The organism is Geodermatophilus obscurus, from assembly GCF_900143215.1.
Taxonomy (GTDB): domain Bacteria; phylum Actinomycetota; class Actinomycetes; order Mycobacteriales; family Geodermatophilaceae; genus Geodermatophilus; species Geodermatophilus obscurus_A.
In genome coordinates, this window is record NZ_FRDM01000008.1 from 1 (window position 1) to 57523 (window position 57523).

General features: G+C 75.5%; 54 protein-coding genes (1 of these 54 cut by a window edge). 14 read left to right on the plus strand and 40 right to left on the minus strand.

Features of this window, described 5'->3' with window-relative positions:
• Window positions 1–514: 514 nt before the first annotated feature.
• On the minus strand, window positions 515–1375 hold the full coding sequence (locus BUB17_RS09830; RefSeq protein ID WP_072917725.1) for a LysR family transcriptional regulator: 861 nt from the start codon (window positions 1373–1375) through the stop codon (window positions 515–517).
• 69 nt (window positions 1376–1444) lie between these two features.
• On the opposite strand from BUB17_RS09830, the gene BUB17_RS09835 reads away from it, so the two are divergent.
• On the plus strand, window positions 1445–2404 hold the full coding sequence (locus BUB17_RS09835; RefSeq protein WP_072917293.1) for an EamA family transporter: 960 nt from the start codon (window positions 1445–1447) through the stop codon (window positions 2402–2404).
• A 211-nt stretch (window positions 2405–2615) separates the two neighbouring features.
• Here BUB17_RS09835 and BUB17_RS09840 read toward each other — a convergent pair whose 3' ends face one another.
• The 11 genes from BUB17_RS09840 to BUB17_RS09890 form a co-directional block, all read right to left on the minus strand.
• Window positions 2616–4202: a DUF222 domain-containing protein gene (locus tag BUB17_RS09840; protein WP_072917296.1), complete on the minus strand. Its 1587-nt coding sequence runs from the start codon at window positions 4200–4202 to the stop codon at window positions 2616–2618.
• A 162-nt stretch (window positions 4203–4364) separates the two neighbouring features.
• Complete coding sequence (locus BUB17_RS09845) at window positions 4365–5918, minus strand: putative bifunctional diguanylate cyclase/phosphodiesterase (RefSeq protein ID WP_072917298.1); 1554 nt, start codon at window positions 5916–5918, stop codon at window positions 4365–4367.
• 118 nt (window positions 5919–6036) lie between these two features.
• On the minus strand, window positions 6037–6675 hold the full coding sequence (locus BUB17_RS26785; protein ID WP_072917302.1) for a hypothetical protein: 639 nt from the start codon (window positions 6673–6675) through the stop codon (window positions 6037–6039).
• Window positions 6676–6679: 4 nt separating this feature from the next.
• Window positions 6680–7594: a MerR family transcriptional regulator gene (locus BUB17_RS09855; RefSeq protein WP_072917305.1), complete on the minus strand. Its 915-nt coding sequence runs from the start codon at window positions 7592–7594 to the stop codon at window positions 6680–6682.
• A gap of 32 nt (window positions 7595–7626) precedes the next feature.
• Complete coding sequence (locus BUB17_RS09860; protein WP_072917307.1) at window positions 7627–8601, minus strand: tripartite tricarboxylate transporter substrate binding protein; 975 nt, start codon at window positions 8599–8601, stop codon at window positions 7627–7629.
• Between the two features lie 28 nt (window positions 8602–8629).
• On the minus strand, window positions 8630–9298 hold the full coding sequence (locus BUB17_RS09865) for a 3-oxoacid CoA-transferase subunit B (RefSeq protein ID WP_175561326.1): 669 nt from the start codon (window positions 9296–9298) through the stop codon (window positions 8630–8632).
• A 114-nt stretch (window positions 9299–9412) separates the two neighbouring features.
• Entirely contained in the window at window positions 9413–10078 is a 666-nt protein-coding gene (locus BUB17_RS09870; protein ID WP_072917310.1) for a 3-oxoacid CoA-transferase subunit A, read from the minus strand.
• Window positions 10075–11769 (minus strand): thiamine pyrophosphate-binding protein, encoded by a 1695-nt coding sequence (locus BUB17_RS09875; protein ID WP_141242974.1) that lies wholly within the window; start codon window positions 11767–11769, stop codon window positions 10075–10077. Before BUB17_RS09875 ends, BUB17_RS09870 begins: the two co-directional genes overlap by 4 nt.
• Window positions 11750–12718, minus strand: coding sequence for a tripartite tricarboxylate transporter substrate binding protein (locus tag BUB17_RS09880; protein ID WP_072917312.1), 969 nt, complete (start codon window positions 12716–12718; stop codon window positions 11750–11752). The genes BUB17_RS09875 and BUB17_RS09880 overlap by 20 nt, the downstream gene beginning before the upstream one ends.
• Window positions 12715–14364, minus strand: coding sequence for a tripartite tricarboxylate transporter permease (locus BUB17_RS09885; RefSeq protein WP_083606235.1), 1650 nt, complete (start codon window positions 14362–14364; stop codon window positions 12715–12717). The genes BUB17_RS09880 and BUB17_RS09885 overlap by 4 nt, the downstream gene beginning before the upstream one ends.
• Window positions 14361–14861, minus strand: coding sequence for a tripartite tricarboxylate transporter TctB family protein (locus BUB17_RS09890; RefSeq protein ID WP_072917315.1), 501 nt, complete (start codon window positions 14859–14861; stop codon window positions 14361–14363). The genes BUB17_RS09885 and BUB17_RS09890 overlap by 4 nt, the downstream gene beginning before the upstream one ends.
• 119 nt (window positions 14862–14980) lie before the next feature.
• On the opposite strand from BUB17_RS09890, the gene BUB17_RS09895 reads away from it, so the two are divergent.
• Entirely contained in the window at window positions 14981–15895 is a 915-nt protein-coding gene (locus tag BUB17_RS09895; protein ID WP_072917317.1) for a LysR substrate-binding domain-containing protein, read from the plus strand.
• A 24-nt stretch (window positions 15896–15919) separates the two neighbouring features.
• Here BUB17_RS09895 and BUB17_RS09900 read toward each other — a convergent pair whose 3' ends face one another.
• Window positions 15920–16906 (minus strand): tripartite tricarboxylate transporter substrate binding protein, encoded by a 987-nt coding sequence (locus BUB17_RS09900; RefSeq protein WP_072917320.1) that lies wholly within the window; start codon window positions 16904–16906, stop codon window positions 15920–15922.
• Window positions 16907–17111: 205 nt separating this feature from the next.
• Here BUB17_RS09900 and malQ point away from each other — a divergent pair, with 205 nt between their 5' ends.
• The gene (malQ, locus tag BUB17_RS09905; RefSeq protein WP_072917337.1) at window positions 17112–18944 is read left to right on the plus strand and encodes a 4-alpha-glucanotransferase; all 1833 of its coding nucleotides are present in this window, start codon (window positions 17112–17114) and stop codon (window positions 18942–18944) included.
• Window positions 18945–19117: 173 nt separating this feature from the next.
• Here the strand turns inward: malQ and BUB17_RS09910 are convergent, their stop codons facing one another.
• A complete protein-coding gene (locus tag BUB17_RS09910; protein WP_072917339.1) occupies window positions 19118–21469 on the minus strand; it encodes an ExeM/NucH family extracellular endonuclease in 2352 nt (783 codons plus the stop codon).
• Window positions 21470–21711: 242 nt separating this feature from the next.
• On the opposite strand from BUB17_RS09910, the gene BUB17_RS09915 reads away from it, so the two are divergent.
• From BUB17_RS09915 to BUB17_RS09930, 4 genes are all read left to right on the plus strand, one after another.
• Entirely contained in the window at window positions 21712–22026 is a 315-nt protein-coding gene (locus BUB17_RS09915) for a hypothetical protein (protein ID WP_244277103.1), read from the plus strand.
• A gap of 73 nt (window positions 22027–22099) precedes the next feature.
• Window positions 22100–22297 carry a hypothetical protein gene (locus BUB17_RS09920; protein WP_072917342.1) on the plus strand — a complete coding sequence of 66 codons (198 nt, stop codon included), beginning with the start codon at window positions 22100–22102 and terminating at the stop codon, window positions 22295–22297.
• Between the two features lie 144 nt (window positions 22298–22441).
• Window positions 22442–22891, plus strand: a complete 450-nt coding sequence (locus tag BUB17_RS09925) for a hypothetical protein (RefSeq protein WP_072917347.1) — start codon at window positions 22442–22444, stop codon at window positions 22889–22891.
• Window positions 22879–23676, plus strand: a complete 798-nt coding sequence (locus BUB17_RS09930) for a DUF998 domain-containing protein (protein ID WP_072917353.1) — start codon at window positions 22879–22881, stop codon at window positions 23674–23676. The genes BUB17_RS09925 and BUB17_RS09930 overlap by 13 nt, the downstream gene beginning before the upstream one ends.
• 58 nt (window positions 23677–23734) lie before the next feature.
• Here BUB17_RS09930 and BUB17_RS09935 read toward each other — a convergent pair whose 3' ends face one another.
• Window positions 23735–24742: an Acg family FMN-binding oxidoreductase gene (locus BUB17_RS09935; RefSeq protein WP_072917357.1), complete on the minus strand. Its 1008-nt coding sequence runs from the start codon at window positions 24740–24742 to the stop codon at window positions 23735–23737.
• Between the two features lie 126 nt (window positions 24743–24868).
• Here BUB17_RS09935 and BUB17_RS09940 point away from each other — a divergent pair, with 126 nt between their 5' ends.
• A complete protein-coding gene (locus BUB17_RS09940) occupies window positions 24869–25744 on the plus strand; it encodes a universal stress protein (protein WP_072917361.1) in 876 nt (291 codons plus the stop codon).
• A 213-nt stretch (window positions 25745–25957) separates the two neighbouring features.
• Entirely contained in the window at window positions 25958–27757 is a 1800-nt protein-coding gene (locus BUB17_RS09945; protein WP_072917363.1) for a hypothetical protein, read from the plus strand.
• A gap of 93 nt (window positions 27758–27850) precedes the next feature.
• Here the strand turns inward: BUB17_RS09945 and BUB17_RS09950 are convergent, their stop codons facing one another.
• Window positions 27851–28771, minus strand: a complete 921-nt coding sequence (locus BUB17_RS09950; protein WP_072917366.1) for a DMT family transporter — start codon at window positions 28769–28771, stop codon at window positions 27851–27853.
• Window positions 28772–28910: 139 nt separating this feature from the next.
• Window positions 28911–29657, minus strand: a complete 747-nt coding sequence (locus tag BUB17_RS09955) for an SDR family oxidoreductase (RefSeq protein WP_072917369.1) — start codon at window positions 29655–29657, stop codon at window positions 28911–28913.
• Window positions 29658–29735: 78 nt separating this feature from the next.
• Between BUB17_RS09955 and BUB17_RS09960 the strand changes: the two genes are divergently transcribed.
• On the plus strand, window positions 29736–31388 hold the full coding sequence (locus tag BUB17_RS09960) for a helix-turn-helix domain-containing protein (protein WP_244277105.1): 1653 nt from the start codon (window positions 29736–29738) through the stop codon (window positions 31386–31388).
• 154 nt (window positions 31389–31542) lie between these two features.
• On the opposite strand, the gene BUB17_RS09965 is transcribed toward BUB17_RS09960, so the two are convergent.
• The 3 genes from BUB17_RS09965 to BUB17_RS09975 all read right to left on the minus strand — a co-directional run bounded on the left by BUB17_RS09965 (window position 31543) and on the right by BUB17_RS09975 (window position 35287).
• Window positions 31543–32301, minus strand: coding sequence for an SDR family NAD(P)-dependent oxidoreductase (locus tag BUB17_RS09965; RefSeq protein WP_072917371.1), 759 nt, complete (start codon window positions 32299–32301; stop codon window positions 31543–31545).
• Window positions 32302–32531: 230 nt separating this feature from the next.
• Window positions 32532–33275, minus strand: a complete 744-nt coding sequence (locus tag BUB17_RS09970) for a DUF5995 family protein (RefSeq protein WP_072917374.1) — start codon at window positions 33273–33275, stop codon at window positions 32532–32534.
• Window positions 33276–33340: 65 nt separating this feature from the next.
• A complete protein-coding gene (locus BUB17_RS09975; protein WP_244277107.1) occupies window positions 33341–35287 on the minus strand; it encodes a PucR family transcriptional regulator in 1947 nt (648 codons plus the stop codon).
• A gap of 276 nt (window positions 35288–35563) precedes the next feature.
• On the opposite strand from BUB17_RS09975, the gene BUB17_RS09980 reads away from it, so the two are divergent.
• Window positions 35564–36574, plus strand: coding sequence for an oxamate carbamoyltransferase subunit AllH family protein (locus BUB17_RS09980; RefSeq protein ID WP_072917379.1), 1011 nt, complete (start codon window positions 35564–35566; stop codon window positions 36572–36574).
• Window positions 36575–36835: 261 nt separating this feature from the next.
• Here the strand turns inward: BUB17_RS09980 and hisG are convergent, their stop codons facing one another.
• From hisG to BUB17_RS10020, 8 genes are all read right to left on the minus strand, one after another.
• The gene (gene hisG / locus BUB17_RS09985) at window positions 36836–37702 is read right to left on the minus strand and encodes an ATP phosphoribosyltransferase (protein WP_072917381.1); all 867 of its coding nucleotides are present in this window, start codon (window positions 37700–37702) and stop codon (window positions 36836–36838) included.
• Window positions 37703–37844: 142 nt separating this feature from the next.
• Window positions 37845–38108, minus strand: a complete 264-nt coding sequence (locus tag BUB17_RS09990) for a phosphoribosyl-ATP diphosphatase (protein WP_072917385.1) — start codon at window positions 38106–38108, stop codon at window positions 37845–37847.
• Window positions 38105–38629, minus strand: coding sequence for a 6,7-dimethyl-8-ribityllumazine synthase (ribH, locus tag BUB17_RS09995; RefSeq protein ID WP_072917388.1), 525 nt, complete (start codon window positions 38627–38629; stop codon window positions 38105–38107). Before ribH ends, BUB17_RS09990 begins: the two co-directional genes overlap by 4 nt.
• 73 nt (window positions 38630–38702) lie before the next feature.
• Window positions 38703–40028 (minus strand): bifunctional 3,4-dihydroxy-2-butanone-4-phosphate synthase/GTP cyclohydrolase II, encoded by a 1326-nt coding sequence (locus BUB17_RS10000; protein WP_072917390.1) that lies wholly within the window; start codon window positions 40026–40028, stop codon window positions 38703–38705.
• Window positions 40025–40678, minus strand: coding sequence for a riboflavin synthase (locus tag BUB17_RS10005; protein WP_072917393.1), 654 nt, complete (start codon window positions 40676–40678; stop codon window positions 40025–40027). Before BUB17_RS10005 ends, BUB17_RS10000 begins: the two co-directional genes overlap by 4 nt.
• A gap of 2 nt (window positions 40679–40680) precedes the next feature.
• Window positions 40681–41757 (minus strand): bifunctional diaminohydroxyphosphoribosylaminopyrimidine deaminase/5-amino-6-(5-phosphoribosylamino)uracil reductase RibD, encoded by a 1077-nt coding sequence (ribD, locus tag BUB17_RS10010; RefSeq protein ID WP_208983358.1) that lies wholly within the window; start codon window positions 41755–41757, stop codon window positions 40681–40683.
• A complete protein-coding gene (rpe, locus tag BUB17_RS10015; RefSeq protein ID WP_072917395.1) occupies window positions 41754–42428 on the minus strand; it encodes a ribulose-phosphate 3-epimerase in 675 nt (224 codons plus the stop codon). Before rpe ends, ribD begins: the two co-directional genes overlap by 4 nt.
• Before the next feature lie 25 nt (window positions 42429–42453).
• Window positions 42454–43167 carry a DUF1775 domain-containing protein gene (locus BUB17_RS10020; RefSeq protein WP_208983359.1) on the minus strand — a complete coding sequence of 238 codons (714 nt, stop codon included), beginning with the start codon at window positions 43165–43167 and terminating at the stop codon, window positions 42454–42456.
• Window positions 43168–43431: 264 nt separating this feature from the next.
• Here BUB17_RS10020 and BUB17_RS10025 point away from each other — a divergent pair, with 264 nt between their 5' ends.
• The 3 genes from BUB17_RS10025 to BUB17_RS10035 are packed head-to-tail and all read left to right on the plus strand — an operon-like array spanning window position 43432 to window position 46267.
• Entirely contained in the window at window positions 43432–44703 is a 1272-nt protein-coding gene (locus BUB17_RS10025; protein WP_072917400.1) for a sensor histidine kinase, read from the plus strand.
• Window positions 44700–45347 (plus strand): response regulator, encoded by a 648-nt coding sequence (locus BUB17_RS10030; RefSeq protein ID WP_072917402.1) that lies wholly within the window; start codon window positions 44700–44702, stop codon window positions 45345–45347. Before BUB17_RS10025 ends, BUB17_RS10030 begins: the two co-directional genes overlap by 4 nt.
• Complete coding sequence (locus tag BUB17_RS10035; RefSeq protein WP_072917408.1) at window positions 45344–46267, plus strand: hypothetical protein; 924 nt, start codon at window positions 45344–45346, stop codon at window positions 46265–46267. Before BUB17_RS10030 ends, BUB17_RS10035 begins: the two co-directional genes overlap by 4 nt.
• 14 nt (window positions 46268–46281) lie before the next feature.
• Here BUB17_RS10035 and BUB17_RS10040 read toward each other — a convergent pair whose 3' ends face one another.
• The 12 genes from BUB17_RS10040 to BUB17_RS10090 all read right to left on the minus strand — a co-directional run.
• Window positions 46282–47664: an RsmB/NOP family class I SAM-dependent RNA methyltransferase gene (locus tag BUB17_RS10040; RefSeq protein ID WP_072917427.1), complete on the minus strand. Its 1383-nt coding sequence runs from the start codon at window positions 47662–47664 to the stop codon at window positions 46282–46284.
• Entirely contained in the window at window positions 47661–48629 is a 969-nt protein-coding gene (fmt, locus tag BUB17_RS10045; RefSeq protein WP_244277109.1) for a methionyl-tRNA formyltransferase, read from the minus strand. Before fmt ends, BUB17_RS10040 begins: the two co-directional genes overlap by 4 nt.
• Entirely contained in the window at window positions 48596–49129 is a 534-nt protein-coding gene (def, locus tag BUB17_RS10050; RefSeq protein WP_072917430.1) for a peptide deformylase, read from the minus strand. Before def ends, fmt begins: the two co-directional genes overlap by 34 nt.
• Window positions 49130–49202: 73 nt before the next feature.
• The gene (locus BUB17_RS10055) at window positions 49203–51158 is read right to left on the minus strand and encodes a primosomal protein N' (protein WP_083606236.1); all 1956 of its coding nucleotides are present in this window, start codon (window positions 51156–51158) and stop codon (window positions 49203–49205) included.
• 286 nt (window positions 51159–51444) lie between these two features.
• Window positions 51445–52641, minus strand: coding sequence for a methionine adenosyltransferase (gene metK / locus BUB17_RS10060; RefSeq protein WP_072917434.1), 1197 nt, complete (start codon window positions 52639–52641; stop codon window positions 51445–51447).
• A 96-nt stretch (window positions 52642–52737) separates the two neighbouring features.
• Window positions 52738–53949 (minus strand): bifunctional phosphopantothenoylcysteine decarboxylase/phosphopantothenate--cysteine ligase CoaBC, encoded by a 1212-nt coding sequence (coaBC, locus tag BUB17_RS10065; RefSeq protein ID WP_072917437.1) that lies wholly within the window; start codon window positions 53947–53949, stop codon window positions 52738–52740.
• Between the two features lie 243 nt (window positions 53950–54192).
• A complete protein-coding gene (gene rpoZ / locus BUB17_RS10070; protein ID WP_012949163.1) occupies window positions 54193–54456 on the minus strand; it encodes a DNA-directed RNA polymerase subunit omega in 264 nt (87 codons plus the stop codon).
• 59 nt (window positions 54457–54515) lie between these two features.
• Window positions 54516–55127, minus strand: a complete 612-nt coding sequence (gmk, locus tag BUB17_RS10075; protein ID WP_072917439.1) for a guanylate kinase — start codon at window positions 55125–55127, stop codon at window positions 54516–54518.
• 40 nt (window positions 55128–55167) lie between these two features.
• Window positions 55168–55518, minus strand: coding sequence for an integration host factor, actinobacterial type (mihF, locus tag BUB17_RS10080; protein WP_072917442.1), 351 nt, complete (start codon window positions 55516–55518; stop codon window positions 55168–55170).
• A gap of 330 nt (window positions 55519–55848) precedes the next feature.
• Entirely contained in the window at window positions 55849–56010 is a 162-nt protein-coding gene (locus BUB17_RS26790; RefSeq protein ID WP_175561328.1) for a hypothetical protein, read from the minus strand.
• Window positions 56011–56133: 123 nt separating this feature from the next.
• Window positions 56134–57012, minus strand: coding sequence for an orotidine-5'-phosphate decarboxylase (gene pyrF, locus BUB17_RS10085; protein WP_072917444.1), 879 nt, complete (start codon window positions 57010–57012; stop codon window positions 56134–56136).
• Window positions 57009–57523 carry the 3' portion of a beta/alpha barrel domain-containing protein gene (locus BUB17_RS10090; protein ID WP_244277111.1) on the minus strand. The gene runs 838 nt beyond the window's last position, so the window shows 515 of its 1353 coding nt (coding positions 839–1353); its start codon lies beyond the right edge, outside the window — the gene reads right to left on this strand; the stop codon is at window positions 57009–57011. The genes pyrF and BUB17_RS10090 overlap by 4 nt, the downstream gene beginning before the upstream one ends.

Genomic DNA, 57523 nt, shown 5'->3' on the forward strand with positions numbered 1-57523 from the left:
CCGCGTAGACGGCCCGTCCCTGAGATGCGCCACCGGAGCGAAGCCCCTCCGACCCGACCTGATCCTCCCCGCGAGGAGGCGATAGAGAGATGAGCCCGGCTCCCCAGCCGCCCGGCCGGTCACCGCCGGACCGAGTCACGCCGTAGTTCGTTCCTCCTTCCCGCGGCCGGTCATCCTGCCGCCGAGCCCTTGCACGTCCAGGTCGTTCGTCCTCGCCGCTGCGCGGCTGCGGGCGCTCCACCTGGACCTGCAGCGGGATCGACGGCCCAAGGCCAACTACGCGGGAATCCAGCACCACCGCTCTAGACAGCGGCCCCCGTCTTCATAGAGAGCGGCCCACCTAGGGACAGAGGGACGCGAAGGCTGCGAGCAGGGACATCCGGGGCGCGGGGCGCTGACGACTACGGAAGCCGCCGGAGGCGCTGTGGGTCACGACTCGTCGTTCTGGCGTCCACGGACGGCTCGGTCCCGGACGGACGAGGCCGCCTCCGCCGGACCGTGGTGGGGCGCGCAGCTAGGTAGTCGCGTAGAGCCGAGTAATCGCATCGACCAGATCGCCCAGGCCGTTGGGGGGGTGGTCGCGCCACCAGGCGAGTCTGACGGGGATGCGGGGGCCGTCCTTGATGGGCCGGTAGGCCACCCCGGGGCGCAGGTGGTGGTGCGCAGTGGCCTCGGCGGTGGTTCCCACGCCACGCCCGGCGGCGATGGCGTCGAGCCAGCCGTCGACGTCGGTGGATTCGATGAACTGGGGCGGATGGTCGGCGCCGTGCCACAGCTGGCCGCTGGTGGTCCCGACCCGGGGATCGATGATCACGGTGCGGTCGGCGATCTCGGCCATGCTCAGCTGGCGCCGTCGCGACCACTGCGGGTCATCGGAGGCGAAGGCAACCAGCCGGCGTTCCAACCCCACCACCAGGGAGTCGAATCGCTTCTCATCGACCGGTCGCCGCACGATCGCCACATCGCACCGGCCCTCGGCCAGGCCCGCGGTGGGCGAGTTGTGCCGGACCAGCTCCAGCTCAAGCGCATCATGGCACTGAGCCCAGTCCCGGTGCAGGCGCGCGGTGTGCCGCCCGAGCGCCGCCCACGCGTACCCCAGCCGCAGGACGTCGTGGCGCGAGGTCAGGAACTCGGTGAACCTCTCCGCCTCAGCCAGCACCCTCCGGGCATACGGCAAGACCTGTTGTCCGGTGCTGGTGAGCTCGCACCCTCGCGGCACCCGCCGCAACAGCCGGTCCCCGACGGTCTTCTCCAGGCCCGCGATGGTGCGCGAGACCGCCGCCTGCGAGACGTACAACTGCGCGGCGGCCTCGGTGAACGACCCCGCCTCCGCGGCGGTGACGAAGAACCGCAGCTCTCGGAGACCCCACTCCATAATCCGAGCGTATGGCAGGGCAAAAACATGCACTAGGGTCATGCAGGGCCGCGACCCTACCGTGGGCGTATGGACATCCTCGACACCGCAGAACGCGCGCACAACACGCCTGTCGGCGGCCAGCAGCTCTCTGCTGCCACGGCGACCTCGCGTCAGCGCGGTGCCGGCATCGCGCTGATGCTCGCCAGCTCGGCGTCGAACCAGACCGGCGCCGCCCTGGGTGCGTTGGCGTTCCCGACCATCGGTCCGGTCGGCGTGGTCGCGGTCCGCCAGTTCGTCACCGCCCTCGTCCTGACGCCGATCGTGCGCCCGAAGCTCCGTGGCCTGCGCCAGGACCAGTGGTGGCCGGTCCTCGGTCTGGTAGTCGTGTTCAGCGTGATGAACCTCAGCCTGTACGCCGCGATCGAGCGCATCGGGCTCGGCCTGGCCGTCACCCTGGAGTTCCTCGGCCCGCTCACCGTCGCCATCGCCAGCTCACGACGGGCACTCAACATCGCCTGCGCCGCCCTGGCCGGGATCGGCGTGGTGGTGCTGACCAACCCCGGCCCCACCGCCAACCTCATCGGCATCGCCCTGGCCCTGCTCGCGGCGCTGGCCTGGGGCTCCTACATCCTCCTCAACCGCACCCTCGGCCAGCGGCTCCCCGGCCTGCAAGGAACCGCTGTGGCCAGCCTCGTCACCGCCGCCGCCTGGACTCCGATCGCCGTGACCTGGTTCGCCTTCCACGCCCCCACTGCCGCGGCCATCGCCCTCGCCGTCGCCTGCGGGCTGATGTCCTCGATCGCGCCCTACGTCGCCGACCTGCTCGCCCTGCGCCGAGTACCCGCCCAGATGCTTGGCACCTTCACCAGCATCAACCCCGTCTGGGCGGCCCTGGCCGGCTGGCTGGTGCTCCACCAAGCCCTCGACCTCAACGAATGGATCGGCATCGGCCTGATCGTCATCAGCAACGTCGCGATCTCCGCACGAGCATTCACCTCGTCGAAGGAACAGGTCCGAGCGGCGGCGCTCCGGGACATCGCAGACTGACCGTGGCTCGGCGGCCTACAGCGCGAGGCAGTCTCTTGTCCACCTTGCAGACACGCGTCGTCGGGGGGCCTGTGCGCTGACCTGCTACCGCCAACTCCCTGCCGTCCATTCGGAAGGTGAATTCTTGAGTGGGTCGCCAGGCGGCGCCGGGTGTCCCCTAGGCCGCCTTCAAGGACGAGGGCGGTGACTTGCATGGTCAGCAGGACAGGCTTCAAAAGGGTGGTGGGTCGTCGGCGGGGTCGGGTGCCGGTGGTGGCCGGTCGGGTGGGCTGGCCAGAACGCGAGGTCCGGTGAGGTGCAGGCCCGGTGGTCGGCTGGTGCGGGTGATGCCGGCGGGTGTGGTGACGGTGAGGATCCCGTCGGCGGTCATGGCGTAAGTCCAGCCCGGGGCGAAGGTCTTGAGCCGGTGGTGGCGGCGGCACAGGCAGCACAGGTTGGCGCAGTCGGTGGGCCGGCCGGCGGGCGTGCGGGATGACGTGGTCGGCGTCGGCCCACCCGGCGCGGTTGGCGCAGCCGGGGTGCCGGCAGGTGCGGTCCCGGGTGCGGATGAACCGCCGCTGGGCGGCGGTGGGTGCGGAGGCGCCGGTCGGCGGCGGCCGCTGGATGACCGCACAACCGCAGTCGGCCGCCGGATGGGCCGGGCAGCCGCGGCGGGCCGTTCGCGCAGGGTGGCCACCGCCCTCAGGGCGCCGCGGTCGTCGGTGAAGGAGAAGCCGATCGATCCACCGGGTGGGGTGGTCAGGCCGATGGCGTCGAGCTGGGCGAGCAGCTCGCGCACGTGCGCGGCGGTGATCGGCACCCCGGCCACCGCGCCGGTGGGCTCGGCCACCGAGCCCGGCCGGGTGCAGGCCGCCGGCAGCGGGGAGCCGCCGGCGAGGAACCGGTCGGAGGTGAGCGCGCCGAGCGGGACCTGGACGTCGAGGTGCGCGGCCACCGGCTCGGGCGCCGCCCAGGGCCGCTGGATCAGGTCGGCCAGCACCCCGAACCGCAGCATCCCGATCGGCCGGTCGTCGCCGGCCTGCTGCGCCCGCCGCGCCGGCTCGTCGATCCTCGCCTGGCAGGCGGCGGCCAGTTCGTCGGTCATGCCGGCGATCAGCTCGCTGACGCCGTCGCCCACCGGCCGACGGCGCACGGTCACCGCCTGGTGGGCGTTCTCGCGCGCCCGGTCGGACGCGGCGGCATCCCGGGCGGCCAGCTCGGCGCGCAGCCGGTCCTGCAGCCGGCGGATCGACAACCCGGCCGCCTCCGGGAGGACCGCGGCCTCGACCTCGGCGATCACCGCGGGGTCGGTGCCGCGCACCTTCTCCCCCAGCTCCTCGGCCATGGTCCGGGCGGGTGGCCAGTCCAGCCGGCCCCGCGCCAGCTCCGCCAGCGTGGCCGGCAGCGACTGCGCCAACGTCAGCGCGTGCTCGGTGAGCACCGTGGCCGTCGCCCGGGCACAGTTCAGCGTCAACGCCAGCTCGTCGACGAAGAACTCCGACACTCCCTCCGGCGCGCCCACTCCCGGTACCGAGCCGGACCCGGGGCCCGCAGCCGCACCGGGCTGGCCGGGCTGCCGGTCCAGCGACGCCGGCCGGTCGGCGGCGAACGCGGCCACCAGCTCCACCTCGTAGGCGGCCAACGCGGCCTTGAGCTGCCCCACCCGCTGCAGCTCGGCGGCCTTCTCCTCCGCCGTCCGCGCGTACACGGGCAGCACCTCGGCCAGTGCCGGTGGGGAGGTGATCGGCGGCCCGAACTCCGGCGACGGCGGCGCCAGGTCGGCCACCGTCAGGCCGACGCCGAGACCACCGGGGAACATGCCCTTACGGTAGGCCGGGGGTACGACACTTCCGGCGGCTGACCAGCGAAGACGTCGGTCGACATGGTGACCACGGGGTTGGTGCGGGCGACACGCGCAGACACGCCGCGCCGGGCGACGGCAAGCCCGTGACCAGTGGGCGCGCGGCCGCCCCACGGACGATCAGGCGGGAGCAGCGGTGCCGGTCCCCTCGGTGGGCCTGCTGGCGCCGCCGAGCAGCAGCAGCTCGGCGTCCGTGTGCTCCAGCGGCGCGGCGAACAGGTAGCCCTGCGCCGAGGCCACCTGACCGTCGCGCAGGTGGGTGCGCTGGCCTTCCTGCTCGATGCCCTCGGCGACGATCTCCAGGTCGAGGGTGTGGCCGAGGGCGATCAGCCCGCGCAGGATGGCCGGCATCGCCCCGGCCTCGTCGATGGTGCTCACGAACGACCGGTCGATCTTGAGGATGTCGACGGCGAACTGCCGCAGGTGCGACAGCGACGAGTAGCCGGTGCCGAAGTCGTCGAGCGCGACCCGCACCCCCAGGCTGCGCAGCTCGTGCAGTCGCTCGGCGGCCAGCACCGGGTCGCGCACCAGCACCGACTCGGTCAGCTCCAGGACCAGCGCCGACGGCGGCAGCCCGCTGACCGCCAGCGCCGTCCGGACGTCGGCGAGCAGGCCCGGCGACCCGAGCTGGGACGGCGAGACGTTGACCGCCATCGACAGGCCGGCCGCGGCCGGGTGGTCGCGGCGCCAGGCGGCCGCGGCCGTGCACGCCTGGCTGAGAACCCACCGGCCGATGGCGGGCACCAGCCCGATCTCCTCTGCCACCGGGAGAAACCGCTCGGGCAGCACCACGCCGAGGAGCGGGTGGTCCCAGCGGAGGAGTGCCTCGAAGCCGGTGACCCGCTCGCTGCCCAGGTCGACGACGGGCTGGTAGACCAGCCGGAACTGCTCCCCGTCCACGGCGGCCCACAGGTCGGCCTCCAGCCGGCGGCGTTCCGCGGCGGCCGAGCGCATCTGCGGGTCGAACACGACGTAGCGGCCGGCACCGGCGCCCTTGGCCCCGTACATGGCGTTGTCGGCGTCCCGCAGCAGGGACGACGCCGTCGCCGCGACGTCCCCGGTGGCGATGCCGATGCTCGCCGAGACGGTGACCCGCTGCCCGCCGAGGTCGACCGGGCCGGTGAGCGCGGCGAGCACCCGCTCGGCGATCCGGGTGGCCTCCTCTGCGCCGGGCGAGCGCTCGACGAGGATGGCGAATTCGTCGCCGCCGAGGCGGGCGAGGGTGTCCTCGGAGCGGACGGCGGACTGCAGCAGCGCGCCCACCTCGCGGATGAGCCGGTCCCCGGCGGCGTGACCGAGGGTGTCGTTGACGGCCTTGAAGCCGTCGAGGTCGACGAAGACGACGGTCACCTCGCCGCCGCTGCGCGCGGTGCGGCGCAGTGCGAGCTCGAGCCGGTCGGTGAACAGCGCCCGGTTGGCCAGCCCGGTCAAGGCGTCGGAGAAGGCCAGCGCGGCCAGGTCGGCCTCGGTGCGCCGCACCCGCCGGGCGGCGAGGGCGGCCGCACCCGCGGCGGCGGTGCCGCTGAGCAGCACGTGCAGCAGCACCTGCTCGGGGTCGCCCGCCGAGGCCCGCTCGACGAGGAGGTGGGCGGCGGCCAGCGCGGCCGCCAGGACCCCGGAGAGGACCGGGACCCGGAGGCGGCGGGCAGGGGGCCGTGCCGGTGCGTCGTCCACTGCTGGCCTCCGGTCCGAGCGCGTCCCCGTCCTCCGGAGCGCGTCACCCCGGTCGTCGGCCGGCCGGGCAGGCGCCTTGAGCGGACGGCGCCGGCTCCACCCTCTCGGGTGAGCCCGGTCAGCCGATCAGGTCGGCGACCCGCGCCGGCTCGTTGGCGACGTCCAGGTGCTCACCGGCACCGTTCCCGACGACCGTCCAGCCACGGGCCCGCGCGGCCGCGGCCTCCGCCGCGTAGGCCGGCGACAGGTGCACGTACCGGACGTCGTCGTCCGGCCATCGGTCGGGCACCGGGACGGCGACGTCGTAGAAGTCGGCCGGCAGCTCGTGCCCCTCGGCCAGCACCGCCGCCCGCAACCGCTCGTCGGGCAGCAGGCCGGTCATCGCGTCCGGCCCCCACCAGGTGGTCCAGTCGGCGATCCGGCCGTCGCGCACCAGCGGCGCGGTCAGCTCCCGGACGTCGTCCGGCCAGGCGCCGGCCGGCAGGACGGCGTCGAGCCACACGGCCCGCCGCGCGCCGACCGCGGCCGCCACGGCCGGGAGCACGATCCCCGCCCCGGAGAAGCCGACGACGACCTCCGCCGGCCCGGCCGCCGCGGCGGCGGAGATCCACCGCTGCGGCCAGCCGGGGGCGGTCGCGACCGCCGACCGCAGGTCCGGAACGGCGACCTCCCTCCCCCGCCGGCGCAGCTCCGCGGCGAGCGGCTGCAGCACCGCCGGGCCGAGCAGCGGCGGGTGGACCAGCAGCCAGGAGGACACCGGCTCACCGGGCCCGCAGGGACGCGATCCACCACTCCACGGCCGGCACCGACGGCTCGAACGGCGGCCAGTCGTTCAGGACGCCGAGCAGCTGCCAGTACCGCTCGACCCGGGCGTCGGTGAAGGTGGCCAGCCGGTCGGCGAGCCGTTCCCGGTCGCCGGCGTCCTCCCCCAGCCACTCGACGACCAGCGCCTCCGCCGCCGGGCTGCCGGGGGCGACGCGGTCCCTCAGCGCCCGCCGGCCCAGCGACACCATGCGGCCGGCGTCGGCGCCCAGCGTGTCCGGCTCCTCCGGCGTCGCCCCGGCACCGGCGAGGGCCATCTCCCGCACCCGGCCGGCGAAGGCGGGGTCGGCCGCCAGCCGCGCCAGTTCCAGCCAGGCGCCGACCTGCTCGGGCGTCGGGTCCTCGGGCAGCTCGGCCGGCAGCGTGCGCATCCCGGCGGCGATGCCGGCGCCGGGCGCGTCCTCGGGCACCCCCTCGAAGGCCCGGGCCACGAACTCGTCGATCAGCTGCTGCCGCTCCCGGGCGGACAGCGTGGCCAGGTCGTGCACGATCCCCATCTCCTCCGTCGTCGTCCCCGCCGCGGCCACGAACCTCAGCAGGGTGCGGCGCAGCCGCAGCAGCCGGATCTCGGCGTCCAGCGCGCGCACGTGCTCGGCGGCCACCTCGGCCACCGTGCACCGCCGGGCCAGCAGCTCCCGGACGGCCGGCAGTCCCAGACCCAGCTCGCGCAGTGTCCGCACCAGGTCCAGCCGGGCCACCGCCGCCGCGTCGTAGAGCCGGTAGCCGCCGGCCGAGCGGGCCGGCGGGTCCACCAGGCCCGCGTCGGACCAGAAGCGGACCGTCCGCACCGGGACGCCGAGCCGCGCGGCCAGCTCCCCGATGGTCAGCGCCGTTCCGTCCACGCCACCGACCATGCACCCTCCAGCCGCTGGAGGGTCAACACCGGTCAGCCGAGGAGGGGCTCGTACACCTCCTGCGTGCGGTCGAGGACCTGCTGCAGCTCGTCGGCGCCGCGGAACTCCTCGTCGATGTACTCCTCGCCCACCTGCTCGACGACCGCCGGGTCGTCGTGCGCGGTGCGCAGCGCGTCCTCGAGGACGGTGACGACCTCCTCGGGCATCCCGGCGGGGCCGGCGAGGCCGAACGTCGACCCGGACAGGGTCAGCTCCGGGAAGCCGGACTCGACCAGGGTGGGCGTGTCCGGCAGCCAGGACAGCCGCTCCTCCGAGGAGACCGCCAGCGGCCGGAACTGCCCGCCGTCGATGTTCGCCGTGACGTCGGAGGAGGCGTTGATGAGGACGGCGTCGACGTTCCCGCCGAGCAGCGCCGTCGTCATCTCCGCGTTGCCGTTGAACGGCACCGCCGTCACCTCGACGCCGTACTCCTCGCTCAGCCGCCGCAGCTCGATGCCCTGCGGGGTCGAGGCGCCCGGCACGCCGACCGTGAGGACGCCCGGCTGCTGCTCGGCGGCCGTGAAGAAGTCCGCGGCGGCCTGGTAGGGGGAGTCGGCGCCGACCGCCAGGACGGAGGGCACCTCGGACATCACCCCGATCGGCGTGACGTCGTCCTTGCTGTACCCCACCTCGTTGGCCAGCGGGGTGAGGACCAGCGTCCCCGCGGTCACCAGCGACAGGGTGTACCCGTCGGGCGCGGCGCCGATCAGCTCCTGGGTGGCGAGCGCCCCGGAACCGCCGGGCAGGTTCTCGACCACCACGGTCTGCCCCAGCTGCTCCTCCAGCGAGGTGCCGTACGCGCGGGCGGTCAGGTCGGTGGGGCCGCCGGCCGCGTACGGGACGAGGAGCCGGATCTCCTCGCTCGGGTAGGCGGCCGCGTCGCCGCCCGCGCTCCCTCCCTGCTCCGCGCAGGCGGTGAGCAGGCCGACGGCGGTCAGCGCGGCGAGGGTCCGGACGGAACGGGGCATCGTTGCCTCCAGGGGCGTCGGGGTGGGGTCAGTCGGGGTGGACGACGGCGAGGTCGGGTGCGAACCGGAGCGCGGCACCGGTCACGGCCTGCAGGGCGTCGGGCGTGACGCCGGGCGCCACCTCCCGGACGACGAAGCCCTCGGGGCCGACGTCGAGGACCGCGAGGTCGGTGTAGACCCGGTCCACGACCGCCGCGGCGGTGAGCGGGTAGCTGCAGCGGGACAGGAGCTTGGGGCGCCCGTCCCGCGTGGTGTGGGTGGTCACGACCAGGACCCGCCGGGCGCCCACGGCCAGGTCCATCGCCCCGCCCACGGCCGGTGGCAGCGCCGCCTCGTCGGTGGCCCAGTTCGCCAGGTCGCCGGTCTCGGACACCTGGAACGCCCCCAGCACGGAGACGTCCAGGTGGCCGCCGCGCATCATCACGAACGCGTCGGTGTGGTGGAAGAAGGAGCCGCCCGGCAGCAGGGTCACCGGCTGCTTGCCGGCGTTGATCAGCTCCGGGTCCTCCTGACCCGGGGCCGGCGCCGGGCCCATCCCGAGGATGCCGTTCTCGCTGTGGTAGACGATCTCCTTGTCCGGCCCCACCACGTCGGCGACCAGGGTGGGCAGGCCGATCCCGAGGTTGACGTAGGAGCCGTCGGGGATGTCGCGGGCCACCCGGCGGGCGACGTCGGCCGGGGACAGCGGGCGGATCACGACCCCTCCTCGCCGGCGCTCGTCGGTCTCGTGCCCGCGGATGCCGTGCCCCTGCGTGACCTCGTGAGCTCGATCACGTGCCCTCCTCGCCGGCGCTCGTCGGTCTCGTGCCCCTCACGGAGCCACCTCCACGACGCGGTCGACGAAGATGCCCGGCGTCACGACGGCCTCGGGGTCGAGCTCGCCCAGCTCCACGAACTGCCGCACCTGGACGACGGTGAGCGCGGCCGCCGTCGCCATCGTCGGGCCGAAGTTCCGGGCCGCGGTGCGGTAGACGAGGTTGCCCCAGCGGTCGGCGCGGTCGGCCTTGATGAGCGCGACGTCGGCCGGCAGGGGCCGTTCGAAGACCTGGCGGCGGCCGTCGAGGACCCGCACCTCCTTGCCCTCCGCGAGCAGCGAGTCCGCGCCGGTGGGGGTGAAGAAGCCGCCGAGGCCGGCGCCGGCCGCGCGCATCCGCTCGCTGAGGGTGCCCTGCGGGACGAGTTCCAGCTCGATGTCGCCGGTCCGCCAGAACTGCTCGAACCACACCGAGCCGGCCGAGCGGGGGTAGGAGCAGATGATCCGGCGGACCCGGTGCTCGCGGATCAGCGCCGCGATGTCGGTCTCCCCGCTGCCGGCGTTGTTGGTGACCACCGTGAGGTCGCGGGCTCCCTGCTCCAGCAGGGCGTGCACCAGCTCGACGGGGACGCCGGAGTTGCCGAAACCCCCGACGAGCACGGTGGCGCCGTCGGCGATGTCGGCAACGGCCTCGGCTGGCGTGGCCACCCGCTTGTCGATCACGAGCCCCCCTGGCGGCGCCGGTACCAGCGGGGCGAGGTGGACGGCGGTGGGGTGAGGGCCGCCCGGACCACCAGGACGTCCGGGCCGGCGGCGTCGAGGCTCTCGGACAATGCGGCGGCGAACTCCTCGCCGAAGCCGTCGACCGCGCGGGCCGGCACGCCGAAGGACCGCGCGAGGGCGACGAAGTCCGGGGTGGCCAGGTCCACGCCGCGGGTCGGGACACCGGAGTGCACCTGGTCGAACCGGAGCATCCCGTAGCCGCCGTCGTCGACGAGGACCGTCGTGACCGGCAGCTGCTCCTGGACGAGGGTGGCGAGCTCTCCGCAGGCGAACAGGAAGCCGCCGTCCCCGACGAGGGCCACGGCCCGCCCCCGGCCGGCCAGCGCGGCGCCGATCGCGGCGGGGAAGGCGTAGCCGAGCGTCCCCCAGCCCAGCGCGTAGGCCAGCCGCCGCGGTCCGGGCACCCGGGCGAAGGCGGCGGCCCAGTAGCCGGCGATGCACATGTCCGCCAGCAACACCCCCGTCCGGTCGGAGACCCGGTCGAGCGTGTCGAGCAGCGCCTCGGCCTGGGGCTCGTCCGCGCGCACCAGCGCCCGCACCTCCCGGGCCGTCGCGTCGAGGGTCTCGCGGAGGGCGGGCAGGTCCTCCCGCTGCGGCAGGCCGTCGAGCAGGGCGGTGAGCACGGCGGCCACGTCGCCGGTCACCACGACGTCGGCCGGGTAGTTCTTCGCGGCGTCGGCGGGGTCGACGTTGACCGCGAGCAGCGCCGGCGGGCGGGGCATGGCCCAGTTCTGGGTGTTCGTCCCGTCGAGGTCGCTGCCCAGGGAGACCACCAGGTCCGCCTCGTCCCACAGCCGGCCGACCGCGGGGACGTGCGGCGGGCCGGGCACCAGGCAGGGGTGGTCGGGCGGCAGCAGGCCGCGTCCGGCGAAGGTGGTGACCACCGGGGCGGCCAGGCGCTCGGCGAGCTCGCCGACGAGGTCGCCGGCCCCGGAGCGCAGCGCCCCGCCACCGGCCCACACCAGCGGGCGGCGGGCGCCGGCGAGCAGCTCGCGGGCGCGGGCCAGCTGGTCGCCGTCCACCGGCGGTTGCGGATCCGGCGGCGCCGGCGCGCGCTCGGGGCGGCCCGCCGGTGCGCTCAGCAGGTCGGTGGGGACCCCGAGGTAGACGGGCCCGGTGGCCGGCCGCAGGGCGACCGAGCCGGCGCGGACGGTATCGGCGTAGAGGTCCCCGGCCGCCGCCGACACGACGGTGGCCTTGGTGACCGGGGCGAACATCGCGGCCTGGTCACGGGTCTCGTGCAGGACGCCGCGGTACACGCCGGGGCGCCGCAGCGTCGACGGGATGTCGGTCGCCACGACCAGCACCGGCGCACCCGAGGCCATCGCCTCCCCGGTGGCACCGAGGGTGTTCGCCGCCCCGGGCCCCGTGGTGACGACGGCGACGCCGAGCCGGCCGGTCGCGCGGGCGTACCCGTCGGCCGCGTACACCGCGGTCTGCTCGTGCCGAACCCCGACCACCTGCAGGCCGGCCGCGTCGGCGGCCTCCCAGACGGCGAGGTTGTGCACGCCGGGCAGCCCGAACACCGTCTGCACGCCGAGGTCCTGGAGAGCCGCGACCAGGGCGTCGGCGCCCGTCTCGGACCGGTCCTCGCCCGCGGCCCCGGTCGCCTCAGTCGCCGACGACGCCACGGAAGGTCTCCTCCGTCTCGGCGAACAGGTCGGCGAGCTCCGCGCTGCCCAGGAATTCCTCCGGCACGTACCGGGGGTCCAGGGCCTCGACGACCGCCTCGTCCTCGCTGGCGCTGCGCAGGGCGTCCTCGAGGGTGGCGACGACCTCCTCCGGCGTCCCCGCGGGCGCGATGACGCCGAAGGTCGTGGTGCTCTGGGTCAGCTCCGGATAGCCCGCCTCCACCAGGGTCGGCGCGTCGACGTAGTCCAGCCGCTCGTCGGTGCCGACGGCCAGCACCCGCAGGTCACCGGCCTCGATCGCCGGGAGGAGGTCCTGCGAGAGGTTGGCGAAGCCCGCGGTGACGTTGCCGCCCAGCAGCGCCGTCTGCACCTCGGAGTTGCCCTCGAAGGGGACGACGGTCAGGGGGATGTCGTACAGCTGGGTGATCCGCTGGGTCTCGGCGGCGTGGGTGTTGGTGGCGCCCGGCGTCCCGACGGTGATCGCCTGGGGGTCCTGCCGCGCGGCCTCGAACAGCGACTCCACGTCCTGGTACGGGGAGTCGGCGGGCACGACGATGCCCGAGGGCACCTGGGTGACCACGCCGACCGGCGCGAGGTCCTCGCGGGTGTAACCGACGTCGTTGGACAGGTAGTTGAGCACCGCCGTCGGCAGGGCCGTCATCGACAGCGTGTGGCCGTCGGGCTCGGCGGAGATCATCTCGACGTACGCGGTGGCACCGGAGGCCCCGGGCAGGTTCTCGACCACGACCGGCCGGCCGAGCTCCTGCTCCAGGTGCGCACCGACCGCCCGCGCCGCGATGTCGGTCGGGCCACCGGCGGTGTAGGGCACCAGCAGCCGGACGTCCTCCGACGGGTAGTCGGCGGCGGCGACGGAACTGGAGTCCTCCGCGCACCCGGCGAGGGCGGCGGCGGTGACCAGCAGGGCGGCGAGGGAGCGCAGGGATCTCATCGTTCTCCAGGGGTCGACGCGGCGTCGGAGTCGGTGCTGTCGGACGTGTGCCGTGCGTTGCGCCCGGTGGCCGGCTCGGCGCTGAGGCCGGGTTCGCCCTCGACGGGACCGGTCCCGTCCTCGCGGCCGAACTCGTCCTCGGGGTCGACCTGCCGGAACGCGGCACGCCGCCGCCGGGCCATGACGAGGCTGAGGATGACCACCGCGGCCATGACGGCCAGCAGGCCGCCGGACAGCGGCCGGGTGACGAAGATGCCGAGGCTGCCGCCGGACAGCAGCATCGACTGCCGGAACGCCCGCTCCATGATCTCGCCGAGCACGAAGGCGAGGACCAGCGGACCGGGCTCGAAGCCGGTCTTCTTCATCAGCCAGCCGATGACGCCGAAGACCAGCACGACCCACATGTCGAAGGAGTCGTTGCTGACCGAGAAGACGCCGGCCATGGTCACCAGCAGCGCGAAGGCGGCGAGGATGCCGGCCCGCACCCGGAGCAGCTGCACGAAGACCCCGACCAGCGGGATGTTCAGGGCCAGCAGCATCACGTTGCCGACGACCATCGAGGCGATGACGCCCCAGAAGATCTCCGGCTCCTCGGTGATCAGCTGCGGACCCGGGGTGATCCCCTGCACCAGCAGGGCACCGAAGATCAGCGCCAGCACCACGTTGGCCGGGATGCCGAGGGTCAGCAGCGGGATGAACGCCGAGGTGGAGGAGGCGTTGTTCGCCGTCTCCGGCCCGGCCACGCCCTCGATCGCGCCCTTGCCGAAGCGGCTGGGGTCCTTGGCGCGCCGTTTCTCCAGCGCGTAGGAGGCCAGCGAGGAGATCACCCCGCCGCCGCCGGGCAGCACGCCGATGACGAAGCCGAGCACCGAGCCGCGGGCGATGGCCCCCGAGGAGTCCTTGAAGTCCTTGCGGGTCGGCCAGATGTGTTTGATCTTCTTGGTGACCGCCTGCACCTTCTCCGTGCGCTCCAGGCTGTGCAGGATCTCCCCTACCCCGAACAGGCCCATGGCCACCGCGACGAAGTCCAGCCCGTCGAAGAGCGCGACCGAGCCGAACGTGAACCGGGTGGTGCCGGTGATGGGGTCCTGCCCCATGGTGGCCAGCAGCAGGCCCAGCGCCGCCATCGACAGGCTCTTCAGCGGGCTCCCGCTGCCGAGGTAGGTGACCAGCAGGATGCCCAGCGCGGTCAGCGCGACGTACTCCGGCGGGCCGAAGGAGACCGCCAGGTCGGCCAGCGGCGGGGCCAGCAGCATCAGCCCGAGGACCGACAGGATGCCGCCGACGAACGAGCCGACGGCAGCGATGCCCAGCGCCGGCCCGGCCCGGCCCTGCTTGGCCATCTGGTAGCCGTCGAAGGTGGTCACGACCGAGGCCGCCTCACCCGGGAGGCGCAGCAGCACCGAGGTGATCGTCCCGCCGTACATCGAGCCGTAGTAGATGCCGGCCAGCAGGATCACCGCGGTCGCGGGCTCGATGGTGTACGTCAGCGGCAGCAGCAGCGCGATCGTGGCGGTGGGGCCCAGACCGGGCAGCACGCCGATGACGGTGCCGATCAGCACCCCGGCGAAGACGTAGAGCAGGTTGATCGGGTCGAGGGCGACCGCGAAGCCCTGGGCGATGCCGTCGAAGATGCCCACCGTCATGCCCCCAGCAGCTGGTCGACGGGGCCCGCGGGGAACGGCACGCCGAGGGCGACCACGAAGACCAGGTGGAGGACGACCGCCCCGGCCACGGCGAGGACCAGGGCCATCCGCCAGGACTCGCCGCCCAGGAAGCGCAGCCAGGCGAGCAGCAGCAGGAACGCCGGGACGACGAAGCCGATCGTCTGGAACAGGACGACGAAGAGGGCCAGGCCGGCCAGGCCCGCGACGATGCGCGCCGTCCCGGCCGTCCAGGGCTCGTAGTCCTCCGCGGGGTCGAGGAACAGCAGCACGACGGCCGTGCCGGTCAGCAGCGCGGCCACGATGGCCGGCCACAGACCAGGGCCGGGCGCGGTGAACTCGCCGAGGCCCATGTCCCGAGCCATGAGCAGGGCTCCCACCCCCAGGGCCAGCAGCAGGAGCGGGGCGATCCGGTGCAGCTGGGACCGGGCGGACCGGGGGTGTCGTGCGGGTGCCGGTGCTGGAGCAGACGTGGACATGGGCTCCTCGTCGGGTCGCGGCCGGGTGTGGCACCCGACACTAGAAGCGGTCATTGTTCGTGGTCCAATTCCAGATCGGCGCGCCGCTCATAAGGCGTGCGCATCAATCGGGAGGTTCCGTGGAACTGCGCCACCTGCGGGCCTTCACCGCCGTCGCCGAGGAGCTGCACTTCGGCCGGGCGGCCCGCCGCCTGCACGTCGCCCAGCCGGCGCTGAGCCAGCAGGTCAAGCAGCTCGAGCAGGACGTCGGCGCGGTGCTGCTCGAGCGGACCACCCGGCAGGTGCGGCTCACCAGCGCGGGCACGGTGTTCCTCATGCACGCCCACCGCGTCCTGCGGGAGGCCGAGCTGGCCCGCGAGTCGGTGCTGGTCACCGAACGGGGCGAGCGCGGTGAGCTGCGCGTGGGGGTCACCGGCGTGATCACCTGGCGGCTGCTCCCCCGCATGGCGCGCGCCTACCGCCGGCGCTACCCGCTCGTCCGGCTGGAGCTGCGGCCGTCGGTGTTCAGCGCCGCCCAGGTGAGCGCACTTCTCGACGGCCGGATCGACGTCGGGTTCCTGCGCGCACCGGTGCCGGCGGGGCCGCTGGCCAGCCGGGTCCTCCTCAACGAGTCGCTGATGGCCGTGCTCCCCGTGGACCACCCGCTGGCCGGCCAACCGGAGGTCCACCTGGCCGACCTGGCCGACGAGAACTTCGTCAGCTACGTCTCGATGCAGGGCTCGGCCCTGCGGGACGCCGCGGTGCACGCCTGCTTCAGCGCGGGCTTCACCCCCCGCGTGGTCCAGGAGGCGCCGGACACGCACACCGTCGTCGCGCTGGTCGGTGCCGCGGTCGGCGTGGCCCTGATGCCCGCGTCGGCCGAGACGCTGCAGATCGAGGGCGTCGTCTTCACCCCGATCGCCGGCGGGGTCGACGTCCGGGTGCCGATCGCCCTCGCGTGGCGCGCGGGCGATCCCTCGCCGGTGCTGGCGAACTTCCTCGCCACCGCCGAGGAGGTGCTGCCCAGCCCCGGACCGGGGTCGGGCGGGCACTGACCGGCACCCGGACGTCATCGGTGCCTACTCCTGCAGGAGCGGGCCGTAGACCTCGACGATCTCGTCGATCCGCGCCTCGAAGTCGTCCCGGCCGATGAACTGGTCGGGCACGTACTGGTCACCGAGGGCCTCGACCACCTCCGGCTTCTCCAGGCACGCGGCGACGCCGTCCTCGAGGGTCTGCAGGACCTCGTCGGGGGTGCCGGCCGGAGCGGCGAGCCCGAAGACCGACACGCTGTTGGTGAGCTCGGGGAAGCCGAGCTCGGCGAGCGTCGGCACGTCGGGCAGGTAGTCGACCCGCTCCTCCGGGCTGATCGCCAGGGGCACGAAGCTGCCGGCCTCGATGTTCTCGAGCACGTCCTGGGAGGCGTTGATGAAGATCGCGTCGACGTTCCCGCCGAGCACCGCGGTGGTCATCTCGGCGTTGCCGGTGAACGGGACGAGCGACAGCTCGACGCCGTACTGCTCGGCCAGCCGCTGCAGCTCCATGGCCTGGGACGTCGTCGCGCCGGGCACGCCGACGGTCACCTGGCCCGGGTTCTGCTGGGCCTCGGCGATCAGCGCCTGCGCGTCGGGGAACCGCGACCCCTGGCCCACGGCCAGCACCGAGGGGATCTCGGTGACCGCAGCGATGGGCACGTAGTCGTCGTTGGTGTAGCCGACGTCCTCCTGCAGCGGGTTGGTCGCCGACGCCGGCACGGCGATCAACGACAGGCTGTAGCCGTCGGTGCCGCCCTGGATCATCGCCTGCATCCCGAGCGACCCGGAGGCGCCCTCCCGGTTCTCGACCACCACGGTCCGGCCGAAGTCCGCGCCCAGGCAGTCGCCGACGGTCCGCGCGGCCAGGTCGGTGGGGCCGCCGGGCGCGTACGGCACGTAGAGGGTGATGTCCTCGGCCGGGTAGGCCTCGGCTGCCGCTCCGCCCTCTTCCCCGGGCTCGGCCACGCAGCCGGTGAGCAGGACGGCGGACGCCGCCGCGAGGACGGGCAGGGATGACCGGGGGTGTCTCATGCATACCTCCACGGGGTGCACTCGTACGGGGACGCCACGGTGAGCGCCGTCGTCCGGAGCCTGCTGCGCGGTTCCACGCCTGTCATCCGGAGCGGCGAACCGTCATGAACCTGTGACCACCGCCACAGCATGTCGGAGGCGAGGGAGAGCGGCACCACGTGCGGCCTGCCGTGTGGCCGGCGGGTGCGCTGGGGAGTATCGGGGGGTGACACGCACTCCCCGCACCGACGAGTGGGGCATCGACGCCACCTGGCTCGACGCCCTCGACGAGGAACACCAGGTCTCCGAGGCCACGATCGAGCGCCTGCGCGAGGTGATCGGCACCCCGCCGGCCGACCTCGAGGACCGCGCCCCCATCGTCGCCCGCCCCGGCGACGTGCTGGAGGTGGACGAGGCCGAGGTGACCCTCGAGGACGGCTCCACCCGGTACGTGGACGGCGAGCTGCCCGAGGACTTCCCGCTCGGCTACCACTGGCTGCAGGCCCCCGGTGGCCCGCGCCGCCGGCTCGTCGTCTCCCCCGGCCGGTGTTGGCTCCCCGACGAGCGCGCCTGGGGCTGGGCGGTGCAGCTGTACGCCACCCGCAGCCGCGGCAGCTGGGGCATCGGCGACCTCGCCGACCTGCGGGCCGTCCGCGAGATGGCCGCGCAGCAGGGCGCCGGGTTCGTGCTCATCAACCCGCTGCACGCCGTCGCCCCGACCCCGCAGCAGGAGGCCAGCCCCTACCTGCCGGCCACCCGCCGCTTCCGCAACCCGGTCTACCTGCGCGTCGAGGAGGTGCCCGGCGCCGACGCCGTCGACCTCGGGTCCGACGCCGGCCGGGCGCTCAACGAGGGCGGGCTGATCGACCGCGACGCGATCTGGGCCCGCAAGCGCGAGGCGCTGCGCCGGGTCTTCGACGCCGGCGGCCGCGACGACCCGGCCTTCCCCGAGTGGTGGTGGCACCAGGGGCAGAAGCTGCAGGACTGGGCCACCTGGAGCGCGCTGGCCGACGCGCACGGCCCCGACTGGCACACCTGGCCCGAGGAGCTGCGCGACCCGCGCAGCAGCGCCGTCGGGGACTTCGCCGCCGAGCACGAGCGCGACGTCGCCTTCCACGCGTGGCTGCAGTGGGCGCTGCACCTGCAGCTGGAGCGGGCCACCGAGGGCATGACCGTCATCCAGGACCTGCCGATCGGCGTCGCCGGCGGCGGTGCCGACGCCTGGACCTGGCAGGACGTGCTGGCGCAGGGCGCGACCGTGGGCGCCCCGCCGGACGCCTTCAACGCGCAGGGCCAGGACTGGGGCTCCCCGCCGCTGGTCCCCTGGCAGCTGCGCGCCGCGGACTACGAGCCCTTCGTCGAGTCGATCCGAGCCACGATGGCCGGCGCCGGCGGCCTGCGGATCGACCACGTCATGGGCCTGTTCCGGCTGTGGTGGGTGCCCGCCGGCGGGAGCGCTGCGGACGGCGCCTACGTGCGCTACCCGGCCGAGGACCTGCTCGGCATCGTCGCGCTGGAGAGCTCCCGCGCCCGGGCCGTCGTCGTCGGCGAGGACCTGGGCACCGTCGAGGAGGGCGTCCGCGAGGCGATGGCCGAGCACGGCATCCTCAGCTACCGGCTGCTGTGGTTCGAGGAGGAGCCGCCGGCCGCGTGGCCGGAGACGGCGATGGCCGCGATCACCACCCACGACCTGCCCACCGTGGCGGGGCTGTGGACCGGCGCGGACCTCGAGGAGCAGCGCGAGCGCGGCACCGGGACCGACGAGGAGCTCGAGCGCGGCCGGACGTCGCTGCTGGAGAAGGTGCCGGGCCTGCGGAAGAACGCCAGGCCCGAGACGGCGGTGAAGCGGGCGCACGAGCTGCTCGCGCAGGCCCCGTCACTGCTGCTGTCGGCCACCCTGGACGACGCCGTCGGCGAGCGGCGCCGCCCCAACATGCCCGGTACGACCGACCGGCCCAACTGGTCGCTGCCGCTGCCGGTGACCGTGGAGGACCTGCCGGGGCACCCGCTGCTGCAGACCGTGGCCCGGACCCTCGCCGAGGGCGTGACGGGCTCCTGAGACCTGGCCGGTGCGGACCCCGATGCGGGTCCGCGCCGGCCGGGCGACGTGATGGAGCCCTCCTGCAGTTGAAGGACCCCCTGCCCCCCACCACTCGCAAGCTCGCGGTGGGACCCTGCAGGGGGCCGGAGCCTCGGGACGGGGCCGGGGGTGGGGGTCAGGAGGGTCCTCGCTCAGGACTCCGGCCCCTCAGGCTGCCGCGTGCCGTTGCCCCGCCCCTCCTCGAGGACGTCCTCGCCGGGGCCGCCGATGAGGGCGTCGTCACCGTTGCCGCCCTCGAGGACGTCGTCCCCGAGGCCGCCGACCAGCACGTCGGCGCCGTTGTCACCGGCGACCGTGTCCCGTCCGGCGCCGCCGCAGAGGACGTCGTCGGCGTTGCCGCCGTGCAGGACGTCGTCCCCGCCGTGGCCCATGACCACGTCGCGGCCGTCGGTGCCGCGCAGCACGTCGTCCCCCTCGGTGCCGCGGATCGTCGGGACGAGTCCCTGGCAGCGCTCCTCGAGGTCGATGCCGACGACCAGCGGGTCGTGGTCGCTGGACCGGTACGGGTCGCCGGCGTAGAGGTCCGGGTCGCCGGTGTACTGGTAGGCGGCCGACTCGACCGAGTTGATCGCCCAGTGCGAGACGCCCTCGACCTTGGCGGTCAGCGACGCGCCGGCCATCGCGTGGTCGAGCGAGCCGGACAGCCCGTCGAAGACGTAGCTGTACCGGCCGGGGTCGAACTCCTCGCCGAGGTCGGTGTACCCGGCTCCCCGCAGGACCTCGACCGGGTCCTCCCGGGTGTAGGCGTTGAGGTCGCCCATGAGGACGACGTCGGGGTCGCCGGTCTCCTGGGCCAGCCGCCCGGCGAAGGCGGCGACCGACTGCGCCTGCCGCACCCGGTCGCCGGTGAAGGCCCCCTGCCCGTCGCCGGAGTCGGCGTTGTCGTTGCCCGACTGCGGCGGCTCGCTGTCGTTCTTCGACTTGAAGTGGTTGGCCACCACGGTGACGGCGTCGCCGTCCTTGCTGAACGTCTGGGCCTGCGGCTCGCGGGCGTTGGCCCACACGCTCTCGTCGGCCAGGCCGGCCGGCTCCCCGACCGGCTGGACGACGTCGGTGCGGTAGACGATGCCGTTGCGGATGACGTCGCGGTCGACGGCGTAGAGCTCCCGCGGCATCGGGACGTACGCCCACACGTCCGCCCCGGCGGCCTCGTCGAGCCGGTCCACCAGGTCGGCCAGCGCGGTGTCGGCGTTCCCGGGCGTCCAGCCGGTGGAGTCGGTGTCCTCGACCTCGAGCAGCGTGACGACGTCGGCCTCCAGCGCGCTGATCGCGCTGACGATCTTGGTGGCTTGCTCGTCGAACTGAGCGGCGTTGCGGGCGCCGCGGGCGTCCGGGCCGGTCCAGGTGAGGAAGTAGTTGAGCACGTTGAAGGTGCCCAGCCGCACGTCGCCGCCGACCGGCCCGGCAGCCCCGGTCCGCGTGTTCTGCGGCGCGAGGACGCCGTCGGCCGTGCCGTCGGCCGGCTGGAGGCGCCACTCGCCGAAGCCGTAGCCCAGCACCAGCGGCTCCTCGAACCGGGCGACGTCCCCGACCCGCACCGGCGACGACGGCGACAGGTACGGCCGGTCGCGCACGCTGGTCGAGTCGTCCCGGCCGTCGTCGAGCAGGACCGTGCGGGCGGCGTTGGCGGTGGCGACCGCGGCGGCCTCCTCGGTACCCGGCCGGGCGAGCTCGGTCGGCTGCACGAGGACGCCGCCCTCGGACAGCGTCAGCTCGCCGAAGCGGGTGAGCGCGAAGACCTCGCTCACGGTGAGGTCGTCGGCCGGCTCGACGCGCATCCCCTCCAGCCGCTCGCGGACGTCGTCCCCGGCGGGCAGGTCGAGGAACGCGGCCTGTGGCTCGGGCAGCAGGTCGTCCCCGCAGACGGTGACGTCGGTGGGCGCGGTGACCTGCGTCTGGCCGAAGGACTCGCTCGGCACGCCCGTGACGGCCGCCTCGTCGCCGAGCGCGACCGGGAGGGTGCTGAGGACGAACACGCCGTCGGAGGTGGCGGTGTCGCCGTCCCCGGCGTCCTGCAGGTGGAAGCCCTCGAGGCCGCCCTCGCCCTGCAGGTCGCCCACGACGGTGCCGCGCACGGTGACCGCCTGCCCGGCCAGCGGCGTCGCCGCGCCACTGCCCTGGACCGCGCCGATCGCCGTGACCTCGCCCGCGGGGACCTCGCAGGGGTCCGTCGCGGGCACCTGCGCCGGCGCACCGGCCGGCGCCGGAACGGCCGGCAGGTCGAGCGTCGCGTAGGGGGCGCCGCCCGAGCCGTCGTAGAGGACGACCGACAGGCCCGCGGACGTGGTGCCGGGCGGGATGGTGACCTCCAAGAACTCCCCGCTGTCGCCGCCGACGTCGTCGTAGTGGATCTCCGAGACGTACGGCGCGGTCGGGGCGGCCGACGCCGGGGCCGGCAACACGACGACGGCGAGGGAGACGGCGGTGGCGCCCACGGCGGCGCGAGCGGCCCCGCGGCCCGGACGGCGGGCTGGTGCGTGCACGGTGGTGACCTCCGGGGAGCGGCAGGGACGACCGGACGCCGCAGGCGCGACGTGGACACGTCGGTGACGTTAGGTGAGCGATCGATGACACGCCCAACGGAGATCATGCGCGCCGCTGCGTCACCCGTCCGCCACCGGGACGGCGCTGCCGCAGGGTCGTGTCCGCCCGGCCCGGGGCGACCCCGCCGCCCGCCGGAGCGCTCGTGCCGAACAGGTGTTCGACCTCGTGCCACACTCTGCCCGTGGCTGGCGGCATGCACCCCGGGCGGTCCGGTCGCTCCCTCGGTGAGCGCGCGGCGCGCTCGGGCGTCGCCCGGCCGGAGGCGCCGACGGCGCCCCGCCCGGTGGACACGGCCGCCCGGGAGGGCCGCGCGCGTGGCCGGCACTGCTGGGTCCACGACCCGCCCGGCGCCCCCGGCGTGTGGCCGGGGCTGCTCGTCGAGTGGCGGCAGTCCGACGGCGGCTGGTCCGGCCGGGTGACCTACGCCGTCGCCGGGCCGCAGGGGACGGTGCTCGTCGAGGCCTGGGTCCCCGCCGCGCTGCTCGAGCAACGCTGATCGCGGGTTACCGCCGTCGCCGGGTGGCTATGGCCTCTCCCGACGCACCGTCCCCGACGAAGTGGAGAGACCAGTGAGCGAGCCCGACCGTCCGAACCTCGACGACGTCATGACCCCCACCGAGTCGGCTCCGCGCGACCGCCAGCAGCACGCCGGGGGCTACACCCGCTCCGACGACGAGCTGCAGCACCGCACCGAGCAGGAGCGGCAGATGGTGGACTCCGACGACGCCGACCCCGCCGGCGCTGATCCCCACTCCGCCACGGATTGACCTGTCGGCCCCCCGGCCGACACCGCAGCCGGGCGCCGTCCCGGACGGCCGCTCCGCCCTCCGCGCCGCGGCACGGCCACCGCAGGCCGCGCTCGCCCGGACGAGCGCGGCCGGACGCCGTCCCCCTGTCCGGAGGAGGTCCGGTTGAGCCGCCTGGGGCCAGCGGACGTCGCCTGCTGGGTGCTGAAGTCGACCCGCCCACCGGAGCTGATCGAGCCCGGCTGGCGGGTGGGCACGGCCCGTGAGCTGACCCGCTGCGTCCGGCGTTCCTACCGGCTGGACCTGGTGCGCCCCGGCCGGCCCTGCCTGCTGTGGGTCAGCGGCCGCACCGCCGCGGGTGTGCACGCGCTCGGCGAGGTCACCGGCGAGGCCGAGGAGCGCGACGGCGGCCCGGTCGTCACCGTCCGGCTGACCCGTCTGCCCGCCCCCGTCGCGCGCGCCGACCTGCTGGCCGACCCCGCCGCCCGGGACGCCGAGGTGCTGCGGATACCGGCCGGCAGCAACCCGTCGTGGCTGTCCCCGCAGCAGTACGCCGCCGTCCTCGCCCACCTCCCCCCGCACCCGGACGCCGCGCTGGGACCATGGCCGACGTGACTCCCACCCGGTACCGCTGGGGCGCGATCGCCTGGCTGCTGACCCTGCAGTTCTTCGTCGTCGAGACCGTCGTCCAGGTGCAGACCGGCGGCGGGTACAGCCGCGCCGACGACGTCATCAGCGCCCTGGGCACGTCGGCCTCCGCGGCGCCGCTGCTGATGAACGCGTCGTTCGTCGTCCAGGGCCTGCTGATCGGCGCCGGCGCGGTCCTGCTGCGCCCCGCCCTCGCCGGCCTCGGCGGTCGGCTGGCTGCGGCCTTCCTGACCGCGGCCGCGGTCGGCGTGGTGCTCGTCGGGTTCTTCCCGCTCGACGGGCAGGAGGACCTGCACCAGGCCGGCGCCGGACTGCACCTGCTCGGCGGCGGGCTCGCGCTGCTCGCCCTGGCCTACGCCGTCCGGCCGCGCTCGGAGACCCTGGGGACGGCGCTGGCGCTGCTGGGCCTGCTGAGCACCGCGATGACCGTCTTCTTCGCCCTCGGCATCACCTCGTTCCTCGGCGAGGGCGGTACCGAGCGCGCGTCGGCCTACCCGGTCCCGATCGGGCTGGCGCTGGCCGGCGCCGGGCTCTGGGCGCTCGGCCGGCGCCCGCAGGCCGAGCCGCGCCCGTCCCGCCGCGAGCTGCGCGCCCGGGAGCGGGCCGAACGCGCGGCGCGGGCCCGCGAGCGCGACGCCGCCCTGGAGACCGCGGCGACCCGGCCCGAGCCGGCCCGGGTGCAGACCGACACCGGGCCCGACGACGACTTCGACCCCGAGGACCCCTGGGCCACCTCCCGCCGGCGCGACTGAGGCCCCCTCCAGGGCGCCGCCGTGAGCTCGCGAGCGGTGGGGAGGAGGGGGTCCTCCTTCACGTCGCAGGTTCGAAGCGGAGCACCTCGCTGACCGGACGCCGTCCCGAGACGGCGCCGCCGGTGGTCGACGGGTAGCCCATCCGCAGCAGCATCTGCGGATGGCCGACCAGCGAGAGCCGGCCGCGCATCCGGGTGCGGGTGACCGGCCAGTCCAGCGCCTGGGTCAGCGGCGAGGCCGCCAGGCCCTCCGTCGTCGCGGTCAGCAGCAGCCGACCCAGCGCCCGGCCGGCGAGCAGCCACGCGGTCGCGTCGTCGCCGCCGGTCCCCAGCAGCAGGACGGTGGGACGCTCCACCTCGGGCGGCGGCGCCGCCGGGTCGCCGGGCGGCAGGAAGGTGTGCGGAGTGCGGCTGCCGACCACGAAGTCCCGGACCAGCCAGTTCGACGGCCGCGTCGTCGGGTCCTCCTCCGGGACCGCGCCGACCGGGATGCCGTCCACCGCCGTCGGATCGGTGCGCAGCCACCGCTCGAGCTCGGCGAGGTAGCCGGGGTCGCTGCGCTCCAGCTCCTCGGCACGGGAGACGAGGAAGGCGGTGGCGACCTCCTCGTCGGAGCCGGTGACCCTCTTCAGCCAGACCCCGAGCCGCCCGGCGTCGGCCTCGAACCGCTCGACCACCTCGTCGGGGACGGCGCGCGGCAGGAACGGCGCCCGCTCGGTGTGCCGGCGGGCGATCGCCTCGGCCAGGGCCGTGTCCACGGGCGTGACGTCGCGGGACCCCCCGGCGCGCACGGTGGCCAGGTGGTCGGGCTCCTCCGGCGTGGGCAGCAGCTCGATGTCCGCCTCGACGCCCATGCCGCGCAGCGCGACGGCGGCGAACTCGGCGGCCACGCCGCAGCTGATCACCTGCTGCCGGCCGCTCGGGTCGAGGACCGGCAGCGCCCGCTCCCGGTCCCGGTGCAGGTCGAGCCGGTCGCCGGCGGCGGTGAACCGCCACGGCTGGGTGTTGTGCACCGACGGCGCCCGGGTGGCGGCGGCCACCACCGCCGTCCACTGCTGCTGGTCCATCCCCGCTCCTCCCCGCTCGGGGCCGACGACCCCCGTGGCCCGTTCCCTGCCTAGCGGATCAGCGGCCCCAGGTCGACGGTCCCGAGCCCCTCCCGATCCCGGCGCGGTCGGAGGACGATGCGCGCCATGAGCGCACCTGACACCGGCGTCCCGCGACCGCGCGTCCTGGTCGGCTACGACGGCTCGCCCAGCGCGGTGAACGCGATCGAGGCGGCCGCCACGCTGCTGCCCTCGGCCACCGCCTCGATCCTGAACCTGTGGGAGCCGCCGTTCACCTCCCCCGAGTTGCGGCACCGCGTCATGGAACGCGCCTCCAACGCCGAGGCGCTGGGCAGGCTGCTGGAGACCGAGGGCAGGGCCGAGGCCGAACGGCTGGCCGGCAACGGCGTGAAGCTCGCGCGGGCCGCGGGGTGGGACGCCGAGCCGCTGGTCAAGCGCACCTTCGGCGGGGACGGTTACCAGTTCGCCCGGACCGCCGAGGAGCTGGACGCCGACCTGATGGTCGTCGGCTCACGCGGGATGAGCGGCATGCGGGCGTCGATGGGCAGCGTCTCGGAGCTGGTCGTGCACGTCAGCCCGGTGCCGGTGCTCGTCGTCCCGCACCCGCTGACCACCGCCGAGTGGGCGGCCGCCGTCTCCGGGCCGGTCATCGTCGGCACCGACGGCTCCGACCACGCGCAGCGGGCGCTCACCGCGGCCACCACCCTCTTCCCGCACCGCAAGCGGCTGCTGCTCGCCGTCGAGGAGCAGGCGAATTCCCCTGCTCCGACGGCCGTCGAGGGCACCGAGCTGGTCACCGTCCGCTGCTCCGGGCGCCCCGGCAGACCGCGGGCGACCGCCTCGACGCTGGCCGACGAGGCCGCGCGCCGTGGCGCGGCCGTCCTCGTCGTGGGCAGCCGCGGCCGGGGCGGCGCCCGGGACACCCTCGTCGGGCACGTGGCCCGCGCGCTGCTGCACTGCGCGCACCGGCCGGTGCTCGTGGTACCCACCCGCGCCGCCTGAACCCCCTGGACATGGGGGGTGCCGGCCCCCCATGCGGTGTCTGCCCAAGGCCTCGGTGGTCACCCAGAGTCAGCGCATCCCCCCGTTGCCGCCCGGGACGGGGGGATGTCGACGACAACGGGGAGTTCGATGAGGCAGGAACGCAGTTCTCGCAGGGGTACACGGCGTCGCCTGGGACGGCGGGGCGTCGTCGCGGCCGCCACCCTCGGGATCGTGGCCGCCGGGGCCACCGTGGCCGGCGCCGAGATCACCACGGACAACGACCGGAGGCTGGCCGCGGTCGGCCCCGTCGGGGCGTACGGCTTCCCCGTCTGGTACGAGGACCACACCGGCCTGCGCCTGGAGCAGTGCCTCGACGCCGCCGACGCCTACTGCGACCCGGTCTTCCTCACCGGCGAGGGCCTGGACCCGGCCGAACCGCTGCACATCGGGCGGGGGCCGGCGGACAGCAACTGGCCCGGGGAATCGTTCTACTACGCGGCCAACAACAGCTTCGACCTGCCCGACGGCACCCGGTTCGACTTCGTCTCAGCGCTGGAGGCGACGTTCGCCAACGAGGAGGTCGCCGAGGGCGACCAGGTGACCTTCGGCCGGTTGCGGATCCGGTTCGAGGACGCGCAGCCGGGCGGCACGTACACGATCACCCACCCGTACGGCGTGGACACGCTCACCGCCGACGCGGACGGCGAGATCCGCTACGTGCAGGACAAGACCCCGGCGCCGGACAACTTCGGGCTGGCCCTGGACTCCCGGATCGCGCCGTTCCTCGTGGACGCCGACGGCCTGCACGAGACGCCGAACGGGACCTACGTCGGCCAGCCCGGTGCGGAGACCACGGTCACCGGGTCGACCTACGGCACCAACTACATCGAGATCTCCGGGCCCGGGCTGGCCACGCCGTTCCGGGACGCCACCTTCGACCTGATGGGCAAGGTGGCGACCAACTCCGGGATCGTGCCCGTCGCCGCCTATCGGATCGACAACGCCGGCACCGCGCAGGACCACCTCGACGTCTACGCCACCGCCGGCCCCAACGACGCGGTCCAGGTCTCCGGCGAGGGCATCCCGCTGACCACCCTGGCGGGCACCGGGAGCAACTACTACGCCCGGATCCCGGTGGCGGCCGACACGTTCCCCGCCACCGTGACCGTGATCAACGCCAGCGACGACCCGGTGGCCGAGATGACTCTCCCGGTGACCGCGAACGTCGCCGTCACGGGGGCGACCTACACCGACGCGGCCGGCTCGTCCGGAGGCACGTTGACGATCACCGCGGTGTCCAGCGACAGCGGCGCGACCCTCGCGGGGACGGTCGGCACCCAGCCGCTGGTGTTCACCGACGGGAGAGCCACGCTCACCGGGATGGCGGCCCCGCCCGCCACCGTGACGGTGACCGCGTCCACGGGTGGCTCGGACGTCGCGCCGGTCCTGGTCACCAGCGCGACCGCCGGTGAGGCCGTGCCGCAGACCGCGGTCGTCGCCGGTGCCACCGCGGCGGTCGGGGGCGAATCCATCACGTTGGACGGGTCGTCCTCGACGAACGCCACCGGCTTCAGCTGGGCGCAGACCGCCGGCATCCCGGTGCTGGAGGGTGTCGCCACCGACGCACCGTCGATCACCTTCGACGCTCCGGCCGAAGCGGGCACGCTGACCTTCGTGCTCACCACCACCGGGCCGGCGGGGACGAGGACCGCCACCCACTCGGTAGCGGTGTCCGCACCGGCAGTCGCCGACGAGACGGCCATCACCGTGGGCCAGCTGCGCACCGGCACCCGGGAGTGGCGGGTCGACGGCACGTCGACGGGAACCACGCTCAACACGGTGACCGTCCACCTGACCCAGGCGGACGGAACCGGGCGGGTGCTGGTCGGCACGGCTCCGGTCGACGCGACCGGAGCCTGGACCCTCCGGGTGGCGAACGGGGTCGCGCCTCCCGCGGGGTTCACCCGCCTGGTCGCCGAGTCCTCGCACGGAGCCGTGTCGCCGCTGTTCGGCTACACCACGCGGCGATGACCGGCACGGGGTCCCGCTGCCGCGGCAGCGGGACCCCGTGGCCCCTTCCTGACGCGCCCCGAGCTCGCGCGGGCTCGGAGAGGCAGTTCGTGCTCAGACGGCGCTGCCGGCCTCCCGCGCGACCGGGACGGGCAGCCGGACCCGGTTCGGCCCACGGGACAGCGCCACGCCGGCCAGGCACATCACGCCGCCTCCGACGGCCACGGCCGGTGGCACCTCGCCGAGCAGCAGCCAGCCCAGGAGCACGACCAGTGGCGGCACGAAGTAGGTGGTGACGCCGAGCCGCCCGGCACCGGTCCGCGCCAGGGCGTACGCCCACGTGCTGAACGCCAGCGCGGTCGGCACTGCGCCCAGGTAGACCAGGCCGGCCACCGACCCGGGCGGCGCCTGCCCCAGCTCCGCGGCGAGCGACCCCGCCCAGGGCAGGCAGCACAGCGTGCCGACGGCGCACGCGGTGAAGGTGACCTGCAGCGGCGGCAGCCGGCGCAGCACCGGCTTCTGCGCCACGACGCCGACCGCGTACGTGACGGCGGCGACCAGGCAGAGCACCACGCCGACGACGTCGGCATCGGCGCTCCGGGTGGCCAGGCCGATCAGCAGCACGCCGGCGAAGGCGACCGCCAGGCCGGCGACCAACCGGCTCGGCAACCCCTCCCCCAGCCACAGCCCGGCCAGCACGGCGATGAGGATCGGCCCGACGTTGACCAGCATCGCCGTCGTCCCGGCGTCCAGGTGCCGCTCGGCCGCGTTGAGCGCCACGTTGTAGACGCCGAACCAGCCGACCCCGCAGACCGCGAGCAGCCGCCACTCGCGCCCGGTGGGCGCCACCCACGGCCGCCGGGTCACGGCCAGCAGCGCGCCGAGCACCGCGGTGCCCACCAGCAGCCGGCCGAGGGCCAGCGGCCCAGGCGAGAGATCGGTGCCGACGGCGCGGATGGCGACGAAGGCCGACGCCCAGGCCAGCACGGTGACGACGACGGCGGCCAGCACGGGGACCGCGGAGCGGCGGGGCACGCAGCGACCGTAGGTCCGCCGTGCGACCCCTCCCGGCGGGTTCCGGACGTCGTCCTCCCTGTTGCGGAATCTGGCAGGAGCGGCCCCGTTCCGGGCCCCGCCGTGAACTCGCGAAGGGTGGGGAGGACGGGGTCCTTCCTCAACCGCGCAGGTGCTCGGCGTAGGTGCGCCGTCCGCGCGGGCCCCCGGTGGGCAGCGCCGCGCCGTCCCGGACCGCGGCCGACAGCCGGCCGGGCACCGGCGTGGCCACCACGTGGGTGCCCGGCTCGCGGGCGGCGGCCCACGCCCGCGCGACCTCCGCCGCGGAGAGCTCCTCGGGCCCGCCGTACTCGACGACGCCCCCGGCCGGCGACCCGACCGCGACCTCGGCGGTGTGGGCAGCAGCCTCGGCGACGTCGACCGGCTGCAGCCGCCAGCCCATCGGCACCGGCAGCAGCGGACCGCGCCGGGCGGTGTCCAGCAGCTGGTCGACGAAGTCGTGGAACTGGGTGATCCGCAGCAGCGTCACCGGCAGCCCCGAGGCCAGCAGCACCTGCTCGGCGGCGTACTTGGCGTGGTAGTAGCCGTAGGGGACGCGGTCGACCCCGACGATCGAGACGAAGACGAGGTGGCGCAGCCGGTCCCGGTCCACCGCCTGCACCAGCCGCCGCGTCCCGGCGACGTCGGCCTCCCAGTAGTTCCCGCGCGCGTCGCTGGCCGCGTGCACCACCACCTCCGCCCCGGCCAGCGCCGCAGACAGGTCACGGCCGGTCGCCAGGTCGCCGCGCACCCCGCCCGGCCCGGTCCCCCGGCGCGACATCTGCCGCACCCGGTGTCCGTCGTCCTGAAGCCGCCCGGCCACCAGCCGCCCGAGCCGCCCTGTTCCCCCTGTCACCAGAACGTCCATGCCGGGCAGTCTGGCGGACCGGTCCGTCCCGGCGTGGCAGACTCACGGCATCTCACATGCGAGATACCGTGTCCGCTCGTGACGGTCACCGAACCCACCACCGACAGCGCCAGCACCCCGGCGCCCGAGGCCAGCACCGACACCCCGGCGCCCGAGGCCAGCACCGACACCCCGGCGCCCGAGGCCAGCGCCGACACCCCGGCGCCCGAGGCCAGCGCCATGCAGCGCATCGGCATGCTCGTCCGCGACGCCCGGCGGCACCGCGGGCTCACCCAGCAGCAGCTCGCCGAGCGGCTCGGCACCAGCCAGAGCGCCGTCGCCCGCATCGAGCAGGGTGGGCAGAACCTCACCCTCGAACTGCTCGGCCGGCTCTCCGAGGCGCTCGAGCGCGAGCTGTTCAGCGTCGGCCCGGCCGGCCCCACCCACCTGCGGGTCTCCGGCGGCGTGCCGCTGCGCGGCAGCGTGACCGTGAAGTCCTCCAAGAACGCAGCCGTCGCGCTGCTCTGCGCGGCCCTGCTCAACCGCGGCCGGACGACGTTGCGCAACGTGGCCCGCATCGTGGAGGTCGAGCGGATCCTCGACGTGCTGCGCTCGATCGGCGTCTCGGCGACCTGGGACGCGGCCGGCCGCGACCTCACCCTCGTCGTCCCCGAGCAGCTGGACCTCGCCGGCATCGACGCCGACGCCGCCCGCCGCACCCGCAGCATCATCATGTTCCTCGGCCCGCTGCTGCACCGGGCGCCGGTGTTCGACCTGCCCTACGCCGGCGGCTGTGACCTGGGCACCCGCACCGTCGAGCCGCACATGATCGCGCTGCGCCCCTTCGGCCTGGAGGTCGAGGCCCGCGGCGGGCAGTACCACGCCGTCGTCACCGCGTCGGGCACGGCCGACCGCACCATCGTGCTCACCGAGCGGGGCGACACCGTCACCGAGAACGCGCTGCTGGCCGCGGCCCGCACCGACGGGACGACGACCATCCGCAACGCCAGCTCCAACTACATGGTCCAGGACCTCTGCCTGTACCTGCAGCTGCTCGGCGTCGGCGTCGAGGGGCTCGGCACCACCACCCTGGTCGTGCGCGGGAAGCCGGTGCTCGACGCCGACGTCGACTACACGATCAGCGAGGACCCGGTGGAGGCCATGAGCCTGCTGACCGCCGGCATCGTCACCGACTCCGAGCTGACCGTGTGCCGGGCGCCGATCGAGTTCCTCGAGGTGGAGCTGGCCACCCTCGCCGAGATGGGGCTGCGCTACCGCCTCTCGCCGGAGTACCTGGCCGACAACGGGCACACCCGGCTGGTCGACGTCACCATCTCGCCGTCCCGGCTCAAGGCGCCGATCGACAAGATCCACCCGATGCCGTTCCCGGGCCTCAACATCGACAACCTGCCGTTCTTCGCCGTCATCGCGGCCGCGGCCACCGGCGCGACGCTGATCCACGACTGGGTCTACGACAACCGGGCCATCCACCTGTCCGACCTGACCCGGCTGGGCGCCGACGTCCGGCTGCTCGACCCGCACCGGGTGCTGGTGACCGGCCCGACCCACTGGTCCAGCGCCGAGGTGGTCTGCCCGCCGGCGCTGCGCCCGGCGGTGTGCATCCTGCTGGCGATGCTCGCGGCCAAGGGGACGTCGGTGCTGCGCAACGTCGACATCATCGCCCGCGGCTACGAGCAGCTCTACGAGCGGCTGGTGGAGATGGGCGCCCGCATCGAGGTCTTCCACGACTGAGGACCTCCCGTCCCAGGCCGGGGGACCCTCGCCCGCCCAGCAAGCGCCCGCCGCGCCACTCTCACGCTGTTCCCCCTGCTCCTCCGCCGGTGCAGCAGCGCGCACGCGCGAGGAACAGCGTGGGAGTGGGGAGGAGCCAGGTGGTCGACCCCGTTCAGCGCTCCTGGTCGGTGGGGCGCACCAGCACCTCGTTGACCGCCACGTGCGGCGGCTGGGTGACCACGTAGACGATCGCGCGGGCGACGTCCTCGGGCCGCAGCGACCGCATGCCCTCGGAGTGCGCCAGCGCGGCCGCCTTCGCCTCGGGTTGGGTGATGTGGAGGCGCAGCTCGGTCTCGACGGCGCCCGGCTCGACGAGGGAGATCCGCACCCCCCGGGCGGTCACCTCCTGGCGCAGCGCCTCGCTGAAGGCGTTCACCGCCCACTTGCTGGCGTTGTAGACGCCGGCGCCGGCGCGGGCGGTGCGGCCGGCGGTGCTGGAGATGTTCACGATGTCGCCCGAGCCCTGCTCGAGCATCCCGTCGATCGCGGCGTGCGTCGTGTACATCAGCCCCATCACGTTGGTGTCGACCATGCGCCGCCAGTCCTCGGGGTCGGCGCCGACGATCGTGCCCAGCAGCATCACGCCGGCGTTGTTCACCAGGACGTCGAGCCCGCCCAGCTCGCTGCGGGTGCGGGCCACGGCGTCGCGGCAGGACGCCTCGTCGGTGACGTCGAGGTCGAGCGTGACGACCTCCGCGCCGGCATCGGACAGCCGCGTGGCGAGGCCGTCGAGCCGGTCTCGTCGGCGCGCCCCGATGGCGACGGCGGCGCCGGCCTCGGCCAGGGCGAAGGCGGTGGCCTCCCCGATCCCCGACGACGCACCGGTGACCAGCGCGACCTTGCCGGACAGCGGGCGGGCGACCTCACTCACTGCTCGACTCCGGGCCCGTTCCGCTCCTCGCTCGTTCGTCCAGGGCTCCTCCGCGGTCGCTCCGCTCCTCGCTCGCTGGCGCTCGCTGCGATGCTCACTCCCTGTCGGCGCCCGCCTCGCTGCGATGCTCGCTCGCCCGTCGTCTTCGCGGCGCTCATGCAGACCTCCTCGAGTGGCCGCCGGGCGCGGCCGTCGTCCCAGCCTCGCCGATGCCGCTGGGCGTGGCGACCTCAGCCCGGCGGCAGGGTGACGCCGAAGCCGCGGACGGCGAGCCGCACCAGCACCGGCCCGGGCCGCAGCAGGTCGTCGACCCGGACCGCGGCGACGGTCTCCAGCTCGGCCAGCCGCCGGCCGTGGACGTCCGGTCCGCGGCGGCGGGCCGCGTCGAGCTGGCGGGCGTTGGCCCACACCTTCCGCCGGGACTCGCGCAGGAAGACCTGGCTGGCGGTCCGGTTCACCGGCGCCAGCAGCCGGTCCAGGCGGGTCCGCCGTCCCCCGGCGCGGTGCAGCTCGGCGTCCTCGGCGGCGACCCGGGAGGCCAGCACCCGGTCGATCCGCTCGTGGTCGCGCCGGCGGAGGTCCGACGTCGCGGGGTCGTCGAAGTCGGCCGGCGGGATGACCCGCACCAGCGACTGCGGCAGGTCGAGGTTGATGTGCGCGTTCATGCCGAGCAGCACGTGCGCCTCCGGCGGGAGGTCCGGCCGGGCGCCGAAGGCCAGCCGCCACGGCCGGGGCGGGGACGCCGGGTCCCGCCGGTGTGCGGTCAGCGCGTCGAGGTACAGCCCCGCGAAGTCGACGTCCCACTCCTCGACCCAGGCCGGGTCCTCGAAGGCGCCCGCGTCGATCGCCGCCCCGACCGCGACGGTCGTGCGCAGGTAGACGCCGAGGAAGAAGCGGCCGGGGTCGCGGTCGGCCTCCAGCGACGCGAGCAGCTCCTCCATCTGCGCGGCCAGCGCACCGACGGCCTCGGTCATGCTGCGGCCCCGTTGCAGGGGCCCGCCGCGAGCATGCGAGCGGTGGGGGGCAACGGGGTCCTTCTTCAGATGAGCGCGTCGAGGCCGTCGTCCGGGGCCAGCGTCATCGCGGCGTCCACCGGTGGGCGGTGCGGCTGGTCCAGACCGCGCATCCGGGCCGCGTGCAGGGCCAGCAGCAGGTTCAGCCGCAGCGTCGGGTCGGTGGTGAAGGGCCCGAGCAGCCGCTCGAGCTTGCCGATCCGGTATCGCATCGTGTTGTAGTGGAAGTGCAGCCGCCGGGCGGACTCCGCGACGTTGAGGTTGGTCTCCAGCAGCACCCGCAGCGTCTCGCGCAGGTCGGCGGAATCCGGGTCGCCGGCGTCGGCGAGGGTGCCCAGCACCTCGTCGACGTAGTTGCGCAGCTCGGTGCTGTCCGGGATCAGCGACAGCAGCCGGAAGACGCCGAGCTGGTCGAAGTGGGTGACCGCCTGCGGCCCGCGGATCTCCTGGCCGACGCCCAGGGCCCGCGAGGCCTGCTGGTGCGCCTCGCCCAGCGCCGACAGCGAGCCGGCCGGGCGGCCGATGCCGGTGCCGAGCACCCGCCCGACGCGGCGCACCCGGGCGTTGACCCGGCCGGTCACCGCGGTCACCAGCGAGGTGATCTCCTCCGGCGTCCGCCCGTCGAGGGGCAGCACGGTGACGATCTCGGTCGACAGGCCGGCCACCGCCGCGCCGGAGACCTCGGTCTCCAGGGCGGCCCGCCAGCCGTCGGCCAGCCGGTCGAGGACGTCGAGGGCACGAGTCGGGTCGGCCTGCGGGTCGGCGGCGGTCTCGGTGGCGGTCACCAGGACGACGACCGGGCCGTCGAGCCGCCAGCCGAAGGAGCGGGTCTGCGCCAGCGCCCGCTCGGTGTGCCGCAGCGCCCCGGCGACCAGCCGGCGCACCAGGTCGCCCTGGAAGCGCAGCTCGACGGAGTGCACCGCCTGCTGGCGGATGACCGACAGCGCCGAGACGACCGCCGCCCGCTCCAGCACCGCTCCGGCGCCCACCAGCATCGGCCCGCTCCGGTGGACCGCCACCAGCCAGCCGTGCCGCTGGTCGCCGGCCATGATCGGGGCGACCGCGTACTCCCCCACCCCGCCGGGCAGCTCGTGGTGCCCGGGGACGAGCAGGATGCCGTCGGCCGGTGAGAGGTCGGCGTCGGCGAGCACGTCGGCCGGGGTGACGACGATCTGGTCGGCGCGCAGGCCGGAGAGCCGGCGGGACGGCGCCATCATCGCCATCTCGTCCTCGGCCTCGGCGTCCAGCAGCCACAGCCAGTCGCTGATCTCCGCGACGTCCTCGGCCGGGCCGGCGCTGGTGGCGATCTCCCGGTCCGGGCCCAGGCCCAGGACGGCGGCACCCTCCAGGGAGTGCGCGAGCTGCTCGGTGACCTCGGCCAGCCCGCCGCCGCTGAGCGCGACGTCGATGAACTGGTCGTGCATGCGGTTGGACAGCGTCAGCGCCTCGCTCTGCTTGCCGATCACGGCGCCGAGCACCTCGGAGACGACGTCGCCCATCCGCACCGTGGCCGGCAGGGCGAGCACCGGCAGCGCGCGGCGGTCGGCTTCGGTGAGCACGTCGGCCGGCACCGGCGGAGGCCCCTCGGTCCGGCGGTAGGCCAGCGCCGCGGTGCCCATGGAGTCCAGCCGCTCGACCAGGGCACGGCAGTTGGCGGCGTCGGCCGGTGGCAGCCGCGCGCCGAGGACGACGAGGACGTCGGGGCCTGCGACGGCCAGCGGGTCGGCGGGGTCGTCGACCACCATGTAGCGGACGACGCGGTCCAGGCCGCCGCCCCCGGCGACGACATCGGTGCCCGCCAGGCCGGGCAGCCGCAGCGCCTCGGCCAGGGTCAGACCCATGCGCTCCTGCCAGTTGGGCCGCTCGCCGCGGCTCTCGGTCACCGACGCCTCCGCTGTCGACAGGTGACGCCAGGACGAGACCAAGCCCTCACCCAGCGTGGGGACGACGAGGGAGGCTTCACCCTGGGTCACGACACCTACCTTTTCAGTTGCTGATGCACACGGTCACACCCGGGCACCCTGTCAGGAGTGCCTGGACGCACTACCCCATTCTTGGCGACTTCCGCCATACTTGGGCGTGCGACGCGCCGCTTAGGTTCGAGACCCGGTTCCACCTCGCCCGGTGGATGGTAGGCCGGTTCCCCTCCCAGGGTGCCGCCCAGCCCCTCCAGCGGTTGGGGGCAGGGCCTGGGCGGGGGGTCTCGAGCCGACGGCGCCTCCCGTGGTCTCCAGCGTGAAGAGGTCGCCATGCGCACCATCGACCAGACCGCAGGCCCGGGCGGGAGCCGCCCTGGGGCTCAGCCGCCCCCGCGCGGCCACGCCGCGCGGGCCGGACTACCCACCATCCCCCTGCCGCGCGAGTCCGCCCAGGCGACCGCGCGCACCGCTCCCCCCGCCCGTGCCGCGACCGCCGTACCCGCGTCCGCGAGCACCGGTGTCGCCGACCTCCTGCGCGGTCCGGTCCGCCCGGCGCGCGTGCTGTTCAGCGTCCCCGCTGCCGTCTACCTCCAGGTGCCCACCGAGCGCGGCGGCGATGTCGTCGGCGTCCTCACCAACGACGCCGCACGTCTCCCGCTGGCCTGCGTGCTCTTCCGCCCGAGCAACGGCCGCCCGCTGGTGGCGCTGCCGCCCGACGCGCCGGCCGAGGTCGGCGGCGGGCGCATCGTCGTCGGCGACCTCGCCGTCAGCGCCGCCGCCTGGTGGGACCCGCGCCCCCGACTGCCGCGCCCCCGCCCGGCCCTGCTGCCCGAGGGCGTGCGCCAGCTGCGCAACGCCCTCTACGGCGAGGGGGTGCCGCACAGCGCCTTCACCCTGCCGGGTCTGCCGGCCGGTCCCGGAGGTCCGCTGGCCGCCCTGCGCGGCGCCGTCCGCCGGGCCGACCTCGACGCCGCGCTGCGCACGGCCACCCGGCTGATCGGCCTGGGCCCGGGGCTCACCCCGGCCGGGGACGACGTCATGGCCGGGACGATGGCGGGCCTGGTGCTGCTGGGGCACCCCGCCGCCGAGCGGTTCTCCGCCGCGGTCTCCGCGCTGGCCGCCGGCCGGACGACCGAGCTGTCGCGGGCGCTGCTGCGGCACGCCGCCGCCGGGCGGGTCAGCGCCGAGTACGCCGCGGTGCTGCACGGGCTGGTCGGCGAGCGGCCGCTGGCCCCGGCGGTCGACGGGCTGCTGGCCACCGGCGCCACCAGCGGCCGGGCCATGGCGCTGGGGCTGTGCACCGCGATCGACCTCGTCGACCGGACCATGCGCCCCCGCTGACGAAGCACCCGTCCCGAGCCACCGGACGCGGGACCACCCGGTGGAACGCGTACGAGAGCCCCCGTCCGGCCGGACGGGGGCTCTCGTGCGTTCCAGGGCTCCCGGCCCGGTGACCAGCGGGAAGTGGTCGTCCGGCACGCCGACAGCGGCCACCACCCGCCGATGCTCACCGGCGGGACCGAGCCGCGGTGCCGGTCCCTGGGGCTCAGCGACCGTCGGGGACGGTCCCCGGCCGCGGTGCGGTCCGGTGGGACCGCACCGTCACAGCCGGCAGGCGTGGATGCTGGTGACCAGGATGGCGCGGGCGCCGAGCTCCCAGAGCTCGTCCATCACCCGGTTGGTGTCGGTCTGGGCGACCATCGCGCGCACCGCCGACCAGCCCTCGGTCTGCAGCGGGCTGACCGTCGGCCCCTCGAGACCCGGGGTCAACGCGGTCGCCTTCTCCAGCAGGTCGTTGGGGCAGTCGTAGTCGAGCATCACGTACTGCCGCGCGACCAGGACCCCGCGCAGCCGGCGGCGCAACTGCGCCACCGCGGGGATCTCCTCGGCCCCGGCCCGCCGAACCAGGATGGCCTCGCTGGTGAGCACCGGCTCACCGATGGTGTGCAGCCCGGCTGCGCGCAGCGTCGTCCCGGTCTCGACCACGTCGCAGACGGCGTCGGCGACGCCGAGCCGGCAGGCGGTCTCGACCGCGCCGTCGAGCTTGACCACCGCCGCCGGGATGCGCTGCTCGTCGAGGTACCGCTGCAGCAGCACCGGGTACGCCGTGGCGATCCGCTTGCCCGCCAGCTGGGCGACGGTCTCGATGTCGGACTCCGCCGGAGTGGCGAAGCGGAACGAGGAGCGGCCGAAGCCCAGTGGCATGACCTCCACCGCGGCGGCGCCCTCACCGACGGCCGGCGCCGTCTCCAGCAGCATGTCCCGGCCGGTGATGCCGACGTCGAGGGTGCCGGCGGCGACGTAGACGGCGATGTCACGAGGCCGCAGGTAGAAGAACTCGGTGTCGCTGTCGGGGTCGTAGACGGCGAGGTCCTTGGTGCTGCGGCGCTGCCGGTAGCCGCTCTCGGTGAGCATGGCCGCCGCGGGCTCGCTCAGGACGCCCTTGTTGGGCACGGCGATGCGCAGCACGGACGAACTCCTTCGGTCGGGGGTGGACGGAACGGCCCTCCTGCGAGGTCCCGCTGCTGGCTCCGTCCGGAGGCTCACCCAGCGCGTGCGAGGGGTGAGGGGGACGGGGTCCTGTCACGGTGGGGGGCAGGAGGGTCCTTCTTCAGAGGTGGGCATAGACGTCGTCCAGGGTCAGCCCGCGGGCTAGCAGGAGGACCTGGACCCGGTAGAGGAGCTGGCTGACCTCCTCGGCGGTGCGCTCGGCGCCCTCGTGCTCGGCCGCCATCCAGGACTCGGCGGCTTCCTCGACGACCTTCTTGCCCGCGGCGTGCACGCCGTCGCGGACGGCCGTGACCGTTCCCGACGCCGGGTCGCCGGCGGCGACCTTGGCCGCGAGCTCGGCGAACAGCTGGTCGAAGGTCTTCACGCGCGGCTCCCGTCGGCCGGTCGGATCGAGAAGCCGGTGGACCCGGCGGGCCCGCGCAGGCTGCGCAGGGTGAGCGCGGTGGCCAGGGCGGCCACCGCCGCCTCCCAGCCCTTGTCCTCGACCGAGCCGGGCAGGCCCGCGCGGTCGCGCGCCTGCTCCTCGGTGTCGCAGGTGAGGACGCCGTTGCCGACGGGCGTGCCGGCGTCGAGCGCCACCCGCGTGAGCCCGGCGGTGACCGCGTCGCAGACGTATTCGAAGTGCGGCGTCCCACCCCGGATGACCACGCCGAGCGCGACGACGGCGTCGTGCCGCTCGGTGAGCGCCTGGGCGACCACCGGCAGCTCGACGGCGCCCGGGACCCGGACGACGGTCGGTGACGGGATCCCGCTGGCGACCGCCGCGGCGACCGCGCGATCCAGCAGCGCGCCGGTGATCTCGGCGTGCCAGGTGGTGGCGACGATGCCGATCGCCAGCCCGGTGGCGTCGACCGCCGGCGCCTCCGGTGCGCCTCTCCCGCTCACGAGACCTCCTCGCCGGCGCTCGTCGGCCGCGTTCGCGGGACCTTCGCTGTGCCCATCGGTGAACCCGCGATGCTCACAGCTGCTGCTCCGTCTGGCGCAGCGGGACGTCGGTGCCCGGCACGGTCGCGGCGTCGGCCGGGCCGGACTCGGTCTCCGGCTCGATGATGTCCAGCAGGTGCCCCATCCGGTCGCGCTTGGTGCGCAGGTAGGCGAGGTTCTCCGCGGTGACGTGGCTGGGCAACGGCACCCGGCCGGTCACCTTGAGCCCGTAGCCCTCCAGGCCCGCCCGCTTGGCCGGGTTGTTGGTGAGCAACCGCATCGTGTGCACACCGAGGTCGACGAGGATCTGCGCGCCGGTGCCGTAGTCGCGGGCGTCGGCGGGCAGCCCCAGGTCGAGGTTGGCGTCGACGGTGTCGATGCCGCTGTCCTGCAGCTGGTAGGCCTGCAGCTTGTGCAGCAGGCCGATGCCCCGGCCCTCGTGCCCGCGGATGTAGAGCACGATCCCGCGGCCCTCCTGCGCCACCGCGGCCAGCGCGGCCTGCAGCTGGGGGCCGCAGTCGCAGCGCAGCGAGCCGAACACGTCGCCGGTGAGGCACTCGGAGTGCACCCGGACCAGCACGTCCTCGCCGGGGCCCGCCCCGTCCTCGGAGTTGATGTCGCCGTAGACGAACGCGACGTGCTCGCGCTCGTCGTAGGAGCTGCGGTAGCCGACGGCGGTGAAGGTGCCCGGGGCCAGCGGCACGGTCGCCTCGGCCACCCGCTCGACGAGCTTGTCGAAGCGCTTGCGGTAGGCGATGAGGTCGGCGATGGAGATCAGGCACAGGTCGTGCTCGTCGGCGAAGACCCGCAGCTCGTCACCGCGGGCCATGCCGACCGGGTCCTTCTCGCTGACCAGTTCGCACAACGTGCCCGAGGGGCGCAGGCCGGCGAGCACCGCGAGGTCGACCGCGGCCTCGGTGTGGCCGGGCCGGCGCAGCACGCCGCCGTCGCGGGCGCGCAGCGGCACGATGTGCCCGGGGCGGGCCAGGTCGGTGGAGTCGGTCTCCGGCGAGGCCAGCAGCCGGATGGTGTGCGCCCGGTCGGCGGCCGAGATGCCGGTGGTCACGCCCTCGCGGGCGTCGACGGTGACGGTGTAGGCCGTGCCGCGGCGGTCCTGGTTGACGCGGAACATCGGCGGCAGGTCCAGCCGGTCGGCGTCGGCCTCGGAGACGGCCACGCAGATGTAACCCGAGGTGTAGCGGACCATGAACGCGACGAGCTCGGGGGTGGCCAGCTCGGAGGCGAAGATCAGGTCGCCCTCGTTCTCGCGGTCCTCGTCGTCCATGACGACGACCGGACGGCCGCTCTTGACCGCGGCAATGGCGTCCTCGACGGTGTCGAGCCGGATGATCTCGCTCACGTGCGTGCTCCCAACAGGCGTTCCACGTACTTGGCGATCACGTCGACCTCGAGGTTGACCGGGCTCCCGGGAGGAACGGCACCCAGCGTGGTCTCGCGCAGGGTGGTGGGGATGAGGCTGACCTCGAGCCACGGCCCGGGGTCGGCGGCGGCGCTGACCGCGCTGACGGTCAGCGAGACGCCGTCCACGGTGATCGAGCCCTTCTCGACGACGTAGCGCGCCAGCTCGGGCGGCAGCCCGACCCGCACCACCTCCCAGTGCTCGCCGGGGGTGCGGGTGAGGACGGTGCCCACGCCGTCGACGTGGCCCTGGACCAGGTGCCCGCCGAGCCGGGTGTGCGGAGTGACGGCGCGCTCCAGGTTGACCGGGTCGCCGGCGCACAGGGCGCCCAGGCTGCTCCGCCGGAGGGTCTCGGCCATCACGTCGGTGGTCCACTCCGCGGCTGTGCTGTCGCCCCCCGGACCCGCCCCGGCGAACCCGGTGACGGTGAGGCAGACGCCGTTGACGGCGATCGAGTCGCCCAGCGCCACGCCCTCCAGCGCCGTGCGCGCCCGGATGCGCAGCCGGGCGGCTGTCGCCTCCCCGCCCGCCTCCGTCAGCTCCTCGCGGGCCAGCAGGGTGCCGATCTCCTCGACGATCCCGGTGAACACGATCAACTCCCTCCGGTCACGCCGTGGGAGTCCGCGACGCGCCGCTCCCCAGTGTGCCGGTTGGGCCGCAGCCTGATCTCCACGTCCCCGCCCAGGCGGGTGAGGCCGGTGACCGTGAGGGTCAGCGCGTCGCCGATCCCGCTGATTCCCAGGTCGCCGACGAGGAGGGCGCCGGCGCCGAGCAGCTTGGGCGCCAGGTGCACGACCGCCTCGTCCACCAGGCCGTCGCGCAGGAAGGCCGCGGCCAGCGTCGGGCCGCCCTCGAGCAGCAGCCGGCGCACGTCGCGGGCGAAGAGCTCGCCGAGCAGTTCCCGCGGTGAGGCGGCGGTGCTGACCAGCGTGGGGGCGGCGCCGTCGAGCACCCGGGCCGTCCTGGGCAGCCGGCCGCGGCGGTCGAGGACCACGCGCAGCGGCTGCCGCGCGGCGTTCCGTCCGTCGGCGTCGCGGACGGTCAGCCGCGGGTCGTCGGCCAGCGCGGTCCCGGAGCCGACGACGACCGCGTCACAGGTGGCCCGCAACCGGTGGACGGCGGCGCGGGCCTCCGAGCCGGTGACCCAGCGGCTGCTGCCGTCGGCGGCGGCGACCCGCCCGTCGAGGGTGCCGGCGACCTTCCAGACCACGAACGGGCGCCCCTCGCGCACGCCGGTCAGCCACGCCCCCAGCGCGCCCTCCTCGGCGGCCTGCTGCTCCACGCCGAGTTCGACCCCGACGCCGGCGGCGCGCAGCCGGGCGGCGCCGCCCCCGGCCGGCCGGGTCGGCTCGGGGACGGCGACCACCACGCGGGCGACGCCGGCGGCGAGCAGCGCGTCGGCGCAGGGCCCGGTGCGGCCGGTGTGCGCGCACGGCTCGAGGGTGACGACGACGGTGCCGCCGCGTGCCCGCTCGCCGGCCTGCTGCAGCGCCCGGACCTCCGCGTGCGGGCCGCCGGGCGGCGCCGTCGCGCCCTCCCCCACCGGCGTTCCGTCGGCGGCGAGCACGACCGCGCCCACCGCGGGGTTGGGGCTGGTGGTACCGAGAACGCTCGCGCCGAGCTCGCGTGCCCGGGCCATGGCGGAGAGCTCGGCCGCGGAGACGGTCACCCCTGCCACGCCGCAGCGGCTCGCGCGCGCAGACCCGCGATCGCCCGCGCCGGGTCGTCGGCGCCGTAGACCGCCGACCCCGCGACGAACACGTCGGCGCCGGCCGCAGCGGCCTGCTCGATGGTGTCGGCGTTGATGCCGCCGTCGACCTCGACCAGCAGCATGAGGTGCCCGGTGTCGACCAGCTCGCGCGCGCGGCGCACCTTGGGCAGCGTCTCGGCGATGAACCGCTGGCCGCCGAAGCCGGGCTCGACCGTCATGACCAGCAGGGTGTCGAACTCCGGGAGCACGTCGAGGTACTCCTCCAGAGCGGTGCCGGGCTTGAGCGCCAGGCCCGCCAGCGACCCGGCGGCGCGCAGGTCGCGGGCGACGGCACGCGGATCGCCGGTGCAGGCCTCGGCGTGCACCGTGACGTTGCGCGCGCCGGCCTCCGCGTAGCCCGGTGCCCACCGCGCGGGGTCCTCGATCATCAGGTGGCAGTCCAGCGGCACGGGACTGACCGCCTGCACCGCCTGCATCACCGGCAGCCCGAAGGTCAGGTTCGGCACGAAGTGCGCGTCCATGACGTCGAAGTGCAGCCAGTCGGCGTCGGCGACCCGCTGTGACTCCTCGGCCAGCCGGGCGAAGTCCGCCGACAGGAGGCTGGGCGCGATCAGCGGGCTGCGGGGCACGTCCGCCGAGTCTAGGCGGGCGTGATCACCGTTCCGCGCGGGAGCGGCGGTACCAGAGACCGCCGGCCAGCGCGGCGAGCCCGGCAGCGGCCGCGACCGCGACGAGCCGGCCGCTGCCGGCCCCCTCCTCGGCCGCGGCGGCCGGGTCGGGCGCCGTCGCGGTGGGCTCCGCCGGCTCGGCACCTCCCGTCGGGGCGGGCTCCGCCGTCGGGGCGGGGGTGACCGGTGCCGGCGTCCAGGGGACGGCGGTCCCCGGGGCGACGGCGAGGACGGGCGCCGGGAGCTCCGGCTCCGGCCCACCGGGCACCTCCTGCTCGATCCAGGCGTCCTCGGTGCCGTCGGCGTAGACCTGCACCGTCGGGAAGGTCAGCTCGGTCACCCCGGCGGGCAGGCGCGCCACGGTCACCGCGTACTCGGCGTCCTCCCCGGAGGGCAGCGCGGGCCCGCCGACCTCGAAGCCCTGGGCCGTGGGGGTCAGCGTCCAGCCGGCCGGGCCGGAGGCCAGCGAGACGTCGGCCGGGGCGATGCCCGCGGGCAGCCGGGTGCGCATCGCGGTGATGCCCGCGTCGGCCTCGGCGGCGGCGGAGAACTCCAGGGTCACCGGACCGCCGCCGGCCACGGCCCCGGGCGCGTCCACGTGGACGTGGGCGGTCGCCGTCCCGGTGCCGGCAGCGAACAGGACGGCCCCCATCAGGAGAAAGGCGGGAGTCCGGCGCGCGGCCGGGGAGCGACTGGTCACGGTGCAGTGGTCGTCGTCCGGACGCGCCTGGTTCCCGTCCCCGCACGGTGGCCGGGGCATCGCCGTCCGTGCCACTCCCCCGGGTGTGCGCAACCATTTCGCCTGCTCGGCACCGCACCGCGCTCCGAGACCCCCGATACGGAACTGGTCCTCTCTATGGTGCTCACCGTGGGCCGGCTGAGACCGCGGACGGCAGGACACCGAGCGCGACGTGACGCCTCGGTCGCCGCTCCCGTTGCCTGGTTCACCTGTGCCGGCCTCGCGGTGACCCTCGCCCTGGCCCTGCTCACCGGGGTGCTCGCCCGCCGGGCCGGTCTGGACCAGGGCACCCGGTCGTTCGAGAACCTCGCCCGCGTCACCGCCGCCACGCTCACCCCGGCCCTGGACGGCGACCCGGGCCTGCCTCCCGACCCGACCACGGACCTGCGCACGCACGTCGACGCGCTGGTGACGGCCAGCCCGGTGGTCGCGGTCCGGGTGCGCTCCAGCAGCGGGCAGGTGCTCTGGGCCGACGACCGCAGCGTCGTCGGCCGGATGGCCGCGCTGCCGGACGACGCACGCCGCGCCCTGCAGTCCGGCTCGGTGGCCTCGCTCGTGGCCGAGCCCGGGGACCCGGGCGTGGTCGCCGGTGGCAGCAGCGGCCAGGTGCTGGTGGCCTGGGTCGGGGTGAAGGACGTGCACGGCACCCCGCTGCTGGTCGAGTTCCACGAGAGCTACACCGAGGTGACCGACCTCGCGCAGCGCACCTGGCTGCGGTTCGCGCCGGCCGCGCTGGGCGCACTGGCGCTGCTGCAGGTGCTCCAGGTGCCGCTGGCCTGGCGGCTGGCGTCGAAGCTGCGCCGGTCCCGGCAGTCGGAGGACGCGCTGCTCCAGGCCACCGTGGACGCCTCGGACGCCGAGCGGCGCCGGATCGCCGCTGAGGTGCACGACCACACCGTCCAGGACCTCACCGCCCTGGCCTTCGAGATCGACGCCGCGCAGATGCGCGGCGCACCCCGCAACGCCGAGGACGCCGAGCTGCTGGAGCGGACCGCGCAGGGGGTGCGGCAATCGGTCGAGGACCTGCGTTCCCTGCTCGTCGCGCTGATCCCGGCCCGGGGCGGCTTCCGCGGCGGGCTGCTCCCGGCGCTGCAGCTGCTCGCCCAGGAGCTCACCCGCTCCGGCATCCGGGTGACCGTGCGCGCCGACGACGCCCGGGACCTGCCCGGGCCGACGGCCGCACTGCTCTACCGCTGCGCCCAGGAGGCGCTGCGCAACGTCGTCACGCACAGCCGCGCGACCTCGGTCGAGGTCGCCGTCACGCAGGACCAGGGGGTCGCCACGATGCGGATCGAGGACGACGGGCAGGGGGTCGACGAGGGGCGGCTGGCCGAGCGGGCCGCGGCCGGGCACGTCGGGTTGCGGGCGCTCGGGGAGCTGCTGGTGGACGCCGGCGGCTCGCTCACGCTGTCCAGCGCCCCGGGCGAGGGCACGCAGCTGGTCGCGACCGTGCCGTTGGCCACCGCCGCCGCCGTGACCGCCGGAGCGGCACGGTGATCCGGGTGCTGGTGGTCGACGACCACGCCGTCGTCCGGCGGGGCATCTCCAGCCTGCTGGCCGCCGCCGACGGGCTGGAGTGCGTCGGGGCGGTCGGGGACGGCGACGCCGCCCTGGAGCTGGTCGAGCAGCTGGACCCCGACGTGCTGCTGCTGGACCTGTCGATGCCCGGCCAGGACGGCGTGACGGTGATCCGTGTGCTGCGGGAGCGCGGCCACCGGACCCCGGTGCTGGTGCTCACCTCCTTCGGCGAGCCCGACCTCGTGCTGCCCGCCCTGGTCGCCGGCGCCGACGGCTACCTGCTCAAGTACCAGGACGGCGAGTCCATCCTCGACGCGGTGCGGTGCATCGCCGCGGGCGGAGCGCCGGTCGACCCGATGGTGACCGCCGCCGTGCTCGCCGACCTGCGCGACCGCAGTCAGGGCGACCTGCTCACCGACCGTGAGAAGGAGGTGCTGGAGCTGGTCCGTCAGGGCCTGCCCAACAAGGTGATCGCCCGGCGGCTGCGGATCAGCGAGGCCACCGTGAAGACCCACGTCACCCGCATCCTGCAGCGCACCGGCGCCACCGACCGCACCCAGGCGGCGCTGTGGGCCGAGCGCCGCCTGCGCCCGAACGAGCCTCCCCACCGGACGACGGGATGACCGACACCGGCCGGCACCGGCCCGGGCGCGGTGGACCCCCTCCCGACCCGCAGCGGCGCCGGGTCCTGCTGCACTACGCCGCGACCGGGAGGCCGGCCCCGCGGCGGTGGTCGGAGCGGCTGGCCCTGTTCGCCGGGGCCATCGCCGTGCTGGCCGCGATCGGCACGGCCACGCTCACCGGGGCCTGGGCCGGGTTCGCCCTGCTGGGCGCTCCGGGCGAGCCCGCCCGGCCCGCCCTCGAGGAGGGCGAGGACGGCGCGACCCAGCCGGACGACCCGGCACCGGACGCGGGCGCCGCGCCGCCTCCACCACCGGAGGATCAACCTTCCGCGGTGCCCCCGGAGCGCACCCCGGAGGAGCGGGCGCAGCGGCGGGCGGAGTCGCTCCCCGAGCCGTTCTCGGCGGCGCCGTCCGCGGCCGGGCCGTCCTCCGCCCAGCCGGCGCCTCCCGCTGCGCCGGACGCCGCACCGACGACCACGCCGCCGCCCCGCCGGCCGGCGCCCACTCCCGCGACCCCAGCCGCGCCGGCGCCCGTCGCGGCGGAGCCGGTGACGCCGACCGGTCCCACGGAGAGCCCCGCGCCGGCGGAACCGGCACCGGTCCCCGCACCGGCGACACCCCAAGCTCCCGCTGCGACCGCCTCCCCCACGCCCTCGTCGCAGCCGGACGAGGACGACGAGGACGACGGCGACGACCGCTGGAGCAGGAGCAGCAGCAACGGCGATGGCGATGGCGGCGACCACGACGAGTCCGACGGGGCGCAGGACCTCGACACCGCCGCGCCCTCGACCACGGCGACCCCCACCCCGACGGCCGAGAGAAAGACGAAGGCCGAGGGACAGACGACGGCCGAGGGAAAGACGACGGCCGAGGGAAAGACGACGGCGACGGCGTCGCCGTCGAGCGGTACCGACGACTGAGCGCGCCGGTCCGCTCAGCCGGTGCGGCGGAGCAGGGCCATGAACATCGCGTCGGTGCCGTGCCGGTGCGGCCACAACTGCCCGTAGTCGTCCCGGGCCAGCCCCGGCACCTCGGGGAACAGCGGCGCGACCGGGAGCACCTCGACGTCGTCCCGCCCGGCCGCGGCGTCGACGACGGCGACCGTCTCGTCCGTGTGCGGCGAGCAGGTCACGTAGGCCACCACGCCGCCGGGGCGGACCGAGGCCAGCGCGCCGTCCAGCAGCGCCGTCTGCAGCTCGACCAGCGGCGGGACGTCGTCCGCGGTGCGCCGCCAGCGCACCTCGGGACGGCGGCGCAGCGCGCCCAAGCCGGTGCAGGGGGCGTCGAGCAACACGCGGTCGAAGGAGCCCGGCGGCCACGGCGGCGTCCGCGCGTCGGCGACCAGCACCTCGACGTCGTCCTCGTCGCGCAGCGCCTGGCGGACCAGCTCGGCGCGGTGCGGCGCGCGGTCGGCCGCGGTGAGCCGCACTCCCTCCGGCCGGACGGCGGCCAGCAGACCGGCCTTGCCCCCGGGGCCGGCGCAGACGTCGAGCCAGGCGGCGTCCGGGCCCTCCAGCGGCGCGCGGGCCAGCAGCAGGGCCGCCAGCTGGCTGCCCTCGTCCTGCACCGCGGCCCGGCCCTCGCGCACGGAGGGGACGCGCGCGGGGTCACCGCCGCCGAGCCGGACCGCGTACGGCGACCACGGGCCGGGCTGCCCGCCGGACTCCGCCGCGAGCTGCTCGCGGGACACCCGCCGGGCGACCAGGTGCACCTCGGGCGCGGCGTCGTCGGCCAGCAGCGCGGGCTCGACCTCGGCCTCGTCGGGCAGCGCGTCGCGCCAGGCCTCGACGATCCAGCGCGGGTGGTCGGTGACCAGGGCCAGCCGCTGGTCACCGTCCCCGCCGAGCCGCTCCACCCAGGCCGCCCGGTCGCCACCCGCGGCGACCTTGCGCAGCACCGCGTTGACGAGACCGGAGGCACCGGTGCCGACGATCGCCCGGGTGAGCGCCACGGTGGTGTCGACGGCGGCGTGCGCAGGCACCCGCAGGTCCAGCAGCTGGTAGGCGCCCAGCCGCAGCAGGTCGAGCACCCGCGGGTCGAGCTCGGCCAGCGGCCGGGAGACCAGCGGGGCCAGCACCGCGTCGAGGGTGCCGGTGGCGCGCAGGGTGCCGTAGGCCAGCTGGGTGGCGAACGCGGCGTCGCGCTCGGCGAGGTCGGCGGCGCGCTCGCGCAGGAGCTGGTGCAGCAGCAGGTTGGCGTAGGCGTCGCGGCCGGAGACGCCGTCGAGGACGTCGAAGGCGGTCAGTCGCGCGCCGTCGAGCACCGGCCGGGAGCGGCGGGACGGCGGACGCCGGGTGCCGCGCCGGGGAGCACTCACGAGGGGTCGCCGCCGAGCCGCTCGCCCGGAGCCGGCCGTGCGCCGCGGGCCCAGTCGGGCGCCGGCAGCAGCCGCTTGCCGGCCGGCTGCACCTCGCCGAGCCGCACCGCGCCGCGGCCGGTCCCGACCAGGACGCCGGTGGCGCCCACCGAGACCTCGCCGGGCGCCTGGCCGAGCGACGTGGGCAGCGGCTCGACCGGCCCCAGCCGCAGCCGGTCGCCGCGCCACGTCGTCCAGGCGCCGGGAGCAGGTGTGACCCCGCGGACCCGGCGGTCGACGACGGAGGCCGGCAACGACCAGTCGACGCGGGCGTCGGCCGGCTCGAGGCGCGGCGCGAGGCTGACCCCCTCGGCCGGCTGCGGCCGGGGCTCGAGCGAGCCGGTCGCGATGCCGTCGAGGGTGGCCACCAGCAGCCGGGCGCCGCTGATCGAGAGCCGGCCCAGCAGGTCGCCGGCGGTGTCCCGCGGACCGATCGGCTCGGTGACCACGCCGTAGACCGGCCCGGTGTCCAGGCCCGCCTCCAGCCGGAAGGTCGAGGCGCCGGTGAGCTCGTCGCCGGCCATGACCGCGTGCTGCACCGGTGCGGCGCCCCGCCAGGCCGGCAGCAGCGAGAAGTGCAGGTTGACCCAGCCGTGCCGCGTCAGGTCGAGCGCGGCCTGCGGCACGAGGGCGCCGTAGGCGACGACCGGCGCGCTGTCGACGGCCAGCTCGGTGAGCCGCTCGAGGAACCCCGGCTCGCGCGGCGAGCGGGGCTGCAGCACGGGGACGCCGGCGGCGTCGGCCCGCTCGGCGACCGGGGAGCGGCTCACCCTGCGGCCGCGGCCGGAGCGGGCGTCGGGGCGGGTGAGGACGGCGACGACCTCGTGGTCGGAGGCCAGCAGGAGTTCCAGCGAGGGGACGGCGACCTCCGGCGTCCCGGCGAACAGGAGCCTCAGTGGGGGCTCACCTCCACGCGGGGGACCCACGCGCCGGCGCCGGCCCACTCGGCCGCACCGATCGCGGCCAGCGCGGCGGCCCGGGCCTCGGCGTCCAGCCGGTCGACGAACAGCACGCCGTCGAGGTGGTCGACCTCGTGCTGCACAGCGCGGGCCAGCATGTGCGAGCCCTCGACCCGCACCGGCTCCCCGTGCAGGTCGAAGCCGGTGGCCGCGACGTACAGGTGCCGTCGGCAGTCGAAGGTGTAACCGGGGATGGACAGGCAGCCCTCCGGCCCCTCCTCGGTCTCCTCCCCCACCAGCGCCACCTCCGGGTTCACCAGGTGGCCGACCTCACCGTCGACGTACCAGGTGAAGACCCGCAGCCCGACGCCGATCTGCGGGGCGGCCAGCCCGGCGCCGCCGGCGGCGAACATGGTGTCGGTGAGGTCGGCGACCAGCCTGCGCAGCTCGTGGTCGAAGTCCACGACCGGGGCGGCAGGGGTGCGCAGCACCGGGTCGCCCAGCAGCCGGATGGGGGTCACGCTCACCGGTCGATCGTAGGCGGCCCTCCTGCAGAGGCCCGCCGCGAGCCTGCGAGCGGCGGAGCAGGAGGGTCTCCCTTCAGACCAGGTCGAGCGGGTCCAGTTGCACGCGGACGTGTTCGGTGGCCTTCTTCGCGCTGCGGACGCCCTGCACCTCGGCCAGCGCGTGCGCCAGGGCCGCGCCCTCCGCCCGCGGCACCCGCACCAGGTAGCGCTCCCGCTCGCCCTCCTGACCCGGGCGCGGCGGCTCCGGCACCGGACCGAGCAGGTCGGCGTCGGCGGGCAGCCGCGCGGCCGCGAGGAACTCCTCGAGCGCCGGCGCCGTCCCGGAGAGCGCGGCCATCCGGGTGGCCGGCGGAAAGCCCAGCTCGCGGCGGTCGGCCAGCTCCCGGGCGGCCAGCCAGCCGGGGTCCCAGCGCACCAGCGCCTGGACGACGGGGTGGGCGGCGTCGGCGGCGACGACGACCTGGCCACCGGCCGACGCGGACCGGACGAGGGTCGCCGCGTTCATCCAGCGGCGCAGCGTCTCCTCCCCCGCCCGCAGGTCGGCCCGGCCGAGCAGCGCCCAGGAGTCCAGCAGCAGCGCGGCGCCGTACTCGCCCTCGGCGACCGGCTCGGCGCCCGGGGTGGCGACCACCAGTGCCGCCCCGGGCGGCACCGAGGGCAGCACGCCCGACCCACGGCCGGAGACCCGCACCGCGGCTCCGGGGAAGGCCCGCCCCAGCTCCTCGGCGGTGCGGGCGGCGCCCACGACGGAGGCGCGCAGCTTCGTGCCGTGGCAGTACGGGCAGTCGAACGTCGCCGCTGGGCGGGCGCACCAGCGGCAGGCCGGCACCCGCGACCCCCCCGGGCCGGGCGTGGCGGCGACGCCCAGCGGCCCGGAGCAGACCGCGCAGCGGGCCGGCGCGCGGCAGCGGTCGCAGGCCAGCCCGGGCGCGTACCCGGCGCGTGGCACCTGCACCAGCACCGGGGCGCCCTCGGCGAGGGCCTGGCGGGCGACCCGGTGGGCCAGGCTGGGCAGCCGGGCGGTGCGCGCGGCGGGGTCGCGGGCCAGCTCGGCGTCGGCACCCAGGGCCTGCACCCGCGGGGCGGCGGCGCGCAGCGTGGCGCGGTCGGCGACCAGCTCGTGCGCCCAGCCGCTCTCCACCAGCAGCTGTGCCTCCGCGGTGCGCGCGGTCGCCGCGAGGACGGCCGCGCACGAGGTGAGGTGGGCCCGGTGCACCAGGACGTCGCGGGCGTGGGCGTAGGGCGCGCGCGGCTCGGCGTGCAGGTCGTCGCCGTCGTCCCAGACCGCGACCAGCCCGAGGCCGGCGACCGGCGCGAAGACCGCGGCGCGGGTGCCCAGCACCACCCGCGCGGTGCCGCGGACGGCGTCCAGGAAGCGGCGGTACCGGGCGTCGGGAGCCGCGTCGGCGCGCAGCACGACGACCGACCCCTGCGGCAGCCGGGCCTCGGCGGCGGCGGCCAGCCGGTCGAGGTCGCGGCCGTCGGGGGTCACCACGAGGGCGCCACGACCGCCGGCGAGCGCGGCCTGGCACAGCTCGACCAGCCGGGCCGGCCAGTCCTCCCCGGGCAACGCGGTCCACACCGCGCGGGCGGGCCGGCCCTCGGCGACGGCGGCGAGCAGCGCCGGGCCGGTCGGGTAGCGGGCGAAGCCGGCCGGGTCCGGCACCGGCGGCAGCGGCGGGAGGTCGGCGGGCGGGCGCTTCTCGGCCGCCGCCCGGCGGGGCGGAACGGCCAGCCGGAGCACGTCGGTCACCGTGCCGCCCCAGCGCTCGGCCACCGCACGGGCCAGCGCGATGACCTGCGGGGTGAGCACCGGCTCCGGGGACACCAGCTTGGCCAGCGGCGCCAGCTTCCCGCCGTGCTCGCTGCTGTCGGCCAGCTCGAGCACGAAGCCGTCGACCAGCTGCCCGGCGAACCGCACGCGCACCCGGCAGCCGGCCCGGACCTCGTCTGCCATGTCGTCGGGGACGGCGTAGTCGAAGGGCCGGTCCAGGTGCGCCAGCGGCACGTCGACGACGACCCGGGCCACCCGCTTCGGCCCCGCCCGAAGGCTCGCCCCGAGCTCGCGAGCGGTGAGGGGGGCGGCGTCCTTCGACAGCGGGATCTCCGATCAGCGGGGTCGTCTCCTGGCAGTGTCCCCGCCGGGTACGACGGCTCTGCTGAGCGGCCGCGGCCGGCGTCCCGAGCCCGGTGACGTGCTGGACCGACTCCCCTCGCCGGGCCCCGCCGCGAGCCTGGTGACGTACGGGAACGGCCACCCTCCAGGGTCCCGCGCCGAGTGTGCGAGGCGCGGGGGGAAGGGTGGTCCTCCCTCTTCAGACCCCCGCAGCCGAGCGCAGCGCCTCGACCCGGTCGACCCGCTCCCACGGCAGGTCGACGTCGGTGCGGCCGAAGTGGCCGTAGGCGGCGGTCGGGGCGTAGATGGGGCGCAGCAGGTCCAGGTCGCGCACGATCGCGCCGGGGCGCAGGTCGAAGGCCGAGCTGATGGCCTTCTCCAGTACCTCGTCGGCGACCGCGCCGGTGCCGAAGGTCTCGACGAACAGGCCCACCGGGTGGGCGGCGCCGATCGCGTAGGCCACCTGGACCTCGCAGCGGCGGGCCAGGCCGGCGGCCACGACGTTCTTGGCCACCCAGCGCATGGCGTAGGCCCCGGAGCGGTCGACCTTCGATGGGTCCTTGCCGGAGAAGGCCCCGCCGCCGTGGCGTGCCATCCCGCCGTAGGTGTCGACGATGATCTTCCGGCCGGTCAGCCCGGCGTCGCCCATGGGCCCGCCGATGACGAACTTGCCGGTGGGGTTGACCAGCAGCCGGTAGCCGTCGGTCGGCAGGCCGAGCGCGGCGAGCTCGGGCTCCACCACCAGTTCCTGCACGTCGGGGGCGAGCAGCTGCTCGATGGAGATGTCCTCGGCGTGCTGCGAGGAGACGACGACGGTGTCGACGCCGACCGGGCGGTCGTCCTCGTAGACGACGGTGACCTGGGTCTTGCCGTCGGGCCGCAGGTAGGGCACCGAGCCGTCCTTGCGGACCGCCGAGAGCCGGCGGGAGAGCCGGTGGGCCAGCGCGATCGGCAGCGGCATGAGCTCGGGGGTCTCGTCGGTGGCGTAGCCGAACATCAGGCCCTGGTCGCCGGCCCCCTGGCGCTCGATCTCGTCGTCCGTCGCGCCCGCGGTGCGCGCCTCGTACCCGGTGTCGACGCCTTGGGCGATGTCGGGCGACTGCGAGCCGATCGAGACGCTGACGCCGCAGGAGGCACCGTCGAAGCCCTTGCGGGAGGAGTCGTAGCCGATGCCGAGGATGGTCCTGCGGACGATCTCGGCGATCTCGACGTAGCCGGCGGTGGTGACCTCACCGGCGATGTGCACCTGTCCGGTGGTGATCAGCGTCTCGACGGCGACCCGGCTGCGCGGGTCCTGGGCGAGCATCGCGTCGAGGATCGAGTCGCTGATCTGGTCGGCGATCTTGTCCGGGTGGCCCTCGGTCACCGACTCGGACGTGAAGAGGCGGCGTGACACGCGGTACTCCCTGGGGTCGGGAACGGTGGGGTGGTGCCCGGGCGTGGGCATCTCGTCGGGTGCACGTTACCGGCGTGCGGCGAGGCCGGTGCCGGCTCAGGCCAGCCGGGCGCCGACGACGTCCCAGATCCCGGCGGCCACGGCGTCCTTGCTGCCCTCGGGCAGCTCGGTGACCGCCCCGTCGGCGGCCAGGACGACGGCGGCGTTCTCCGCCCGGCCGAACACCCGGCCGCCGGAGACGTCGTTGACCACGAGCACGTCGCAGCCCTTGCGGGCCAGCTTGGCGCGGGCGTGGGTGAGGACGTCGGCGTCGTCGTCCCCCGTCTCGGCGGCGAACCCGACGACCAGCTGCCCGGCGGGCCGCTTGGCGACCAGCTCGACGAGGACGTCGGGGTTGCGCACCAGCGGCACCGCATCGGGCTCGGCGGCGCCGCCCTTCTTCAGCTTCGCCACGGCGACCGACGCCGGCCGGAAGTCGGCGACCGCGGCGGCCATGACGACGACGTCGGCGTCCGCCGACTCGGCGAGCACCGCGGTCCGCAGCTCCTCGGCCGTGCCGACCCCGACGACGCGGACGCCGAAGGGCGCCGGCAGCTCGACGTTGGCCGCGACGAGCACGACGTCGGCGCCGCGGGCGGCGGCCACCCGGGCCAGCGCCCAGCCCTGCTTGCCGGACGAGCGGTTGCCCAGGTAGCGGACCGGGTCCAGCGGCTCGCGGGTGCCCCCGGCGCTGACGACGACGCGCCGACCGGCCAGATCGGAGTCGAGGGCGGCCGGGCCCGCGGTGAGCACGACCGAGGCGAGCGCGGCGATGTCGGCGGGCTCGGGCAGCCGGCCGGGGCCGGAGTCCGGGCCGGTGAGCCGGCCGACGGCGGGCGGCAGCACGATCGCGCCGCGGCGGCGCAGCGTGGCGACGTTGTCCTGGGTGGCCGGGTGCAGCCACATCTCGGTGTGCATGGCCGGGGCGAACACCACCGGGCAGTGCGCGGTCAGCAGGGTCGCGGTGAGCAGGTCGTCGGCCCGGCCGGCGGCGGCTCGGGCGAGCAGGTCGGCGGTGGCCGGCGCGACGACGACGAGGTCGGCGGTCTGCCCGATGCGGACGTGGGCCACCTCGTCGACGTCGGTCCAGACGTCGGTGGTGACGGGGTTGCCGGACAGCGCCTCGAACGTGGCCGCACCGACGAAGTGCAGTGCGGCCGGCGTCGGGACGACGCGGACGTCGTGCCCGGACTCGGTGAACGCGCGCACCAGCAGGGCGGCCTTGTACGCGGCCACGCCCCCGGCGACGCCGAGCACGATGCGACTCATGCTGTCCATCCTCCACACACGACGAGACCCCCGGCACCGGCCGAGGGTCTCGTCGTCAGCACGGGTCGGCCAGGAGCGACGCCACCGGCCGTTGCCCCGGTCCAGCGGCTCGCCCCGAGCTCGCGAGGGGGACCGGGCGAGAAGGACCCCGTCCTCCCCACTCTTCGTAGAAGGACCCCCTGCCCCCCACCACTCGCACGCTCGCGCGGGGCCCTGCAGGGGGCCGGGGCCCGGGACGGGGCCTCAGTTCTCGCCGGCGGTGTGGGTCAGCAGACCCTCGTTGATCTCGCGCAGCGCGATCGAGAGCGGCTTCTCCTGCGGGGCGGTGTCGACCAGCGGGCCGACGTACTCCAGCAGGCCCTCGGAGAGCTGGCTGTAGTAGGCGTTGATCTGGCGCGCGCGCTTGGCGGCGAAGATCACCAGGCCGTACTTGCTGCTGGTGCGCTCGAGCAGCTCGTCGATCGGCGGGTTGGTGATGCCCTCGGGGGCAGGTGCGACTCCGGACACGGGCGGGCGTGCTCCTCAGCTCGTTCGGCGGGAGTGACGGGCGGCGGCGGCGGGCCCCGTCACTCGGGTGCGCCGCTGCTCCGGAGGGACCTGGGCGACGGCGCAGTCAGCCATCCTACCAACTCGTCGGCAGCGCGGGCGACGTCGTCGTTGACGACCACCACGTCGAACTCCCCGGCGGCGTCCAGCTCGGCCTGCGCGATCCTCAGCCGCTGCTCCTGGACCGCGGGCGACTCGGAGCCCCGACCGGCCAGCCGGCTCTCCAGCTCGGCCCAGGACGGCGGGGCCAGGAACACCAGCTGGGCGTCGGCCTCGCGGGCCCGGACCTGCCGGGCGCCCTGCAGCTCGATCTCCAGCAGCGCCGGCGCGCCGGTGGCGAGTCGCTCGCGCACCGGGGCGGCCGGCGTGCCGTAGCGGTTGCCGGCGTACTCGGCCCACTCGAGCAGGCCGTCCTCGGCGATCAACCGGTCGAACTCGGCGTCGCTGACGAAGTGGTAGTGCACCCCGTCGACCTCACCGGGCCGGCGCCGACGGGTGGTGGCCGACACCGACACCCAGACCTCGGGGTGCCGGCGCCGGACCTCTGCCACGACCGTGCCCTTGCCGACCCCCGAGGGGCCGGAGAGCACGGTCAACCGCGCCGGGGGGCGTTCCACGGCAGCAGGAGCCACGCGTCGTCGTCCTCGACCTCCGGGTGCCTGGTCCTGCGGGTCAGCTCTCGACGGCGACCTGCTCGGCGGCGACCTTCTCGCCGCCGAACTCCGTCTCGAGGGCCCGGCGCTGGTTGGCACCCAGACCGCGCACCCGGCGGGTCGGGGAGATCTCGAGCCGCTCCATGATCTTCGCAGCCCGCGCCTTGCCCACGCCGGGCAGGGACTCGAGCACCGCGGAGACCCGCATCTTGCCGATGACCTCGTCGGTCTCGCCCTGACGCAGGACGTCGCCGACCGTGGCGCCCTTGCTCTTGAGCCGCTCACGCAGCTCGGCTCGGGCCTTGCGCGCGGCCGCCGCCTTCTCGAGAGCCGCGGCACGCTGTTCGGGGGACAGGTCAGGGAGGGGCATGGTGCGACCCAATCTGTCGTCGCCGACCATCGGTCGGCCGGCGGGGCTCTGGCTGTGTCGGGGGCAGGACTCGCTGCTGAGCCTGCTCGCCAACCTAGCTCTCGCTATATGTGCAGGTCACGGGGGTTCGAACCGTGGGTTTCACGCTATCCGTGAGCCAATCGTGACTCAGGGTCGCCAGATGTGCTCACCCACGGTCATCCTCGCAGCTCCGCGATGGGTTCGGCTCGATCCGGTACAGGAACGCACCCCCGCCGGAGCCGCCCCGACACGCCGGTGCGACACGCCGGATACCTCGGAAACGCGCTGGTGAGCGGCGGCTCCGGCCGATCAGCAGGGGGTCGCGCTCCCCCGCCGGCCGAGCAGCCGACCTCCGACGGCAGCCAGCAGCAGGCCGCCCGCCGCGGCCAGCGCCGGTCCGGTCCGGTGGGCCGGGGTCCACACGACCGCGTCGTCGAAGGTGAGGGTCAGCGTGCTCGAGGAGGCGTCCACTGCGAGCGGCTCGTAACCGCCCCCGTACCGACCTACTCGACCCCGTCCGCGCCGGCGAACAGCACCGCACCGGCCACGAGGAGCAGCAGGCGAGCCCGGCGAGCAGCCAGGGCGCGGCACGTCTCACCCGGCGAGCTCCGCGGTCCAGCGCTCCGCGGCCGCGCGCAGCCCGGCCCGGTCCGGGCCGGCGGCCAGCACGTCGCGCGACACGGTGGGGACGACGGCGGTGCCGCGGCCGAACAGCCGGCGCAGGTCGGCCGCCGAGCCGCCCTGCGCGCCCAGCCCGGGTGCGAGCACCGGGCCGCCGAGGCCGGTGAGGTCGACGTCCAGCTCGCGCAGCGTCGCCCCGACGACGACGCCGAAGGACCCGGTCGCCGGCCCGAACCGGCTCGCCACGTCCTGCACGGCGCCGAGGTCGGGCAGCGGGTCGCCGACGACCCAGTCCGGCGTGTTCCAGCCGCGCACGGTGTCGACGACGACCTGTGCGACCGACCGGCCGTCCACCACCGCGTGCTGCAGCGTGCCGGCGTCCGGGTTGGACGTGCGCGCCAGCACGAACAGCCCGCCGCCGTGCTGCCGGGCGGTGTCGACGGCCGGCTGCAGCGAGCCGGGACCGAGGTAGGGGCTGACGGTCAGGGCGTCGGCGGCGAGCGGGTGGTCGGGGCGCAGCACGTCGGCGTAGGCGTCCATCGTCGAGCCGATGTCGCCGCGCTTGGCGTCGAGCAGCACGAGGGCACCGGCGGCGCGGGCGTGGGCGACGCCGTCCTCCAGCACGGCCAGGCCCCGGGAGCCGTGCCGCTCGTAGAACGCCAGCTGCGGCTTGAGGACGGCGACGGTGCCGGCGAGGGCCTCGACGACGGTGTCGGTGAACCGGGCCAGGCCCTCGGGGCCGTCGGGCAGCCCCCAGCGCTCCAGCAGCGGGGCGTGCGGGTCGATGCCCACGCACAGCGGCCCGCGGGCGGCGACGGCGTCGGCGAGCCGCTGCCCGAAGGGGGCGCTCACCGGACCGGCTCGAGGGCGCGCGGCAGCATCTCCCCCAGCGCGGCGACGCAGTCCCGGGCGAGGAACGGGTTGGCGAATGCCCCCGACGCCGACTGCACGGCGTCGGCGCCCAGGCCGAACAGCGCCTCGAAGGACGCCGGGTCGGTGACCCCGCCCATCGCCAGGACGTCGAAGTGCCGGCCGCCGGCGTCGCGCAGGGCGACCAGCCGGCGGGTGAAGTCCAGTGCGGAGTCGCGCACCGCGACCCCCGACAGCCCGGCCAGCTCCCGCCCCGGGAACGTCGGCTCGCCGTCGCTGCGCACCACCCGGCTCTGCAGCGTGTTGATGCCGGCCACGCCGTCGACGAGCGGCGCCAGCCTCGGCACCAGCGCCGACAGCCGCGGCCCGTCGAGCCAGGACAGCTTGGCGACCAGCCCCGTCCGGTCGTCCAGCGCGCGGCGCACGCCCTCGACCACGGCGACGGTCGCGTCGGCGTCCAGGCACAGCGGCGGCTTGACGCCGGCGGCCGCGG

Coding starts and splice junctions, on each gene's coding strand:
- mihF (WP_072917442.1), bottom strand. CDS start 55,518: ATGCCCCTCCCTGACCTGTCCCCCGAACAGCGTGCCGCGGCTCTCGAG.
- BUB17_RS09930 (WP_072917353.1), top strand. CDS start 22,879: ATGGCCGACGTGACTCCCACCCGGTACCGCTGGGGCGCGATCGCCTGG.
- BUB17_RS09830 (WP_072917725.1), bottom strand. CDS start 1,375: ATGGAGTGGGGTCTCCGAGAGCTGCGGTTCTTCGTCACCGCCGCGGAG.
- BUB17_RS10035 (WP_072917408.1), top strand. CDS start 45,344: ATGACCGACACCGGCCGGCACCGGCCCGGGCGCGGTGGACCCCCTCCC.
- coaBC (WP_072917437.1), bottom strand. CDS start 53,949: ATGAGTCGCATCGTGCTCGGCGTCGCCGGGGGCGTGGCCGCGTACAAG.
- BUB17_RS09855 (WP_072917305.1), bottom strand. CDS start 7,594: ATGGTCGGTGGCGTGGACGGAACGGCGCTGACCATCGGGGAGCTGGCC.
- BUB17_RS09835 (WP_072917293.1), top strand. CDS start 1,445: ATGGACATCCTCGACACCGCAGAACGCGCGCACAACACGCCTGTCGGC.
- BUB17_RS09860 (WP_072917307.1), bottom strand. CDS start 8,601: ATGCCCCGTTCCGTCCGGACCCTCGCCGCGCTGACCGCCGTCGGCCTG.
- BUB17_RS09900 (WP_072917320.1), bottom strand. CDS start 16,906: ATGAGACACCCCCGGTCATCCCTGCCCGTCCTCGCGGCGGCGTCCGCC.
- BUB17_RS09970 (WP_072917374.1), bottom strand. CDS start 33,275: ATGACCGAGGCCGTCGGTGCGCTGGCCGCGCAGATGGAGGAGCTGCTC.
- BUB17_RS09955 (WP_072917369.1), bottom strand. CDS start 29,657: ATGGACGTTCTGGTGACAGGGGGAACAGGGCGGCTCGGGCGGCTGGTG.
- BUB17_RS09880 (WP_072917312.1), bottom strand. CDS start 12,718: ATGAGATCCCTGCGCTCCCTCGCCGCCCTGCTGGTCACCGCCGCCGCC.
- BUB17_RS09840 (WP_072917296.1), bottom strand. CDS start 4,202: ATGTTCCCCGGTGGTCTCGGCGTCGGCCTGACGGTGGCCGACCTGGCG.
- BUB17_RS09885 (WP_083606235.1), bottom strand. CDS start 14,364: ATGACGGTGGGCATCTTCGACGGCATCGCCCAGGGCTTCGCGGTCGCC.
- BUB17_RS09940 (WP_072917361.1), top strand. CDS start 24,869: ATGAGCGCACCTGACACCGGCGTCCCGCGACCGCGCGTCCTGGTCGGC.
- BUB17_RS09935 (WP_072917357.1), bottom strand. CDS start 24,742: ATGGACCAGCAGCAGTGGACGGCGGTGGTGGCCGCCGCCACCCGGGCG.
- BUB17_RS09980 (WP_072917379.1), top strand. CDS start 35,564: ATGCGCACCATCGACCAGACCGCAGGCCCGGGCGGGAGCCGCCCTGGG.
- BUB17_RS09890 (WP_072917315.1), bottom strand. CDS start 14,861: ATGTCCACGTCTGCTCCAGCACCGGCACCCGCACGACACCCCCGGTCC.